Here is a 57,378-nt window from a genome sequence, read left to right as displayed (position 1 = left end):
TACAACATCCCGGAGAATTCCGGTCAATTGGACATTGTCCGCTTTCGGACACCCATGTCCTCTCTCGGACATACCCGGATCAGCTCGTTCGTCGTTAGCTGAGATCTTTCTTGAAGCAGAAAGATCCAGACGAATTCACCAAGGGCCTGGGGGCAGTATTCCGTGCCGAAAGGGAGCGGCAGAAGCTTTCCCAGAACCAACTTTCCCGCGTCGCCGGAGTAGGTAGGACAGGCGTGATTATGTTTGAACGGGGTGACCGTATTCCCACCGTGTTCGTCTGCAAGGCTCTCGCAAACGCGCTGGGAGTAAAATTGAGCACTTTGGTCCGCAGGGCCGAAGAAAGCGAAGCCCGTTCCTCCGGCGACACCGCCTAGGGGTTTCCGCCTTTTTTTTGCCAGGGCCAAGGGCGAGGGGTAGCGAACCTACCCACACAGTTCGGGGCCTACGAAGCTTGCTCCGCTTTTCGTAGCCCCCTTAGGCCCGCGAAAGGCCCGAGAACCTCGGAAGAACGGCCTTTCTGCCGCGTTCCGTAAAGGTTCCGTTTGGGTATATCAGAGCGTCGGGGCTACGGCGCTCGCGCCTTTGCGGAAAGAGCCGAAGCCCGGCTTGCGCCCCATGTTGTATTAGGCGCTCCGATGCCTGAATCTCCCTTCCGCCCCGTTGTCCTTCCTCCGCGTTTCCCCGGCCGACTGTATCTGACCGAGATGCCCGGATACTGGAGAACTGCCGAATTCCACACGGAGTTCTGGCTGAAACTGACCAAGGGCAACTCGGAGGGCTGGGTGGTCTGCCTGGCCGGGGAAGCGGAGAGGAAGCGAAAGGCTCCCGACTACCCGGAATTCTTGGAGGCCGCGGGGCTCCGCGAGCGCTGGCTGGAGTTTCCGATTCACGACCGGTCGGTTCCAGACGATCTAACGGCGTTCATAGCTCTGCTGGACCGGATGATCATGCTCCTTCAGCGGCCGACAACTGTTCTCGCTTTCCACTGCGCTGCCGGTGTTGGGAGAACCGGAACCGTCGCATCTTCGTTGCTGGTTCGCATGGGCCTCCGCACAGACGACGCCCTTACCATCATTGAGCATGCTGGTAGTGAGCCGGAGACCGCGCGGCAGCTAGCATTCGTTCAGGAGATCATCCCGACCTCAGGCCGACATCCAGCCGATGATCAGCCACTTTAGCGCCAGAGCCAACAATGGTCGGGACGACGGCAAGGATTCGCCACTGCCTGGCCCCAACGCTCGGGCGCTTACGAAACCTGTTGAGGTCGTCGTAGCTTCCCGCCTTGCTGAAGGGCCCGAGACGGTGGGTCCTCCCGTCCGTACTCTTAGAATTGCGTCTCGGGCCATACCAGCGAACCAACTCCAGGACGGGGTGCCCCCCTCAGCTCCACCTCTTATACCGCGGAGGCCTCTTTCGAGAGCCCTGCATCAACCAAGGCCTCGCAGGCGTGAGCATCGAGATCGACCGACTGGTCCGAATTGATGATCCGAAGGACGGTGCGGGGTTCGGGGCTTGGCTGCCACATCACGAGGGGCGACGACGGATGCCGTAGCACAGCCCTCGCTGCGTCGTTCCTGAGGCCTTCAGGGATGCGATGTTCGTTGAGGATCACGACAGCGCGCTCGACCTTTGGACGTAAGGACGCCGTCTGTCTCTCGCTCCAGTTTGCGATTGAGGAATCGTACTTCGTTGCAGTCTTGGACACGGTGGAACCACCCGTTGCTTAAAACCAAGCGTGGGCGACTTTCCGGACCGGTGGGCGCAGTGACTCGCTTGTCCGCCCGGCCCAGTAGGGCGGATTTGACTGACCTGAGCAAAAGCCCCGCCTCCCCGAGGACGGTCGTCAGGCATGCGGCGGCGGGAGTAGGTCGCCCCGGACCTTCTCTTCCGGCAAGGCCCTCATGCGTCTCGCGACTCCCTGCCACCAACTTTCTCCCCGCCCGCCTGTCGCCAGCAGGATTCGTGCGCTATCCAACATGTCACCCAACTGCCGGGCCCTGGATTGAGCGGCGTCGGCCGCCTCCAGGAGTTTTTTCCCGATACTTTCGGAGACCATATCCTGCTCGGAGATTGCCTTCAATTTGGATGCCAGGGTCAGCTCTGAGCGCATGGCGCGCTCCAAAATCTTATGACTCAAACGAGCTGTTTCCAGAGCCTCGTCGGCGGTGGATTTCCTCATGGGCGCGTCAATTTTCATACACGCCATACCCTTTCAAGCACGAATTCCCATCTCCGACGCCTGACGGTGAAGCGAATAAGCGGGCCCGAAAATGGAGCCTCAACCATGGGCCCGGACGGCGTGCGTGACGCTTGCGGAGAGCGATCGAAAGCCGCAGGCTCCGAGCCTATGAACCAATACTTCTCCGCTCTGGATGCGTTGTTGGATGCCGTCGACCCAGCCGATCAGGTAGGGAACCTGAAGATCTTCGCCGCCGTCGATTCCCTTACCCGCACGATTGAAGAAAGCTTGGATCTTCCTCCGCGAGTGGTGGAAAAGCTCCGGAAGTTTCGCTGGGAAACGCTGTATGCGATCGTCCCCGGAGAGCAGATGAGGCATCTCCCTTCTGCTCACTACATCTCCGAAGCGCGGTTTGCCCTCAGACAGGCCGCGGAAGAATTTGTGCGAGATATGTAACGGCCGTCCAAGGCGTTCCCTTGCTCCTTCTCGCTTGACGAGTCATCAGGTAGGGGGCATCGGGAATTATGGATCCTGACCCGGCTGACTACTGGTGGGGGCTCTTCTTCGGGGCCGCCGCGCTTCTTGTGGTCGCACTCATAATCGCGATCGCCTACCACATCGAGAGGGAAGCTTTCTTGCCGTTCCGAAAGCACCCGCTGCAGGTCAGCCCTTAGTGACTGGCGACATGGAAGCTTGATAATCTTCCTAGCGCCATTTTCTGGTCCACGTCGCGTCGCAATGTCGGAATCCTCCCGCGCAATGAACAAGCTGAGCGGGGTCTCCTTCGAACCATGTTGGATTGCGCGATTTCTTCCACGTTCTCGCCTATTTGCGAAGCTGGTAGATACGGCCTCCACGTCGGCAGTGAGTGAAAACGACACTGTTAGTGCGAAGGCCGATTTCAGGAACGCGGGTTGAGGCGCAATGCCGGAAGACAGATCAGGACTGGAGCCCCGGGCAGCTTCGGCGCGAACGACCTCATCACGAGTGTCCGTGGCATCAAGCCGGAAATCCCCTCGGCGAAGATGGCAGCCGCATTGTTCGCTTCCAGCTATTCGAAAAGAATGCAGATCCCGTCGCTCACCAATGAAATGAAGCGCAGCGAAACCCCGAAGGACTTGAACATGCCTCCTGAGCTGCATCGTGGTCATGAAAAACCCTGTCGCACTAGTCGCACAGTATCCGATTCAACACCACCCACCCGGAACGAACCATCATCATGAGTGACAACAATGGGCTTTTAGGGCTTGCTCCGCCCGGAAGACAGAAGATCCCCAAGATCGCAACCCCTCCGGCTTGCAGTTGTCCTTGCAGGGCTCAACAGCTACGGGTCGCTGCCATGGCTATGGCCCCAGAAGGGAGTAATAACGTCTTGGCACGCTGATTATCGAAACCTAAACGGTTGAAGATGATTTGGAACGACGCTCAAAGCAACGGACAGAATCGATATCGTCCCCTTCACTTTTCTACTGATCCGGGCGGCGGGCCTCGGTTCGGCGGCTTTCCTCCAGAAGGGGTCCTGCCACCCGTCCTCAATCCCTTCACGCGCTTTCTGCTGAGTGTTCCGCTGGCAGACGGTCTGGAACTCTCCTTGTTCTCGTCATTTGATATGAGCGGCGATGGAAACCTGAGCCCTTATAACAAGGCATTCGAGCTTATGGGCGAAGACGAGAAGATCATCCAATTCGTCGTTCATCCTCCCACCGCTACGAGTGCCTCGTCACCGGAATGGAGCGGGTTCCCGCCCTGCGCTCTCGTAATGGGAAACGTTACCCCGGAGAGGGAGGGTAATCCCTACGAGCACCACAAAATCGGAGGCAGGCCTCACTTTGAGAAGGATTTCGGAATGGCGCAGGCAGTGGAAACCATGGTCGATTATGTCCACCTGCTCCAACTCGCTTTCCCAGTGGGGCCCGGGGACGCGACCCTGAATATCACATGGCCGTTCGGGACTTGGGTGTTTCACGTGTTCGGCCGTAAGAAACTGGACGAATGGTCATTCGCTTATTGCTGGAGCTAGCCTGCCCGCCCAGAAATAGCTCCGGTTCAGGGTGGGAGGTCGGGACCCGCAAGTCCACCCCGTGTGCAACAGCACCCGCGAGGTTTTGACCCCGTTCTGTCCATAAACTCGCCTGCGCTCTCATGCGGCTCCCGGTGGTAGTTGCCGAGCAGGCCTCCAGGCGCTTCCGGGCTCCCTGTCTACTCTAGCGGAGGACAAGCTACATCGGGACCCATCCAGCGCGAGCCTGGCCTACATCGATACTTCTCGGCACGCCACCGCGCATGTCCGCCGCGAGATGGCCCACTCGTCGACCTCCGTCTCGAAGGCCTGCACGTCCGCCGGCACCTTTGCCCCACCGAGCAACGCGCCGCCGCGAGCCTCCCGTGGCCGGCCACGATAAACCCTCCGCGCGGGGAGACGACGATAGGATTTCGCCATCCTGATGCCGGATGATCCAGACAAGAAGCTCGATCTGCGTCTGCGGTGGCGGTTTGGGTTCCGCGGGTGCTCCACCAGCATAGCGTAATCGCGGAGTTTGATGGGTGCAGTGGATGGGCGGGGGACGGCGACGAGAAACGGTGCGCACGAGCAATTTGTCAGCCTTGCGAAAGCCAGCCAGAATTCGATTTGGTCCTGCTCCACCAACACTTTGCTTGAATGCGAGAGCTTGGTGGGGTAGCCCGCTGGGACCATCCAATCGAACACATGACGCTCCCCCCTCTTGGTGTCGCAATTCTCGCGTCCGCTTTGCTCCTTCCGTCTGGAGCAACGGCCGCAGTCTCAGCGTTCCTCAATCGCGCAGCATTTGAAACCACTGTCTCCTTCCAACAATCTTGGGACTTCGAAAACTTGGAGACCGGCACCCAACACATCCAGGTCTCCGATCCGGGTGGTTCGATCACGATTCCATTTGCGTTGGCCAATCCTCTCCCCGCGTCCGCAGTTCCACCGGCGACGACCCTATCCGGCACCGTCATTTACTTCAATCCTCAGGGGGCGAAAGCCTTCGAGTTCACCCCCCAAGTCTCCGCATTTGGCATTTCGATCATCTGGTCTCCAACTCAGAATCCCGACGGAGTCGGACTCGAGCTCTTCGACTCGAACGGAGGGCTCTTGGCAACCGTTACGACGAACGTAGCGGACTCTCTCAGCGGGCCGTTTACCACGAGTGCCGGAGATACCTACGAAGGCTTCCTAGGCTTCACTTCGGACACCCCCGTTTCCTCGATCCGATTCAACCATCTCGAAGGCTCGATAATGTTCGACAACCCCGCTTGGACATCCGTTCCAGAACCGTCGCAAGCGGCTTTGCTTTCGGCCGGTCTAATCGGGTTTTTGATGCGTCGCCGCAGGTAGCGGCGCCCCGGGCTGTAATCGGCCTTTGCGCTGCCAGCACTGGCTCAGTTCGTCGCCCTGACGACTGGGTCGATCGTTACCGGTGGGTCTTGGCAAGGAATGGATGGACGGCGTGACCGGATCAACGGTCTGTCCAAATGCCCCAAGGCGGGCTGCCCGATGCGGTTGCCGGGGTAGTGCCAACACGAGGATCCCAAGGGACACCAATCCATCCAGGTGGGAGAAAGCCTTCAAGGGTTGTCGTCTGGATTTTGAACCATCCAGACTACGCCCGGCGGCGGCGGAACAGGCCTGCCGCACCAAGCGCGCCCAGCAGCGCGGCGGATGACTCCGGAACCGCAATCCCGCTGATGATGACATTGTCAATGCGGTCGAAGCCGGAGGCGTCCACCTCCATACCGGTGGTAACCGAAGCAGTACCAACCTGCGTAAGCCGGAAATAGATCGTGGTAGCGTTGTCCAAGGCTCCAATTGCAGACAGGTCGAAAGATATCCCCGACGAACGGGGCGTGGTGGGATTCCAAAGGTTTCCGGGAGCGTGCTGCTGGATGGAGTATGGCGAGCCGAAATTGAAGAATTCCGCGCCATTGAGGCTAACGGAGAATCGCCAATCACGGGGAGAGCGCCCGGTGCCGATTTGATCGAAACTCACGGTAATATCTTTGTATCCGACCGAGGATGTGGAAAATTGGTAGTAATCCCCGGCGGTCCACATGTCAGCTCCCAGGGCATTGAATGACCCGTTGCCAACCTGGGTCTCCCATACCGATGCGCCCGAAGCGTGGAACCCGGAGAGGCTTCCTGAACCTATCTCCGCGCCCACAATAGGACCCGCCGAGCCGGCGACACCGGCGGGCGTATTGGTTTCAAAATTCCAGCCTGCCAAAACGGCGGCGTGAACAGGGCTTGTGAGGAACGAACCGAGGACGGCGAGGGCGGGCAGGAGGAGTTGCATGGCTGCGGGGTATCACAGCAGTCCGCGAACGGTAGTTCAAAGTTCACGGTGCCCACCGGAACTTTTACGCAGAAGCGAGGATTGGAACGTATCCCGTACCTGGCCTATTGTTCCGAATGAAGGTTGTCCTGAATTCGAGAGTCCGGATGGAGAGCAGCACGAGGTCGCCGAGGCCTTCTTCGGCAGATGGAATGGCGCTCCCCGCGACGTCGAATGGGAGATGAGCCCCTCCGCCCGATGTGCGTCTCGATTGAACAACCGCCCGGCCTACGCGCGATCTTCGGGGGCATAGCGAACACTGCACCAAGCGGGACGGTTTCCGCAACCCAGCTGTCCGCGGTAAGGGACCTGCGGTCCCAACTGGCGACTGTCCCCTTTTGAAGGGGAGGACAGTTCCAAGAGTGAAGCGGGGAACTTGCCTCCCGATTTGGTGAGCGACCGGCGATAAAGTTGGCGTGCGCCGATTAAAAGATCCGCACTTGAACGACCGCATGTGCTCTCTGCAAACCCATGCGTCGCATCATGCAGGTGAATTCCATGCACAGATGGCTGCGAACCGTCGGGTTTACGGCCTCGGACAGCTTAGGCATGCTGGTAGTGAGCCGGAAACCGCGCGGCAGCTAGAACTTGTCCGGAAAGATCATATCGGCCTCAGGCAGACATCCAGTCAATGATCAGCTTTAACAGCGCGAGGCAGCCAATGATGATGAGGACGACTCCAAGAATCACCCCACCAATCAGGAGAATCGCGAAGCTGCCTGCGTGTCGAATAGCCTTCTCGCGCTCGGCAGGCGACATTTGGGCTGATATGGCTTTCTGGAGCAGGTCGTGATTCCTGCGGTTGGATTTGAACCAGACCGAAAAGAGGTCGCCAACCACCGGAACAGAACCAACTGCCGCATTCGCGAGAATGTTGAGTGCCATCGCGATCAGAATCTTCCGGGAGACGCCCCGCCGACCGGCTTCATTGATAATGGCTAGGCCTACAAGCGAGGCGACCGTATCTCCCAGACCCGGAAAAAGTCCCAAGATCGGGTCTAGGCCGATCCTGATGTCGGTCCCCGGAATCCTGATGAAATCGTCCATCAGGGATGCGACAAATCCAGAGGTGGAGCGCTCGTTGTCGCCCGTCTTGGCTTCATCCTTGTCAATTTGGCCTGGAGTGATGTTTCTCATCTGCCTTGTGTGGAAGGTGCGCGGGCCAGACGCCCTGACCGCTACGTGCAACAGGAACGCAGATCGACCCAAACGCAACCGGGCAACCATGGTAGCCATACACTGCGCCGCCGGAGGCGGAGTAGGGGGGGGTAGGGTGTTGCCGACAACTTCCAGTCGCTGGCCCGGGGACACCTTCTCCGGCCGACAGTAGAACACCCGCGACCGCCGGTCTCAGGCTACCGAAGGTAACTATCCACAGCGAGCGGAGAAGAAGGTGCCGTCTCGAAAGGGTCTTCGTTGGTTGGCCGGAAATCCCTCAACTGGGCGTCCTTGCTGACTTCAAGGGTCGAAAGCCACACCTCACGTCCCACGTGGAGTTCAACACAAATACCGTCGCAGGCGTGTAATTCTTCAAGGGTCACCTCCCATGCTAGAACAGCAAAGGCCCCGTTGCCACTCCGCTGACACCGTGCTGCCGTCGATCAGGTGTACTCCTGTTAGGCAACCTCCGTCCGTAATTAGCCCGGTTACAGCGGTCTCATAGACTTGAACGCCGCGATGATCAAGGTCCCGGGCCAGTTTCTCATCGGCGAGGGGTTCTGTTAGGAAGGCCGACACGTCCCCACTCCAAAGTCCGAGTTCCAGCGCGAGGTTAGCGCCCTCCCTCCCGGAACCGTATGCGCCGAGCTTGCGTCCTGTGTTTTCCCAGCCGTCGCAGTAGGGACACGGGAAAACGCTCTTACCGTATAAAGGAGCCAAGCCTGGAATGTCCGGAAGCCGGTCGATCAAGCCAGTGGCAACAATCAGTGAGCGTGACCGCAACTCTTGGCCTGATTTCAGAACAATGTTGAAGTAGCGGTCGTCGCGGGAAGCCTCCTCCACCCGCTGATCAAAAAAGGTGACGTTCGGATAATCCGATAGCTGAAGCCGTCCGATGGCAAGCAACTCCCGGGGGGCAACCTTCCGGGCCCCGAGAAACCCGTTCACCCTTCGGGACATCTCGTTCCTAGGCCTTCCTTCATCGCAAATGGCCACACTACGCCGGCATCGCCCCAGGAGAAGCGCCGCGCTCAATCCTGCTGGCCCCCCGCCGATGATGATCACGTCGAGCATTTCAAGCCTCCTTTCATGAACCGGTCTTGGAGTTGGGCTCCTCCACGTCCTTGCTCTCGGGCGACCCTTCCTGGCGCAGGAAGATACTGAGCACGACTATTGAGAGCACGGCGAGGAACTCGCTCTGCCAGTTCTGGAAGGATTGGAACCAGAACTCTGACCCGCTGAGGAATTCACCCATGCTTTCAGCTGGCTGACCGTGCTCCGACCTCTCTTGGTTGCTCTCCCGGAGGCCGCCCAGGGCGTGGACAATGAACGCCAACATAAACAGCCCGAGGAATGCCAGCGAGAGCGAGTTACGGTAGAGCCAGCTGCCGCGCCTTCTCCGGCGTTTTGCAGCAAGCTCCTCCGCTTCGTCAGGGTCGTTGGACTCTGCCGAGCCCCTTTGGAACAGAAAGGTTGTGAGGATAACGTAGAACCCCATCTGAAGGAACTCGCTCTCCCAGTTTTCGCCGGTCGCCTGCCAGAAATGCCCACTGGAAAGATATTTGTTGTAAGACAGGAGCGGGCCGCCGTGGAGTTCCTGCTCATTATTATAAACGTGAAAACCCGCAACCGATTGGGCAATCCAAAACACCACAAACAGGAACAACAGGACGATCGAAAGGCCGTTGTTCTTGAAAAGGCGCTTCATGCCTCATCTCCAAGTTCTACGCCAAACGACCCGGAAGCGATATCGCCGAGCTTTGCGGTGAAGGCCACCTCCTGCTGAAGGATTTCGCCCAACCGCTCGGCTTCTTCCGGGAAGCCGCAACTCTTTGCCATCCCCAGCGTGAAGCTAGTTGCCGCCAGGAGGTAATGGCCAAGCCTTAGATTGTGCGCTATCAGCAGGTGATCGCGCACGGAAGCGTTGGAGGCCATTTCGATGTGATTGTTGCCGCCATCAATCAACCCTGCCACGGCCTTGCACACGTCGTCCCCGGCCGGCTTGGAATGTTCCTGGAAGATTGTTAGGATGATCTGCAGGCTGCTCAGCGCGTCGTGCAGGCAGTCCTGTAACGTTTCCCGCAACTGGCTGTCGCTTGCCCAGCCAATCAGGTCGGGCAACGTATCGATCCTCTGTTCGGTGGCGCTTTTCAGATCTTTGAGCTGATCGAAGAAAATGTCGGTCGAACTTGCGATGGTCATATGTTGAGCGCAATTGCACGCGGTGTGCCATGAACCCTATGGTCAGACTTGGCCCACGGGTTGAATAGGAAACATTCACGCGGGGGTAGACGGCGAGCAAGCTTTGCAAATTGCCTTGCCGCGCTGTCAAATTGCAAACATCGAAGTCCTTTTACGAGAGGCATTTGCCAATGGCAGCAAGAAAACCCACCCATCCAATGCGGCATGCCTCCTGCGAAAGATGACATCGCCAACCAATCAGAACCATGCCGAAACTCGTTTCACTCAACGTCCTACTCGCCCAAGAAATCAAGGACCTCTACAGCGCCGAAAATCAACTGATCAAAGCTTTACCCAAAATGGCTAAAGCTTCGGCAACCACTGAACTCAAGGAGGCCTTTCAAACGCATCTCGAAGAAACCAAGGGTCATGCGGGGCGACTGGAAGAGGTAGCCAGATTACTGGAAATCACCCCCAAGGGAAAAGTCTGCAAGGCCATGCAAGGCTTGGTCGAGGAAGGTTCAGAGGTGATCGATGAAGAGGGTGATGTAACGGTGAAAGATCTGGCGCTGATCGGTGCCGCTCAGAAGGTCGAACACTATGAGATCGCCAGCTACGGAACCGCTAGGGCATTGGCGGAAGCCCTCGGCCTGCAAGAAGTCGTAGAGATACTCCAAACCACACTGGACGAGGAGGGCAACACCGATAAGATCCTTACTTCACTTGCGGAGGCTCTGACGCCCTCGGCTATCGAGGCTGCCTCCGCGGAATAGCAGTCAGACTCTCTAGAGCAATCAGGATTTCACGGGGTTCAGAGGGGTTCTCGCCCCTGCACCCCGCGATGCAGTTACGAGTATGACCGCTGAACAAATCTCTGAAACCGGGGATGAAGATCTGACTTGGCTGCTGGAACGTCGGCAGCACTTCGACGAGCTTGTTGGCGGGGTCGAAGATTATGCGATCTTTATGATGTCGAAAGACGGCACGATCCTCGATTGGAACTGCGGCGCGGAGATCCTCAAAGGCTACAAGCCGGAGGAGATTGTTGGAAAATCCTTTTCCAACTTCTATTCCGACGAAGAGGTCGCTGCCAGAATTCCGGAAGAGGAGCTCGAAGTCGCTGCCGCGCATGGAAAATTCGCGACGGAAGGATGGCGCGTGCGAAAAGGCGGCGGAAAGTTCTGGGCCAGCGTGACGATCACCGCAATCAAAACGCCGGCCAAGCATGTCGCGGGCTTCCTCAAAATCACCCGTGATCTTACCGAGCGTCAGGAGAAGACGGAGGCTCTTCGCCAGAGTGAAGAGCGGCTTAGGCTGCTAATCGAAAGTGTAGCTGATTACGCCATCTTCATGCTTGACCCAAGTGGCACCGTGGTTAGTTGGAATACGGGCGCGCGAAAAATCAAAGGTTATGAAGCGGAGGAGATCTTAGGGCAACACTTCTCCCGTTTTTACCCCGACGATGCTGTCGCTTCTGGAATACCAAGGGGTCTGCTCCAGCGGGCCTTGAAGGAAGGCAGCGCCGAAGATGAAGGCTGGCGGATTAAAAAGTCTGGTGAGCGGTTCTGGGCCAGCGTCCTGATCACTCCTGTTACCGACGAAGTAGGGGAGCATCGGGGGTTTGTCAAAATCACGCGGGACCTAACCGAGCGGAGAAAAAGTCTGGAGCTTATCCAGGCGAGTGAGAGAAAAGACACGTTCCTCGCGATGCTTGCCCATGAGCTTAGGAACCCATTGGCTCCCATGGCACCCGGGGTCGAGATGATTCTCAAGTCACCGCATGACACGGGTCGCGTCATTCAAATTGCCTCCATGCTGCGGCGGCAGGTCGGTTTGATGTCGCGGCTGATCGAAGATCTCGTTGATCTATCCCGCATCACCACAGGCAAAATACATCTCCGACGGGACCGGCTCGCGTTGCCCGAAGTGCTCGAAACAGCCATCGAGTCCACGCGCCCTCTTCTTGAATCGAAAGGCCACCGCCTGATACTCCGGTTGCCGCCGACATTGGTGGAGATCGATGGCGACCTGCATCGATTGGTACAGGCAGTTGTAAACCTTCTCACGAACGCCGCGAAATATACACCTCCAAACGGACAGGTTGAGCTTGCAGCAGAAGCAACGGGCGACCGGCTTCTAGAACTTGTGGTTCGCGATAACGGCAGCGGAATTCCTGGACATCGCCTGGAATCCATATTCGATTTGTTTGACCAAGGAGGGCTCGCTTCTACCGACGGCCTGGGTATCGGGCTTACTCTGGTGCGCACGATCGTTGAACTACATGGCGGCAGTGTCGTTGCACGCAGCGCGGGGGAAAATCAGGGTAGCGAGTTCCGGATACGCCTGCCTATCGTAGCGAATTCGTCTGTCGCTCAGCTGGCCGCTACCCTTACGCCCATAATTAAAGAGCGGTGCCGCGTTTTGGTTGCTGATGACTCCACGACCAGTGCCGACACCCTCGCCCTTTGGTTCGAGTCGGAAGGTTTTGATTCAGCCGTTGCTTACGATGGGAAGCAGGCGATTGAAGTGGCCAAGGAAACGGTGCCCCAGGTGGTCTGCCTGGACATTGGAATGCCTGTGATGAATGGAATTGAAGCAGCTTCTGAGATCCGTAAGATCGCACCAGACGCATTTATAATTGCCATTACCGGGTGGGGGACAGAGGAAGACCGATCCAAAACGCGCCTCGCCGGCTTCGATCTTCATTTGGTAAAACCCGTCCGCATCGAGGATCTGAACGCTGCGATCATGAAGAGGTTTCCCAAGTGCTACGGTTGACAGCTCTCCAATCTATTGGGACGACCAATCCTTCGGAACCGCCGGTTCAATTTCGGGTGCTCGCTCGCGAATCTTGGCCAGATTGGTTGCGTGGCGGTTCAGCTAAATCGCAATTTCCAGCGCCGTAGGCCTTCATTCTTGGCGTGGGGTGGAGGCTACCGGTCGAATCGCGCCCCCCCCCCCCCCCCCCGCATCGACATCCGTTGCAAATCTGGGTTGAAGGTACACTATCTCAGAAACTCATGAGCTTGAAGCCCCGGGCTGCGGCCCCTCTCCCTCGCAGCCTTCTTGTGGGCCTCTTCCTAACAGCGCTCGCAATCGCTTGCCGCTGGCTGCTACATCCATGGCTTGAGGACCGCCTGACTTTGGTCACCCTGTTCCCCGCCGCGGCGGCTGCTGTGTGGATGGCTGGTTATCGAGCCGGCCTCATTCCCGCTGTCCTGGGCTATTTGATCTGCTCTGCACTCTTCATGAGCGACGGGTGGACCAGCGCACCGCGACTTGTATCTTTAATCACTTTTGCCGTCGCGGTCGGCTTTGTTATCGCGGCAGGAGAGTCCATGCGGCGTCACCGGGCTTTGGCCGAAGCCCGGAAAAACCTCTTGCTGGTTACACTGCGTAGCATCGGAGACGGAGTTATTACCACGGACGCTAAAGGAATGGTAACCGATCTGAACGGCGTTGCTTCGAACCTAACAGGTTGGACTTTGGAAGACGCGCGGGGACGATCTGTTACTGAGGTGTTCAATATTGTGAACGAGACCTCGCGTAGCGAGGTTGCGAACCCGGTACTGAGGGCATTGGCCGAAAATCTGGTGGTGGGCCTCGCGAACCACACGGTCTTGATCTCCCGCACAGGTTGCGAAACTGCTATCGATGACAGCGCCGCTCCCATTATGGATGGAGGGGGGAGATTGCTCGGGGGAGTGCTCATTTTCCGCGACATCTCCCCGCGTCGCAAGACTGAGGCGCAGCTCTTGGAGAGTGAACGCAGGCATCGGTTCCTCGCCGAACTGGCCATGGCAACACAGCATCTGTCGGACGCTGAAGAAATCATGGCAGCAAACGCCCGCATGCTGGCGCAGTTCCTCGCTGTCGACCGATGCGCGTACGCGGTGGTGGAAGACGAGTCGATCTTCGATATCACCGGCGACTATGGCCCCGAGGCTCAAAGCATCGTAGGCCGGTGGGAGGTTGCCGCGTTCGGCCCTCAGTGTGTGCGGCAGATGCTCGCAAACGAACCCTTTGTGGTCGACGATGTTGACGTGGATTCACGGGTGGAAGGTTTTCTCCCGGCCTACCGGGCCACTGACATTCGCGCCGTTGTTTGCGTGCCATTGCATAAGGATGGCAACTTCACCGCTGCGATGGCGGTACACCAGCGAACTCCCCGCCAGTGGACACCGGATGAGGTCGACGTGGTCCGCATCGTTGTGAACCGTTGTTGGGAATCTCTTGAACGCGCGAGATCGAACCGGAAGCAAAAGACGACCGCCGAGAGGCTCACCCTGGCACTAGCTGCAGCACAACTTGGCGACTGGAGCTGGGACAAGACCACCGACCTCGTCGATTTATCACCCCGCGCTGCGGAAATCTTTGGAGTACCATCAGGCCAGCAGATTACGTGGGCGACTCTTCGGAACTTCTTGAATCCCGAAGACGCCGGCATGGCCAAGCGCAAGGTAGATAGCGCTGCGGAAGACGGCACACAATACGACGCCGAATACCGCGTGAGGAATGGGGAGCGTGAAGTGTGGGTCGCTGCCAAAGGCCGGGCCACCCACGACGAGGCGGGAAACGCCAGAGGGATGTTCGGCGTAGTGCAGGATGTCACGGCGAAAAAAGAATTGGAGGCCGCCTTGGAGCACAAGGCGAATGAGCTCGCAGCCGCCGATCGCCAGAAGGACGACTTCATCGCATTACTGGCACATGAGCTTCGCAACCCGCTGGCCCCAATCCGGACGGGTTTGGAACTGATGCGAATCGGCCCCAAAAATTCCGAGGGCGTAGAGAAGGTGCGGGGTATGATGGAGAGGCAGCTCAATCACATGGTGAGGCTGGTGGACGACCTGCTGGATGTATCCAGAATTACCCGGAACAAACTCGCGCTGGATATTGGTCCGGTAGAGATATCGAAGGCCCTTGATCTTGCGCTGGAATCGGTAAGCCCGATGTTGCAAGCTTTGAACCAGCGGGTGAGCGTGCGAATCCCTGACGAAAGTCTTCTTGTATGGGGTGACTTCACGCGGTTAAGCCAGGTTTTTGGCAACCTTCTTGCAAACGCCTCGAAATTCTCCCCCCAGGGATCGTCGATTGAAATCACAAGCCGCGTTGAAGGCCCGCACGTCAGGGTATCGGTCGAAGATCATGGTGTCGGTATTGCCGCCGCGGAACTTCCGAAAGTCTTCAACATTTTCGCGCAGGCGGAGCGCTCGCTTTCGGCGTCGAAAGGGGGCCTGGGCCTGGGCCTACACCTGGCAAGATCTCTCATGGAATTGCAAGGCGGTAGCATAGAGGCGTCGAGCGAGGGCGTGGGCCGTGGCAGCACTTTCTCGGTGACAATGCCATTGCTGGGGGCGGTGGACGCGCCAGCAAGCACAGCCACCGATCGGGCATCTAGCAAGTCCGCTCTAAGTGGTTTGAAGATCTTGGTGGCCGATGACAATGCTGATGCCTTGGAAGCCCTGTCCTTGCTTTTGGAGACGATAGGTGCCCGAGTTGTCGAAGCAGTGGGTGGGGAAGCCGCCATCGCCGCAGCTACAGAAGCCCGGCCCGATGTAATACTTATGGATATCGGCATGCCGGATTGCGACGGGCTTCAAGCGACGAGGGAAATCCGGAAGCAGCCCGTCGACAAGAGGCCGATTATAATCGCTCTGACAGGCTGGGGACGCTTGGAGGACCGCGAGGCGAGCGATGCGGCAGGAGCTGACGGCCACGTGGTGAAGCCGGTAAAGCTCGAAGAGTTGGAATCCATTTTGGTGCCAATTCTGGCAGGGCGGTCATCTTGAAGCCCAGCTAGACCTACGCCTGCTGTCTCGTACGCTAATGCAACCTTTGCGAAGATAATTCAAAATCATGGCCGAAAGCCAACGACGGCGTAAGTGGCATTCAAAGCCATCCGGTTGACCTTGGCATTGTAGGTGTATCAACGCCGCGATGCAACCGACCTGGAGGCGAGCCCCGTTTGCCGCCAGAAGCCTGAGATGACCATCCGCCAGAAAATCGTCCCGGATCGAAAATGTTTTCTCTAGGGTCTGTGATGACCTGATTGGAGAATGCGGTTCACCGAGACCTTAATTCTTGAAGGTCGAAGGGGATAGGGGGCTTCCCTCTGAGCCCCCCGAACCACGACACTTACACAACTACCGAATCGAGGGGCTTCAGAAGTGCAATTCATCGCTACGCTTGGCGATACAAAGGAATTGCAAAAGACCCCGTCGACTTGGATTATTTTCCGACATGAGGAACATCCCCTCGCTTTTGCGATTCTTGAGGACCGCCGCCTTCGGCACCTTGCTGCTGGCTGGCTGCAAGCAGAAGACGACCCAGGCGGAGAAAACCGCCGACGGGCTTACCAAGATCAAGGTCGGCTACATCGGCCTGACCTGCGAGGCACCGCTCTACATCGCCAAGGAGAAGGGCTATTTCAAGGAGCAGGGTCTGGACGTGGAGATGGTCAAATGCGAGTGGGGCCAATTCAAGGATCTGGTCGGTCTCGGAACGATCCACGTGGTGCACCAGCCGATAATGGCCTTCCTCAAGCCTATCGAAGAGGGGCTGGATGTGAAGCTCACCGCCGGCATCCACCGCGGGTGCCTGCGCATTCAAGCTCCGCTGGGCGGCAATCTCAAGACCGTGCAGGATCTCAAGGGCAAGCGGATCGGCGTGCCCGGCATGGGCACGCCCCCCTTCATCTTCGCAAACCGCGTGCTGGGGGACAACGGGATTGATCCCCGCAATGACGTCCAGTGGAAGGTTTTCCCCTCCTCCGAACTCGGCTTGGCCCTTGAGAAGGGCGAAGTGGACGCGATCGCGAACTCCGAGCCGATCGGCCTGCTGCTGCTGGCGGACAAGAAGGTCCAGAATATCTCCGACCAAACCCTCGATGAGCCCTATGCCTCGGAGTACTGCTGCGGTGTGATCGTCAACGGCAAGTATGCCGAGGCGAATCCTGATGCGACGGCGGCAGTAACCAAGGCAATCATGAAGGGAGCCAAGTGGGTCGAGACGAATCCCCGTGCCGCCGCCATCCTTTCGGTCGAGAAGAAATACATCCTTTCCAACCCGGAACTGAATGCCGAGGCGCTCGGTCGCCTGCGCTACATCCCGAGCATCGCCGGGGGCAAGGAGGCGATCCGCGGTGCCGCTGAAGGCATGAAGCGTGCCGGCATCCTCAAGCCGGACATGGACATCGACCAGTCGATCAAGAAGATCTACCGCGAGTATCCCGGTGTGAACGACGAGTGGCTGAAAAGCCAGGAAATCGAGCACGTCGCGATGGGCCAGATCCAGAATAACCAATGGGACCTCATCCAACAGGAACTGGCCACGATCGGTCGGCCGACGGAAATCAAGACCTGCTGCTCCGCAAGCAGCAAGGCAGCAGTGGCAGCCGTGAGCACTCCTTGAAAATGGCTTCGCCCGTTCCTGTCGCCGCCGCCAGCTCCGAACCGACCACAGCCCAGCCCGCTTTTCGCAGGGGCTGGCTGGTGAAGCTCGGTTTCCCCCTCGCCGTGGCCATCGCCTACGGCATCCATGCCGCCCTCTCCCACGAGGAGCCGGCGCTGGAGACGCGCCATTACTCGATCATGCTGGCCGGGCTCGGCGGGCTCGGTCTCATGGCCGCGGTCTTGCAGTTCTTCCTGGGCGGCCTCCGCCGCTGGATGCATGACATGTGGCCGATCCTGTCCGCGGCCGTGCTCCTGTTCGCCGGGCTCGAAGTCATCACCACCGGCCTGCGGCTGTTGCCCATGCCCTACTTTCCCAGCCCGCCGAAGATCCTGCAAAGCGCGATCGATGACCGCGTGCTGATCTGGGAGAGCACCTACCACTCGCTGTTCCTGCTCGCCCGCGGATACCTGCTGGGCGTGCTGGCCGGACTCGTGACCGGCGTCTGCATCGGCTGGTTCCGCACTGCCCGCTACTGGGGCATGCCGGTGATGAAGATCGTTGGCCCAATCCCCGCCACCGCGTGGATTCCGCTGGCCCTGATCGTCTCGCCCTCGGCCACGCTCTCGGCGATCGGCCTGATCGCGATCGCGGTGTGGTTCCCGGTGACGATGCTGACCTCCTCCGGCATCGCGAACACCCGCGCCTCATATCTGGACGTGGCGAAGACCCTGGGCGCGAAGCCTTCCTACCTGATCTTCCGGGTGGCGATCCCGGCGGCGATGCCGAACATTTTCCTCGGCCTCTTCATGGGCCTGGGTGCCGCCTTCCTGACCCTGGTGGTGGCGGAAACGGTCGGTGTGAAGTCCGGTCTCGGGTGGTATCTCGGCTGGTCGCGGGAGTGGGCCGAGTATGGCAAGGTCTTCGCCGCGCTGGGGATCATGGCGATCTTCTTCTCGACGATCATGACCGGCCTCTTCGCGCTGCGCGACCGGGTGCTGGTGTGGCAGAAAGGAACGATCAAATGGTAAGCAGGCCCAATCAACTCGCGGAGGGTGCCGCGCTGCGTGTCAATGGCGTGAGCAAGCGCTTCATCTCGCCGGACCGCAGCGAGTTCACGGCGCTGGAGTCCGTTTCCCTATCGGTGAAAGCGGGCGAACTGATCTCGCTGGTGGGTCCCAGCGGCTGTGGGAAGTCCACCCTGCTGCGGATGATCGCGGGTCTTGAAACCCCGGACAGCGGCGAGCTGCTGGTGGGCACGAAAAAGATCACGGCACCCTGCGCGAGCCGTGGTTTGGTTTTCCAGGATCCCAATCTCTTCCCTTGGCTGACCGTCCGGAAGAACATCCAGGCCGGGCCGCTCGCCCGTGGAGTGCTGGGCGAGAGCCGCAAGGAAGTGGAGGAATTCCTCCATCTCGTCGGGCTGGAGAACTTCGCGGATGCCTTTCCCCATCACCTCTCCGGCGGCATGGCGCAACGCGTCGCCCTGGCCCGCGCGCTGATCAATCACCCGGAGATCCTGCTGCTCGACGAACCCCTCGGCGCTCTCGATGCCTTCACGCGGATGCGCATGCAGGATGAAGTGCTGCGTCTCTGGCGAGCCCGCGGCACGACCATGCTGTTCGTGACCCACGACATCGACGAGGCGATCTACATGAGCGACTCGATCGTAATCATGACGCCGTGTCCGGGGAAAATCGAGGAGATCATTCCGGTGGAGCTGGACCGACCGCGTGATCGTAGCTCCGAAGCATTCCTCGCGTTGCGTGGGCGGATCTTGAAAATGTTACACTTTGCGAAGGACCAACAGGGTCTCTAAAGCGCCGAAGGCTCTCGCCACGGGGTGTGCGGTAGAAGAGTTCAAAACCGATCTAACGGAGAGAGATCTCCGCAAGAAAATCGGCATCAGACAAACAATCCAAATGCCAAGCATACAATCCAAATAAGCGGCGATCTTTGCGAAGGCTAGCGGGTATTTTGACGGTTCGGCTGTTTGGTAAGAGGGGTGCTGGTGGCAACGGACCAGCGCGACGCGCCCCTAGACGCTTCCGAGCTTCTGGTGGGACGGGACCGGCATCGACTTCGTCTGCTGCTCCCATGACCGGAGAACGTCATGCTGCCCGTCTCCCCAAAGCGAATCCCTGCGGATGCGGATTCCGCTTGGGGAGATCCTCAGCATGATGTTACAACAATCTAAGCATTAATAGCCGTGAGGGATTTCTACCCCCGGTTTCACTTGTCGGGCTGGACCGACTGGAGCCTGGGACGCACCAAGCGTGCGTTCACATAGTTTGTTTCTCCACGAAGTGCCTTGGAAGTTCGAGATGACTCTGGTGGTCGATGAACAAGGAGGCCAGGAGGTATCTTTTCATCGAGCGACGCACCCGGAGTTCCAAGGTGTCTCCAGCCAGGTAATAATCCATACGCAGGGCCTCGCGCCGGGCGTCACTTAGCTCTGGATTGATCCGAAGCGTCACCGACTCGAAAGTGTCCCAGTCTTGATCCGCCGGTAAATCTCCAAAGCTTTTCGCGGGCCAGGTAGCTTCGGACATCCGACCCAACACGAAGTCGCGCCAATCCTCTCTCGCTCCACACCAAGCCCTCACATGCCAACGGGTACCATCCCAGGCCAACCCGGTTGGAGACAGTTCCCGCAATCCAACGCTCCCAGAACTCAGCGAATGGTATCGCACTTGGAGAGTTCGCCGTTCCAGCAGAGCGATGAGAACGCGACGAGCAATTCCTATGTCCAATCGCCTCAGTGGGAGCTGGATCATCGATAGTCGAGAGTCTGACACCTCTCTCTGGGGCATGCTGCCGCTGAACTGCCCATTTCCGAGGAACATCCTCACAGCTTCTTCGAATGAAGGCTCATGCAGGATACAGGTCATTCCCTCAGCCGATTCATAACGCTTCCGGCTTGTCTGGTAGATCATCGCGCCCGGGTTCAGCCCGGCGTAACGTTGTAAATCCCCCGACGCTTGAGCCGGTGAGATTCCGAAGGATTCCAACAAATCTTGCCTGCCTATCCACCCCCGCCACCAGAGCAGGAACTCCACGCGTCGTAGGCGCTCGCGCGTGGCCCAGTTTTCATCATTGGTCAGGAAAGACATTGGAATTTAGTTCTGATTTCCTGATTATCTACCATCCAGGATCTACTTTGTCATCATTTTCCATGGTGCATCTACTTTTTCGCTTGATCATTATTGTTGAACTGGTATTCTGCGGGCATCGGTTGCGGAAAGCGGCCGATTCTGAGGCCTCCAATGGCTTCCAGCATTTCTGGGGAATCTTAACGCCAACCGTAACCATAGAATTATGAAGCCAGTGAAAGTAACCGATGAGTCGGATTCCGGACGTAATCAGCGATTCCTCGATCCCAATCGCGGAGCGGAAATGACCCGTCCTCAATTCGTCAGGGAAATCGAACGGGGGAACTACCCTGACTACCATGTCCGGGAAATCAATGGGCTCAAGACGCCCTGTTCGAACCCGAACGCAAGCGAAGGCGACAATCTCGGCTGAGGTAACCCCGGATACGGTGCTGGGCCAAGCCCCCACTCGCTCGGTCAGCCAGGTTGAACAAGAATGCGGACCTGGGCTGCCCCTCCCTCCAGCACCTCTCATCAGTCCGCCGCCATGGTGATTCGAAAATGCCCGATCACGCCACCACATCAAAATCATGCCTCAATACATCATCAACAAGAACCAGCAACCCAATGGGGATTATGAAGTTCATGATAAGACCAATGGTTGCACCTACATGCCGAAAACGGAGAACCAGATCGACCTGGGCTATCATGCCTCTTGTCACGGCGCGGTAGCGGAGGCGAAGAAGCGCTGGCCTAAGGAAAGAATCAATGGCTGCTACCATTGTTGTAAACCCTGTCACACCTCCTGAACCCTCTAGCGAACCGAAATCGACTATGGCCACAAATCCACCAACCGGTGACGGAGCGCGCAAAGGTGCGGTGCGGAACCGTTCTCAGACCTTCAACCCTCAAACCGAGCGCTGGACGAAGCGCGATACCGACTCCGGCCGATTCATCGATCAGAAGTCCGACAACAATCCATTCAAGGGAGTTCGAAAGGAGAAACGGAAGTGAACGAAAAACCACAGCCTACACCGCCGCGTCCCCCTCCGCCCCCGACGAACAATCCGGGAACCCGCAGCTACCCTTAGGTGCCCCCATGAAAGGTCAGGAGCTTTGGAGACAATACCAGCATCATACGCGTGACATCACCGAGCACGGGAGGAAACTGGGTTTTGCGGGTGCTGCCATTTGTTGGTTCTTCCGTGACTCAAGCTTCACCTTCCCACCCGCAATCCTCTGGGCACTTGCGCTGTTCGTCGGCTACTTTGTACTCGATCTTCTCCATGGATTCGTCGGGGCAATTCAGATCAAGTCCTTCACCGAGGAGCAAGAGGGGAGGATGTGGGCTGAAACCCGGTCCCTCAACGGCGAAATTGAAGTGCCCCGTTCGTTGGTCAGACCTGCATTCTCGCTGTTCCTCGCGAAGGTTGCATTTCTGCTAGCCGGGTTTGTCGCGGTCGCAATCGAGATTGTCATTCGCATCCGCTCTCATGGCTAATCTGAAACGCGAACGGTAGGGCACCCCGGGGCCAATTGGGGTGGAGAACATTTGGGCCGGCCGGTCGATTTCCAATATCGGCTCGTTGCTGTAATCGACTTGAGACTAGCCGCCTGTTAGTAGGTCACCTTCAGTATCAATCCTCCTCAACCTCCATGTATCTCACGAAATCCGACTTCAATGTGGCGCGAGAGTGTCCGACAAAGCTCTACTACAAGAAGCTCCGATACCCGTCTCTCCTAAACGAAAACCCGTTTATGGAGTTCTTGGCCGACGGCGGTTACATGGTGGAAAAGATGGCCAAGCTGCTCTTTCCCGATGGTCGGGAGATGGAATGCAGCGGAGCCAACCCTGAAGAGGCGTTTAGTGCTGCAAAGAGAATCCTCGAAGAAGCGGAGAATGTCGTCTTGTTTGAGCCCACGATATTGGCCGGCAGGCTTTCAGCCCGCATTGACATCCTTGAGAAGCGCGGAAACGTCGTCCGACTCATTGAAGTTAAGTCTACGTCAGTGGATACCGCTGCGGACGGGCCGAACCCTTTCCGAGGGAGTCAAGGTCGAATCAAAGCGGATAAAAGGTCGTATCTAGAAGACGTCACCTTCCAGGTAATGGTTTTTCAACGCGCCTTTCCGGACTGGCAAATATCGCCCGTCCTCTGTGTCGTCGACAAGGCTAGGCTCGCCACCGAGAATTCCACTACCGACAAGTTCCACTTGGAGAAGCAAGGTGGTTCGCGAATGGCGTCTGACGTCGTTTACACCGGAATTCCCGAGGCACTCGGCTCAGAGCATGTCCTCGCGCTTGTGGATGTTGCCACAGAAGTAGGCCAACTCTTGCCCGAGATTACAACCGCGGCAGATGAACTTGCCTCGTCGGTGGACTCTGAGGCACCCGTTAGGATCGCACCCCTTCTGCGCAAGGGATGCAAGGACTGCGAGTACCGCGTCGCCCGATCCGAGCAACGGAATGGCTTCAGGGAATGCTGGGGACCTCTCGCCGAGGTCGAGCCTCACGTATTGGACTTCTACCGATTGGGAAATCTTCGTCCGCCTGCTGGTGCTGATCCAGTCACATTCCTTGTCAACCAGGGTAAGGCTGGCCTCCTGGATATCCCGGAATCCTGGCTGTCAGGCTCGTATGCGCCCCGGCAGAAGATCCAGCTTGAGCACACCGACCCTCCACAAGAATACCTTAACGCCCAAATCAGGGAGGTTCTGAGGTCCCATCAATACCCTCTGCACTTCATCGATTTCGAAGCGAGCAGGGCAGCCTTGCCATACCATGAAGGAATGCACCCGTATCAGCAAGCGGCGTTCCAGTGGAGCTGCCATACAATTGCCGAGCCGGGTGGGGAAGTAATCCATACGGAGTGGATCAACGTCGAACAGGCCTTCAGCAATTTTCAATTCGCCCGCTCTTTGCGGGATGTCATCGGCACTAGCGGAACGGTTTACGTCTGGTCCTCCTTCGAGCAGACAGCCTTGAGAGATATCCGCGAGCATCTTGACGCTATGGGCGAAGATGATCCCGATCTCGCGCAGTGGCTAAGGGACCTCGGCGACCGAGACAATCCTCGTGTGGTTGACATGGAAAAGCTGACTAAGGACTACCACTTTCATCCACGAATGGGCGGACGCACGTCCATCAAGGTCGTGCTTCCTGCCGTATGGGAAAATAATTCAGCCCTTTGGGAACATCCCCTCTTTGCGAAGTATTTCCGGCAAGACAAGAACGGCAAACCGATTGACCCTTACAAAACGCTGGAGGCCTTCTCTGATTCGGATTCAGGAGAGGATTTTGATTTGGTGCAAGAGGGCACCGCAGCGGTCCGAGCTTACCAGGATTTGGTTTTTGGACGAGGGGCCGAGAACGATGACGCCAGGAACGCCCTAAAGCAGCAGTTGCTTCAATACTGCGAACTCGATACAGCCGCGATGGTTATGATCTGGATGCATTGGACCGGATCCGCTCAAGGGGGCTGCTGAAAATCGCTCTAGGCACCTTTGGGAGAAGCTTTTATCGACGACTAGCGCAAATAATCCCTATGGGAAGCAGCAACATTCCACTTTATGCGCAGGGCTCTTACGACCGGGAGCTGAATTACAAACTTTGGTCGACCTACAAGAGCCGATTCAACGCGGCGGCGAGAAACCGACGAAAGAACGAATTGTCCACTCGTGCAGTGGCCATCCTTTCCGCGTACGTCATGATCTTCTCGCTGATTACGACGATGTTGCCGCAATTCTCTACCCAGGGAACGAGCCAGATCATCTTGTTTATCAGCTCGGCGCTATCGATCATCATCCTTGTCGTCAGCCAACTTGAAGCCTCCCAGAATTACGGACTGAGGGCGCACACCTACCATCAAAGCGGACTTCAGATAGCCGAGCTATACAACGAACTCAGGGCTCTCAAGACTCGCTTTGCCGACAAGAAGGGCGAGGAATTCATCGGAAAGGTGGAGGAGATCGCAAAACGGTATGACGACATCCTCAAGCGCTCTGAGAACCATGAGGATATTGACTTCGCATGCTTTCGGGCGTCGAAACCCAAGTATGAAGATCACAATCTGAAAAAGTGGGACCTCTTTTGCATTCAAGTTCGACTCCTAGTCGGTCAATACCTCTTCTACTACCTGTGCATCTCTTTGCCGCCGATCGTGTTTGGAATTTTCGCTGTGGCAACGCGGTGACGCATATGGTGAATTCCCTCTTCACCTTCCCAGGGACACACCGTCGTTCCAGAAACTTCGCGCGCCGCCGCTGGAATATTAGGGTCGCCGGGCGACGAGTCGGGGCCTCCACTTCGTAAGGCCGCCCATTTAAGAAGCCCGCTCGCTCGCCGCTTCCGTAACTCTTCCACTTGGGTATATCAAAGGAGCGCGGGAGCGGAGCGCTCCCAGCCGATCGCGCTCTGCTCGCCTGCGAAAAAGCCACCCGCGCTCGGCCGCCTCTGCCCACCTTCGTCGGCACCCGTAGTGGCCTTCTGATGCCAGAGGAACGCTTTCGAAGCGGGAGAGCCCATAGGAGCGCCAGGAGTCCAGCGGGCTACCGCCTGGCCGCCGAAGCGCTAGCAGGCAGGTCGATCAATGCCTTGAGTTCGGTCGCTGAAAGTCGTTAGAGTCACGCACTCCCAATCTTGCCGAATGAGACTTTTCGCCTTCGCCACTGTCGCCGTCCTGTCGTTCGTCCAACCTCTATTCGCCGACCCGGTAGCGGATATCCCGAAAATCGCCGGCAAAGAGCCTGCCGCGGTGGAGAAGCTCCTCGGCAAGCCGACCGAAGGAGAGAAAACCAAGTACGGCAAGACGCTCGTCTATCAGAAGGGCAAGGTTGAGATCGTCTACATCAAGGGGGAGGCTGACTGGATCACGATCAACGACCTGAAGGACGTGACCTTCGACGAAACTGCAACCAAGGCGCTCGGAATCGATGCCGCCAAGCCGACCTTCAAGGGGCCAACGGTGATCCGGTGGGAGCCGGCCGGAAAGCTGACCTCCGTCGCCGTCTTCGAACTCGAAGGAAAGGTCGATTACGCGTACGTGAAGGTCGCGACGAAGTAGGACATCAGACGCAAGGTTCGTTCAGCCCTTCCACCACGAACGATTTCATGAAAAAGCGACGGATCATTCTCTTGGCGCTACTCGCTTTCACGGTGTGTTTCGTTTTCGTTCGCAGCTTTTGCGGAATCTTCGTGATCCAGCCAATTGGGGCACTTCCGGAAGGTGCAACCATCGTGTATTGGCGCAACGGCTTGAATCTTCCATTCATTGCGTCGGCGGATGGAATTCTCGGCGAATCCGAAGCTGGGGTATCTCTTCTGGGAAGAGCCGTGGTGATCGCTGGCGTTGCCGAGCCGATCATGGAAAGAAAGATCGTGAAGCTCGGATATTCCGAAACGCTCTACCTCTGGTCCACTGGCGGCCGGACGTATGAAAAGTGAGGTCCTGCTTGCTCCACCGGCCCGTCACTCGTCGGTAGCGACTACGACCACCAGCCCGTGAGCCTGTCGGTCGAATTGACGTCGATACCCAAAGCCAGCGCGTCGGCCCGCCTGACGTCATCAAGGTCGATGTCGCAATTTCAACCGAATGGAGGCCATGGAAGCCCGAATTCACTTACCGCCACCCAAGCTAGATCTCCCTTGGACGCGATTGCGCTCCCTCTGAATATTCGCCCGCCGGCTTCCTTCCATTTTTTGCGCAAGCTTGCCGGAAGGCTGCCTGAAAACCTGCTCATCTTGAGCGCCGGATAGGCTTCCCGGATATCTGGATCCATGCCGTTATTCCACTGGACGTAACCGAACGAAAGGCCAACCGCCAAATCCCAGATCCACCAGAGTTCATCAACGGTTTTACGCGGATTGATGCCGGCAGCATCGGCGTAGGATAGCATTTCATCGGTGAAACGGGGTCGCTCCATGCCCCTGCCACCTTGTTCGTCGCTGTCCGATCGGCAGGCCAACCGCTGGATGATCCGCCGGGCCGCCTCCTCGCGGAAAACGGACGCTTCCTCTGAGCCAGCAGGCACGCCGATCATGTCGAATAGACGGCTACTGTGCCTGGCAAACCAATCAAAAGATGCTGTTGCTTGCTCATTCATTCCTCACTCCTTCACGACTTGCCGTTGTCCTTACCGTGAGCCCCGCTTCCGTGTAAACGGGTTCACGTTTCCGCTGGAACTGAAGTTGTTCGTCCTGCTCGCATCACCGGTCGTTCGGTAGTAGCCTTGAACAGCCGATCCGTTACTACGCTGATGGCCTTCGACGTATTGGACCGAAGGGTTGGTTGCGCCTGAAGGGGGTGGCGTAGTGCGTGCCCCCATTCTTGCCGCAAGTTCGGGCGATACCGAAACGGAATCCGATTGGCCGCCGCGTGCCTTCTCGTCGCTTTCGGCGAGCCGGGTGTCTCCACTCCCGCGAGATTTCAGCACATTGCTGTGGTCCTCCCACCCGGTGACCTTACCACCGCGAAATGCCACGGTGGAAAACCTGTAGTTCCAAATTTCGATCTCCCCGCCCGACTTCGTTCGCACGTTGTCCGGTTGTCCCATCGCCAATATGACCGCATCATTTGAAGATCCGATCGAGAAGGTGTCTGTCCCGGTCTTGCGCTCTCTGACAGGGTGTGATGAAGCCACTTGAATCTCGCTGGCCCGTTTCCCTACGGACTGTTGTCCAGGCTGGTTGGAGCATGCGGTGGAGAAGATCGCGATGAACACGAGAGCGCGAGGGGGGAGGTTCACGAGCCACATACTGCGACGTCACAAGGTCCGCTTGCAAGTTCTCCGGCAGCGGCGGGGTTTCGAGGCTGCGGCCATGCTGCTACTGGAGGAGATCCAGATCCATCTTAGCTTGCGCCAACTCAGTGGAGATCTTCTCCAGTTCGCCAGCAAGTGCAGCCCGGCGGCTCAAAATGGATTGCCGGATTTGCTGAAGAATAGCGGGTCCTACACGAAGTTTCTTCTCCAATTCCGTACGTTTGATCGCAATCGCCCGATCAAGTGCCAACACTTCTCCTCGATCAACCTCGGAAGCCGGGTTGAACCGGAATCTTCGTGCCACTTCGTGTCGCCATTCCATCAGCTGCGATGCCAGTGCGATACCGAAACCCGGAACCTGTAGAACAGCCTGAAGATTTACGTCTGCGGCAGTCTCGATCCCGTAAGACTCAAGCATGTCAGTCCGCACCGGTCCAATTCCTGAGATCCCAGCACGGTCAATCCGATGCTTATCCAAGTGCCGATCCAAGGCATGTTTCTCGCGGTTTTTGACCAATTCCTGATACCGACGCTGCCGCTCAGAAGCCAAGTCTCCATGCTCCATGTGGACTCGGGTGAGTTCGTTCACCTTAGAGTCGAACGCACCCACTTCACCTTTCGCGGTATACTGTTCAATCAGCTCGGCCTTCCGATTTGCGAGCTGTGCGTGAACCTCAAGAAACTGCTCGATGCCTCCGTTAGCCGAGTTCGCGATCCAGAACCCAGCAATCGATGCGACAATAATCCAAAGCAGCCACATCGAACCGGCGACCGAAGCACCGGCAAAGAACACTACCACACCAACAACCAATCCAACTGAGCGCCGCTCGTTTCGCTTTCCTTTTGCTGTCGTTGCTTTTGACGACGGCTTGATTCCGATCGTCGGCCCAGACCACGACCACGACGAGAATCCTGGATTTTGCACCCCTTGAATTTGCTTCCAAAGGGCCTCAACATTTACCCCGCCCCCACCATTTCCATTGATCGAAACGCCGAAGAGAATAATGCCGATGCTCTCGATTGGGCACCATGGGCAACTTCCATTTCCCTGGAAGAAGAAATGAGTCGGGTTCGCTGAGCACTGGGAGAAACTCTTCTCTAGTCGCGACAGCGCGGCAACCCAGTCAGCTGCAACTGGCCGGCCATTAACCGCTGCGCCTGAACGCCCAAATGCCTGCTCCCAAAGTTTGGCCAGCTCTGGAGACGCAGCATGCGGCTTTGCCGTGTGGGGCGGCGGCTCCATGTTGGTGAGCGAGGTGTTACTAGAATAGGCGTAGCGAAACTGACCAATAGCCTTCGGAATGGGCATCTCCTCCGGCCCCCGATATCGCCCGGCAAAGGGATGTCTTCCCATTTGCAGCAAATAAAAAATCAATACTGCCAATCCAAAATTGTCATGATTGGGGGTGCGTGCCGTTTGCCGAAATGACCTCTGCTGGAGTTCTGGTGGCGTGAACTGATCTGTCCCCACCTCGCAAAGATAGACCCTGCCACCGCGCGTGATTTGGAAGCTGTCGCAATCAATGATCTTGATCGTTCCGTCTGCGGCGACACGTATGCCTCCATGGTTCACATCGGCGACCAAGCAACCGGCCTGGTGAAGAACGTGAAATGCCCTCGAAAGATTCAGCGCTGATCTTACCAGTAATCGCCAATCGGCGTGCGGGAACTCAGTCAACCTGCTCTTAGGCCCATAGAGGGAATGGATGTCCTTTGAGGTGCCCATCCTGTCCATCAGGAATCCCCCGATGCGTCCGTTGTCCTTGTAAAGAATCTCCTTTGGCCATGCAGTCAGCCGAGCGATCTCCGGCGTCAGCAGACCCGGCATGATTTTGAGTTTGTCCTCCCGCTCCTTGCTAACCTCAGCAAGGTAGACTTTGGCGACAGTATTTGAGTCTCCGGCGAGAGTATAAACCTCCCCCTCGCCGCCCTTTCCGAGCAGGCTCCCGAGACGGATCGTTCCGTTTCGACCTCGCAAAGCCATGGTGGATCTATAGGTGTGACTTCTCAGCAAATGCAACGGGCTCCTCGGCAACAGGCTCTGCCTTGGTCGCCAAGAGCAATGTTTTGTCGTCGTCTGTACGCTCGCACACCAACGGCAAAGCAAGATAGCTCTGGAGCTTCGCGGAAAGCTCTTCGCTTAGCCCAATCGATTCAAGATTTCGAACTGGCTGGAAGATCCGGTCGAAGAATGGAGAGTGAACGGACTGCGAGGCGTAGTGAAGGACCAATGGTTCGATTCCATCGGTGAACACGGCGACTTCTTCAATCCTCCCCTCGACCACGTCGCATTCGAGGACATCCGCGGCCGTCGCGTCGGTGATGAAATAGGTCGTGTTGATGAACTGACCATGCTGAGGCCAAAACACGTAGCTCCAGGAATCACCATTGGGTCGGACAACCATTGCTCCGTCCCCCACTTGGAAAAATGCGGAATGAGTGGGTGAGACAACCGCGGCAAGAAGCGTGCACGCGAATTCGCGTAGACCCAGATTGTGTTCGTCGGCGGCTGTTTGAAGGGCTGCTCGCACCTCCGAAAGCCATCCGAGCGCCACCTCCTTTGTAATTTGAGCTACCTCCAGCCCCTGATCAATCGCGCGCCTCAGCTCTTCCATGAGCCGACTACAAGCCAACGAGGAGCCAATCTCAGAATGCGATGCGCTGCCCGCGCCATCCGAAGCAATCAGTACAAGCGTAGATCCACCATCGCCGACTAGAGCTGCCAGATGAGAATCTTGGCACGGCGCACCTGTCCGTTCGTGGGACGTTCCTGCTACGGAAGCCGCTGCGATTCGCCAGACGGAATTCATCCCACGGTTGCCCAGCCCTCCGGTGCAGTCGGGTTCGCAAGTGGGATCGCATCACCTGGAGAAGATCGAGAAACCGCTCCCATTGAATTCGAAAGCCACTGAAACAACTCTCGAAACTGGAGTCCCTTCAGTTTGAGCGGAGAACGGGCCGAAATTTGGCCGAGGATGTCCATGTTCGCGCCTTCCACCCCAACGGCAAAGAACTGAAAGCTCTTCGTCGTTTCGCCCTCGCGAACGAGTTGGGCAGCTTGCTCCCAGGAATCCGTTGGGGCTCCATCCGTGATGAGGAAGACCCACGGTCTGTAATAGGCTATGCCATTCTGTCTGTATACTTCCTTCCGCTGGCGAATCATTTCGAGCCCCTTCTTGATCGCCGCACCCATAGGAGTGTCCCCGGTTGTTGTAAGCTTGGGAGGAAAGAATGCGTCGGCGGTCGTAAACTCCGTGGCGACTTGAACTGGACCAAACGTCACGATGCCAACCTCCACCCGCTTTGCCGCCATCGAGTCAGCAGTGAGTTCGTCTTTGAACTGGGAAAGCCCCGCATTGAGTTCGTTGATTGGAGCGCCATGCATCGATCCGGAAGTATCCAGAAGAAGTAGGCATGGACACCGGTTCTCGGGATTCTCCGCAAAATCAGCAGCTGCGTTGAATGGAACCTGCTCAAATTCGTTTGTCATGGGCGATTGTGGGGTTGTGGAAAGTGTTCAGTTTCGCCGAGGCCTTTGATTACTTGAAGAGTCGCATGATGAAGCGAAACAGCTTCATCGGCTCAGAGTAGTAACCGGCCTTCCGTTTGAGGCGCGTCTTTGCATTCTTGGGTGCATTGAGGATCTTTGTTACCTCGTAAATGCCGAGATCTCGTTTGATCCGCCTCTTCGCTTTCGTGATTCCGAGAAGCGAATTCAGACTTGGTCTGCGGTAGCGCATGGGGGGCTGCTCTGAGGTCTCACTTGCAGGTCCCGCACTTGCCACCGGACTTGCAGTGTCCACACCGGCTGCAATTGGTGCACACCTTGCAGGGTGTAGCACCCGAGCAAGCTGCCGATTCGGCGTCACCGCAGCATGACCCGCTGGACGAAGCGGTAGCTCGCTGAATTCCGAATCCAGCGGTTCCAATCACCACAACTGAAGCAAAAATGAGGAGGGACTTCATCGGCAGAAGTCTATTGAGATCGGTTAGCCCCGTCCATGAGATTCCTTGAAACTGGCGCACGCGATGACGTAATCTCGCGAGGTGAAACACCTCCCCCTCCTCCTTGCCGCTGCTCTGGCGGCGCTCTGTCCACTCGCCGCCCAGCAACCCGCCGAGGCTAAGCGCGAGCCGGTGAAGCTTTCGCTGGTCAGTGGCGACTCGATCACTGGCACGGTGAGCGGCGTGAAGGGCGGGGAACTCAGCCTAATCACCGACTACGGGGTGATCCGGGTCCCGGTTGCCAAGCTGACCGAGGATTCCCGCAAGAAGCTCGGGATCTCGGCCGATGCGAATGTCGCCCAGCTAGAGAAGCGGGTCGCCGAGCTGGAGGCTCTCGTGGAACGGCTCCGGGCCGAGAACGCACAACTTCGCCGCCAGCCCCTACCCACCCCTACACCAACCCAGGTCCAGCCCCTGACCGGCGGGGGAACGAACAAGGTCACCCCGAGCCAGCCGGCACAGGCGGGCGGCTACTGGATCAGCTCGACCGGCAAACGCCATAATGCTCGGTGTAGGTTCTACGCTACCAGCAAGGGGCGATCAGGCTCGGCATCCGACGGCGTGGCGTGTAAGGTCTGCGGCGGATGAGGACGCTCCTGTTATTCGCCCTGCTCGGTTGGGCCTGCCCGCTGATGGCGGAGCCAGCCCAGACGCTCCGGGTCGTGACCTGGAACCTCCAGTGGTTCTCGGGCGGTCGGATGGGTGCGCCGAAAGACGAGCAGACCAAGCACATCGAACTGGTCCGAGAAGAGATCCGGAAGCTCAACCCGGACATCCTGCTGCTTCAGGAGGTCGGCTCGCAGGCAGCGCTGGAAGAGACGCTTCAGCCGCTCGGGAAGGAATGGAAGGTCGCTGTGGTCTCGCGGTTCATGCAGGGCAACTTCTTGTCCGGCCAGCAGCTTGCGATAGCAGCGAAGATTCCCGCGGATGCGGCTTGGTCGGAGCCTTGGCAACGAGGCTGGGCTGGCGCTCCTCGCGGCTACGCCTTCGCGTCGTTCCTGATCGGCCAGAAGCGGCTCGGGGTCTATTGCCTTCACCTCAAATCCAACCTCGGCAACCCACCCGAGAACACGTCCAAGCGCGAGGACGCGATTGAGCAACTGATCGCCCATACTGAATCCAAGGACGGGCGCGTGGTGAAGCCCGACGCAATGGTAGTTGGCGGTGATTTCAACACCGATGATCCGGACACGCCAGCCGCCCAGTCACCTAGCGAGCGGACGTTCAGCTTCCTCCGGAAAGCCGGCTTCTACTGGAGCTTCGAGTGCATCGAGCACCAGAACCGGATCACCTGCCCTGCCAAGGGGCGATATCCCGCCGCCTGCTTCGACTACTTCTGGACGAAGGGGCTCGGAAAGCCACTATCATCGGTGAAATCTTCGAAAGGTTCGGACCATCTACCGGCCGGGATCGAAATCTCACTGTAATCACCCTCCCTAACATGCCTCGCTACTTAGCAATCGCCTGCTTGGGCCTTCTCGCCCTGCTGCCGTCCTGTGCGCCACAAAAACCAATTGATTTCAGTTCCGGCCGCACCTCGGATTCGTCTTCTTCGACCGGCAGCACGTCTGGCTCGTCTTACTCGGCTCGCTCCAGCTACAGCCGCACCTCCGTACAGTGCTCTGCTTACACCAAGAAAGGTAACAGATGCCAGCGGATGACCACTTCCGCCAACGGCCGTTGCTACCAGCACGGCGGATAATCCAAACTCTTCCCTCCCCGGCATGAGTTTCTACCTCAGGAAAAGCGTCAAGGTTGGCCCGATAAGGTTCAACGTCTCGAAGTCAGGCATCGGCGTTTCAACCGGTTTCAAGGGCTTCCGCATCGGAACCGGTCCCCGTGGTAACTACGTCCACATGGGCGCTGGCGGGATCTACTACCGGAAAACCCTTCCTCTCGGGGGACGCCCCAAGGGAACCAACGGGCTATCGGGATCGGGAGGAGCAATTCCCCGTCCGGTCCCCGGACCAGGAGGCGGCATGCCACCCGAGATTCCGCCGGTGCGGATTGCCGAGATCGAATCTGCGGACGTTTCGCAAATGGTGCACAGTTCCTCGGCGGAACTGCTCGAAGAACTGAACACCAAGAAGGCTCTCGCCCGGTGGTGGCCGGGGGTCGGGATCGGCTGCACGGTGTTGCTGCTTGCCATGATGGTCGGGGGCATTTCACCCGTCTTTTCATTCCTTTGGTTCCTGCTTTCAATTGCTGCCGTCATTTGGGCTTACAGGCGCGACGTGCTGAGAAAGACGGTTGTCCTACTATACGACTTCGACCCTGCCTTGGAACAGGCTTACGGAGATCTTCACCGGGCCGCATCCATCCTTTCGAAGTGTTCGGCATGCTGGCACATCTCGGCTTCAGGTAAGGTTCACGACGGGCGTTACCACGCCGGTGCATCGAGCCTCGTCAGCCGTAAGGACACCACGATCAAGGCCAAGTTGCCTGATTTCCTGAAAACCAACATCGAGACCATCGCCATCGATGTGGGTAGGCAAACCCTCTACTTTTTCCCGGACCGCTTGCTGGTCTATGACGAGGGACGAATCGGAGCAGTCGGTTACGACGCCATCAACGTTCAAGTGAAACAGACGCGTTTCATCGAAGACACCACGCCCCCACGCGACGCCCGCATTGTCGATCACACGTGGCGTTACGTGAACAAGAACGGCACGCCGGACAAACGGTTCGCCAACAAAACGCAGCTTCCAATCTGCCTCTATGATGAGATCCATTTCAGCAGCTCGTCCGGCCTGAACGAAATCATCCAAACCTCCCAATGCGGCACTGGGATTTCATTCTCTGAAGCGATCCAGTCGTTCGGCAGGGTCGCCCGACAGAGTGGGCCGAACAATGGCGCGGCGACTCCGACTCGAAATCCGAGCGCGAAGGCTGCTCAACCGGCTCCTGCTGCCGCGCATCCGGAACGCTCACCGATGGAACAGCGCTTTGCGCAAGGTTTCGTCTCTCCGCCTCCCGTTCCAGCAAGCCCTCCTCCGGTTCCGAAAGCTCCACCTCCACCTCCACCACCAGAGCCGACAGCCGAGTTGTACGGGAGAGACGAAGTCTTCACGCCACTCTGGATGCCAAAGCCGCCTCCGGCTGAGGCTCGCCTTCCTCAGCCGCCGCCGGCCGTCACCCCGCCTCCACTTCAGCCGAAACCGGCTCCGACGCCTACTCCGGAGCCTCCGCCACGGCGACCGGACGTTGTTTCGTCTGCACGTCCACCAAAGGGCGAGCGGATGCAATGGGTCATTCCCGGGACACCGGTTCAGGTCTCCGGGCGAACCCTACAAGGAATGGTCTACATTACGGACACGGCACTTGGTTGGGGCAGCGAGCCTTCAGCGATTTGCAGGACCGCAAGCGTGGATCACCGACCATCTGACCGCGAGGATCTCTCCTACTATCCCAGCTATTCGACGCTCACACCATCACAACGAGCGTTCTACCTCGACTGGCTTGCCCGGGGTCGGCGGGACGCGAACCCGGAGCACCTTCCAACAGGCTACCTGTTCCTGTTCTTCTACGGGATCGAGCGAAGAATGCTGGCCGAAGGCGACTTCGACCCCGCCTTGTGGTTCGAGGTTTTCGAGTTGCTGCGGATTTACGGGCTCACCCGCAAAAGCCGTTCGCTGGTTTCATACTTTGGAGACTTCCTCCATTTCACCTCCTACTCGCAGGGACCGGCTGGATATTCGAACGTCAGCCAGACTCTCCTGGACTTGCAGGGTCGGCGGATCAGCGAACTGGCTCTCACCCTCACACTCGCCAACCATTACAGGATGGGTAAACCGATTGATTGGGCAATCGGGCATCTGGTTGCGATGAACCTCGAAGATTCGAGGCGGAGCGTGGTGACCGAGCGCACGGGCGACGCGTTCAAGGGAATGTTCAGGAAACGATTCGAAGCCCTCCACCCCGAAGGCCTGGTGCTCAAGGCATCGAAGCGCGATCAAACCGTCCAGTATCAGACAGGCAACATCACGCTTAGCACGAATGCCGCGAAGATGCTCAAGGTGCCGGGCGTGATGGGGATCAAAAGCCAGTTCAAGGACCTGTCCGCAATCTGGAACCAGTGCATTGAAGACCTCTCGGGTTATTCGCGAGCCGTTGCGAAGCTTTCATCCGCTTCGGTTTCGAATCAGGACAGGCTGAAAGCCCACCTGGCGCTACCCGCCGAGATCCGCAGGGACCATGCACACCCGCTGGCCGAGATTTTCGCGGAAGCCCTGCAAGCTTGTCCGGAAGCCAACGGCGTTCGTTTCATGCCGGTTGCGGTCCTGGCCGGTTTGCTAGGTATTGGAGAGCGCGCGACCCTGACCCAGGGTCAGAGCGAGGACCTTGCATCGCTAGTCGAAAGCTTGGGCTACACGATGGCTCCCCATCCGCAGATTCTGAACCTGCCGCTTGCTTGGGGCCAGGAAGTGGCTCTTGCCGCATGCCAGGAAAGCAGCCAAGCCTCAAACGACCTCGGAGGACTTCTTCGGCTCCTCTATCTTGCGGTGCTAGTGGCCTCTGCCGACGGAGTCGTGGACGAAACGGAGCTTGAGGTCTTCCACCGGGCGTCCGGCATCAACGACGGATACGCCCGCGTCCAAGTGATGGCTACGGAAGCGGCGCTTACGCGAGACACGCATGTTGCGACCAAGCAGCTCCAACGGATCGCAAAATCCGTTCATCAGGGCGAGCGAATGCCGGTCTTCAAGCTACTCGTTCACATCGCCTGTTCCGACGAGGTGCTATCGAGTGACGAGAACCGGTTGCTACGCCGGATCGCCAAGGCATTCCAGCTCGGAGACGAAGCACTCGACGACGTGTTGTCCGAAGACTCGACCTTCCAGACGGTGACCGTTTCACGCGGGAAGACCCGAACCGGCGGCGAAGCCATTCCGCAGCGGGCACAGGACACTTCACCGGGCTTCTCCCTCGACATGAATCGGATCGCGGCGCTGACAGCCGAGACAGCAGAGGTTGTTTCGATCCTGTCGAAAGCCTTGGCGGAGGAATCCCACGAAGACCCGGTTCCCGTCGCCGTCGAGTCGCCAGCGTCTGTACCATCATCGGTACCGGAATGGATGGAGGCACTGGAATCCCGCTACCAGCCTGCGCTTCTGGAGATCATCGCTGCCGCCAACGGCCATCCCGTCGATTTGAGCGCGATTGCCGCGAAACATCATCTGATGGCCGACGACCTTGCCGACGGAATCAACGCGTGGTCCGACGAGGCACTCGGGGACTTCCTGCTCGAAGTGGCGGAAGACGGCCAGGCAACGATTCAACGCGAACTACTTCCCACCAACTGAACGACCATGCAGATCAAGCGACGCGAACGAGACTCCGTTCTTCAATCTCTCCAGGCCGGACTCGTCCCACGGCAGGGGTTGCACCTCATCCAAGTCGGACGCAAGTCGGAGACCGAGGCCCTTCTGCAGGACATTTCCAGAATCCGCGACGGGGGCTCGTCGTTCCGATTGGTGGTCGGACGATTTGGTAGCGGGAAGAGTTTCTTCCTCAACCTCGTCCGGCACGTTGCGCTCCAGCAGAATCTCGTGATCGTCCAGGCGGACTTCACGATGGAACGCCGGCTTCAGGCCACGGGAGGAGAAGCCCGATCCCTCTACTCGGAGCTGATGCGAAACATGGCAACCCGCGCGAAACCCGAAGGCGGCGCTCTCGCTTCGGTCTGCACAAAATGGATCAGCGGTCTCCAGCAAGAGATTGTGGGATCCGGAGGTGACACTGCGGATGTCGAGGCACGGATCACCGAGGATCTCCGCGATCTTCAGGAATACGTCGGGGGATTCGAGTTCGCTCAAGTCCTTCGCGCCTACTACAGGGGCACGGTCAATGGCAACGAAGCCGAGAAGGCCGCGGCCCTCCGGTGGCTTCGGGGAGAATATCAGACCAAGACCGAGGCCCGTCAGGATCTCGGTGTGAGGCGCATCATTGATGACGACACCTTCTACGACAGCCTGAAGCTGATGGCCGGGTTCTGCCGCAAGGCCGGGTTCGATGGCATGCTCGTGCTGTTCGACGAACTGGTCGTCCTCAGCCACCGGCTCCCCAGTTCCCGCTCACGAGTCGCAAACTTCGAGGCAATCCTGACAATCCTCAATGACGCGGTGCAAGGAAGTGCCCAGGGAGTGGGCTTCGTATTTGCCGGCACCGACGAGAGCCTCGAAGACCGCCGCCGAGGCCTCTTCTCCTATGAGGCGCTCCGCTCGCGCCTCGCCGAGAACCAGCTCGCCACTGGCGGACTCGTGGACCTGTCCGGCCCTGTTGTCCGCCTCCAGGCGCTTTCGCCTGAGGACCTGTTCGTCCTCCTGAGGAACATTTCGGTCGTTCACGCCAGTGGTGATCAGGCTGCTCGCCTGGTCCCGGACGAAGGCATTGCGGCGCTGCTCCACAAGGCGAACGACACCCTCGGGGCCGACTTCTTCCGGACACCTCGTGACGTAATCCGTTCGTTCGTCGGGCTCTTGAACTTGATTGAACAGAATCCCGGCAAGACTTGGAACGACATCCTTGGACTCGACGGAATCCTCAGCAAGCCAGCGTCCCCGATGTCGGTTGAGGAGGAGATTGCCGTAAACCCAGCCGCCACGAGCGAGGAAGACGACGACCTCGCCAGCTTCAAGCTCTAGCCCGGACCAGAATGAGCAGCGCGTTCGAACGTTTGCATCCCGGAATCCAGCGGGCGCTCTGGGACATGCGCTGGAAAGAGCTTCGGACGCTTCAGGTTGAGGCGATCAACGCCTTCTTCACTTCTGATGCACCACTGATCCTCTCCGCATCCACGGCTTCGGGCAAGACGGAGGCGGCATTCCTTCCGGTCCTTTCCGCGATTGCGGGGGTGCCGGAAGGTTCCGTTCGTGCCATGTATGTCGGCCCCCTGAAGGCCTTGATCAACGATCAGTTCATTCGGTTGGAGGATTTGTGCCGCCATGCGGACATTCCCGTTCATCGCTGGCACGGCGATGTGACTGGCACGGCCAAGAAGCAGTTCCGGGAGTCCCCGGGCGGAGTGCTACTCATCACACCCGAGTCCCTTGAATCAGCCTTCATCAATTACGGCAACCAGATCCCCCGGATCTTCGGAGGACTGGAACACGTGGTGATCGACGAACTTCACTCGTTCGTTGCGGACGTGCGTGGCGTTCACCTTAAGAGCCTCCTTGCACGCTTGTCCCTGGTGATCGGGAAGACTCCACGGCTCCTAGGGCTTTCGGCGACCCTCGCCGACTTCGATTCTGCCAAACGCTTCCTCGATCGCGGTGAGCCGGAGCGGGTAAAGGTGATTGCCGATGAGGAAGCTACCAGGTCGATCCGAATCGGCGTGCGTGCATTCCCTCGCCCGAGTTCGTCCGAACCAATGGAGGACAACGACTCCAAGCCCTCGCCTCGTCTGGCGACAACAGCTTTGGAAGCGCACCGGGATCTGATGGCGATCACCGAAGGAGTTGCCCAATGGCAGCAGTCCGGAACGGACGTCGATGAAATGACGGCACTCCGGAACCTCGCCCTCGATTTGGCATCGGTCTTTCGAAGCAAGGCCAACTTGATCTTCACCAACAGCCGGGGGCTCGCCGAAATGTTGGCGGACGAACTGAACCAGATCGCAGGCGAGCAGCATTGGCCAAGAAACCCATTCCTTCTTCACCACGGATCGCTATCGAAGGACGTCCGCGAGGATGTTGAACAACGCTTGAAGAGCAAGGAGCCGCTCTCGGTGTTCTGCACGAGCACCTTGGAAATGGGTATTGATATCGGCAGCGTTCATTCCGTCGGCCAGCTCTCACCGCCTTGGAGCGTGGCGTCCTTGGTCCAACGTCTGGGGCGTTCCGGACGGCGCGAGGGCGAATCCTCGATTCTCCGCCTCTACGCCCTGGACTCACCTCCAGGGCCGGATTCCAAGATCGAGGATCTGCTTTGCCCCCAGTTGCTTCGCTCGATTGCCTTGGTCGAGCTGATGCTGGAGCGATGGCTGGAGCCCTTCGACAACGATCCGTTCCACTTCAGCACGTTCATTCACCAGATCCTGAGTCTGCTCCGCCAAACCGGAGGAACTTCGGCTGAACGGATACATGAGACGCTCGTCACCAAAGGCGCATTCCCGACGATCAGCGTGCGCCAGCTCGGATCGGTTCTCCGTAGCTTGTCAGCCGAACAACTGATCGAGCAGATCCCAACTGGCGAGTTGATCCTCGCTCCGGCCGGTGAGGCTGTAACGCATGGGAAGGATTTCTATGCGGCTTTCGCTGGGAGCGCCGACTACCTGATCCGCTATAATCAGGACGCGTTGGGCAAGCTGCCCATTGAATCGGTTCCGCCCGAGGGTGAACATCTTCTTCTAAACGGGCGAAGGTGGAAGGTGGAGCTGATCGACGCCCGTTCGATGACCGTGGAGGTCTCTCCTGCAAAGGGCCGAAAGAAGCCGGTGTTCCTCGGTAGCGGTGGGTCCATCCACGCGAGGATCGTCGGGAAGATGCGGGACGTGTTGTCCGGGGACCAGTACCCACCTTACCTGCACCAGGACGCTGCGAAGCTTCTGGAGGCTGCCCGGAACTACGCCACGAAAGCAGGCATCTTCAGCAAGCCATGGCTCAACATCGGAGGCAACTGCCTGGCCTTTCCCTGGACCGGAACGAATGGAATGAAAGCGCTCAAACTTTGCGCCGAGCAAGACGGGATCGAGTTCGAGGCCGGTGCCCTCAGCATCCTCTACCACGCCGATAGTGATGCGCTGGAAGTACATCTCACCCGAGTGGCGGAACGGATGTTTGATTCGATCTCGCTCGCGGCTGTGCTGAAGACCCGACACTGCGACAAGTTTGATGAGTTCGTTCCTGCTGACTTGCTGGACGCATCGAACGCCCTCCGGACGATTTCGATTGATGACGCAGCCGAAGCCGCAACCGCTATCCTAAGGCGCTGATCCCGCTGCCAAAGATTCGAGGACACCCGACCCTTAACCCCAGCCAATAGCATTGAAGTCTTTTGCCTCCAGCCCGGTTGCCAATCGGAAACGCTTACTTGTATAATTACAGAAAGGGGCGACAGACTCACCTCATGGCCGCCAAGAAAACAACCAAAGGGAAACGGTACACTGCTGAAGAAAAGCAATCCGTTGTCGACTTCGTGAATTCTCACAACGAAGCGAACGGCCGCGGAGGAGTGACCGCCGCGGTAAAGAAGTTTGGAACAAGTGCCCTCACGATCTCCGCATGGGTAAAGAGCAGCGGCGGAGCTTCAGTGGGCAACGGCCGCAAGGGAGCTAAGTCCGCGGCTGGCGGGCGAAGCGGAGTCCTGGCGGAGCTGTCGAAGCTCGATGGGGTTATCGCAGCTAAGCGGAAGGAACTGGATGCTTTCGAAGCTCGGTTTCAAAAGCTGAAGGCAAGCCTCTAGCCCGGCTCGGCCGGAAGGGCTGCCGCCAGCTGATCAAGGTCGGTCCACTCTAGCGCGCCGGTAGGGGCTGCTGCGTCGCTTGACAGAGCTGCCAACAAATCCTTCACCCGACGGAGAGATACTTGGTCCGTTCTCAGCCGGGCTACCGCGCTGAAGGGCTTTTCTCCCTTGGAGACATAATCCAGGTATGCCTCCTCAAAGTTGGGCACCGATGCGAATAGACGGACTGCAACACCGTCGGGCGCGGCACTTATAGTGTCACGAATCGTCTGGTTGTAGGTCCACGCCCCATTGGCCATTGTTGTGCCGTCCCTCCGCTTGCAGGTAGGGCGATCGCTGTCGTGTAAGACGGCGTATGGTTTACCAAACTGGTTGAGGATTTTTGCGAGGCCCGAGATGGCAGCCTTTCCTCTCGCTCGGACAACATGCAAGTTCCGGAACTCCTCGGGGAAAGCCGACATGACGTAGTTGAATGCGGCGTGTTCAGTATCGCCCTCTACCAAGATTGTCCGGCCTCCAAAAAAGAACTCGGCCAAGTAAGGATCGCACAGATTTGAGAGCTTTAATGCCTCCTTCTCATCCGGTGTGAACTGGTCCGCTTGCGGTCGGAAAATCGTGGTTCCGTAAACTTGCCCGTCTTCTCCGCGAAACACGCGGGCAATCTTGGTGTGGGGCTTCTCAAAATCAATGAAGCACGGTGAATGGGTAGTCACCATCACCTGCCAGTTTCCCGTCCGCGCTGGAAGGTCGTAGAGAAGGTCGCGTGCGCCCCGAACCGCGTTCGGGTGGAGACAAATCTCCGGCTCATCGAGTAGGAGCACTTGGGGGGATCCGGTCCTCGATTTCCGGTCCTTTAGCAGTCTAAGCGCCGTCCACAGAAGCGTGCGGCAAGCCCCGCCTCCTTGTCGCTCGATCCCGGATTTGTGGCCATCAGAGGGCCCGATAAGAAGCTGGGAGCCCGCTTTGAAGAACGTGAGTGCTTTCTCCAGAGCGGTCTCGGGCTGAGCATCGAACTCCACGACGTATCCAGGGAACACTTTCGCGATCTGCTCCGAAAACTCCGCCTCGACGGCGGCAATACTGTCCCTCGTTTCCGTGGCAACGCGCCGTTGCAATTCACCTATTGAAGCGAGGAGCTTCTGGTAGGCATTAGGCTGTTGGTCATCACGGGCAACAGCCTGTTCCGCTGCTAGCCGATCCTTAACGATCTGTTCAAGCAATGCGATGATCTCGGACGCGCTATCTTTCGGGGATGCGAAAGCCCCCACACTATGCACCTGAGGACGGCGGGAGCTTGCCACGACCCCCCACGGTCCTCTCTCGGGATCATTGTTGTTAGCCCAACGATTCTGTGCGTGAAGGAATCCGACCCTCTCGCCTTTCCCCGGCTGCTCCCAAACCCAACGCTCCTTCACTAGACCTGTTTCGTCGACCCATTCTTCTCCGGGTGCATTGACCGTAACGTATGTGTGGAGCTCGATCTCCGGAAGATTGGCTTCGTCAATCCGGCGTCCTGGGAAATCGTCTATGGCAAGCTCCGCCTTGCCGGCCGACATGATCACCTCATAGGCCCTGAGAATGGAGGACTTTCCCGCATTGTTCGCACCAACGAGAATCACGATGTCGTCAAGTTCGATCTCAACAGGCCTACTTCCGATACAACGGAAGTTCCTGATGACTAGCTTGTGTAGCCGGGCACGGTTTTCCCGGGTCTCTATCACCTCGGGTTGGGCTGCGGCTTTCTTGGCTGCCTTCTTCGCTGCTTTTTTGGCGGGCATGGGAGGATGCTGGGTTGACGCGTAGACTGTTCTAGGCAGATACTACGTCAAGATCAGGCTTATCTTCAGGAATCTCTTGAAATATCCTTGAGCCTAGGCTTCCCACCGCTTGTGAAGTCGGTCGAGGACCCTTCGCCGTTTCATTTCTCCCGCTTCCTCATGCCAGCAGGGATCTCCATTCGAACCCCGCCAAGCACGCTCTTGCTGTCTCAGGAGAAACCACCGCTATGTTATCTACGTGCATCCGCGAAGTATTCCCGGTGAATTCGATCCGGATGATCACGGTTACTGCGAGAGTCGTGTATTCCTGCCGCACCGAGTTAGTGGTCTCCGGACATTCCAGGAGCACTTTCCTCACCAGCGTGTCGCCATTTCATGCCCGGGTCCTCGCATCAAACACCCCGTTGCCAATTCCACCCCCCTTGGCCTGAAGCAAGGCTCGTCTCCGGCCGCTTTGGTGCGGAGGCAACCCCTACGAAGCACACCTGTGCGTTCGTAACCTCCAGAGGCTTCTCCACCTCCTCCCGCGAGGCTTCCGTAACTTTGCCACTTGGGTATATCAGGGGCGCGGAGCGACGGAGAGGCAGCGCTCGCCCCCCTTCTTCGCCCAGGCCGGGGTTCTCGACCGAGGCTGCCGCTGGCTCGGTTCTGTTGTCGTAGAGGTTTCCTTTGCTTTCGGTGGTCTCTCCGAGCGCTTCCGACGAAGGAGAAGGGTCTCAGGTCGCCGCCTGGGCCGTAACAGGCAAGAAGGGCTCTCGGAGGCCGCGAGAGAAGTAGTCTAGTGAAAGGGGCCGTGGTAGCCTTCCCCCTCTCTCGAATTGACCAGAATCCACCAGTGTTAGATAAACAAGTGTGGTCCGGAAGAACTACATTTTTATAGACCGGGAGAACGTCCGCGAAGAGGAGTTTGATCGCATCGGAGGAAAGCCCGCCTACCTCACCATCCTATTCGGCCCGAATCAGAAGTCGGTTCCGTTACCAGTGGTCCGGCTCATTCGGGATCACGCCGAGCGGATCGAGATTATCGAAACTCCCGTCCAGGGGAAGAACGCCCTGGACTTCATCCTCGCCTACGAAATCGGCCGCCGAGCCGAACAGGATCCGAGCGGCTACTTCCACATCATTGCCAAGGATGGAGGCTATGACGCCCTTCTACTCCACCTAAAGAGCCGGAAGATCCATGCTTCTAGGAGAGCGTCCCTTGCTGAGATTCCGCTATTCATGAACCGAAGCGAGCGGGCTTCTTACGTTGTATCTCACTTCCGTTCCGTCAATTCGGCTAGACCCGGGAAGCGCAAAGCCCTGGAGAACGCTCTTCAGGCTCTCTTCGCGCGGACTCTCGACGACGAAGAACTTCAATACCTCGTCGACCGGCTAGTTCACGCCAAGGTCCTTACGATCGGGGAGAAAGACCAGGTCACCTACAGCACCGCCAGATGATCCCACGTGGCCTATCAAGACCATCCTGGAAACAACGCTTCGAACTGGGCCAGATCGGCCGAAGCCCCAAAAGCTGCGTTCTCCGGATGCATCAGGTAGTGGCAGCGGATGCAAAGGGCTTGGAGGTTGAAGATACTGTTATTTGCCTTGTGATGGTCCCGGTGATGCGCGTGAAGCAAATGCTTGTGATCTGATAGGTTCCGGTAGCAACGTTCGCAGGTCCACCCCCTGAGCGACTTGAAGCTGGCACTGATCTGGGGCCAGGCGGCGCTGTAGACATTCGGAACCAGGTCAAAATCCGAGGTTGTCGAGACGCCACGGAAGAGCCCGCCAACAGTGTGCGAGGCAAGGAACTCGCGAACATCAAAGCGGCTCGGTTCGGCGACCACTCCAATCGCTGAAAGCATTTTGGCGCAGACTCGGCAGAGGTGCAGGGGCCTGCCTCCGTCGCGCAGCTCAGGACGAAACTCCCGGCCGTCACGCCAAAAAAGAGGATAGGTAAACTTGCCGTCGTTGCGGTTAGTCTTTCGAAGCCTCTTCTGCCATTGATCAACGGTCTTGCACCACAGCACATGGATCTTGTGCCATCCGCTGACAGGGTCTTCCATCAGGAGCGCTTCGGCAATGCCCCTGCCTTGATAGGGCCCTTGTGGAGCATGGACCACTACCCTGATGACATTGCCGTCGGGCAGGATGTCGAGAAGACCGCCTGGCGTGACAATCAGTTCCGCTCGGCTGCTGATAATTTCACCGTCCCACAATACCGAGAGCCGATCTCGGGTCTGTTCGTCCCAGTCGACACCAAGCTGCTCCACGACGAGACGCAGCTTCGCAAAGTCTGTCAGCGAGCTGCTCATTTCTCAGGCTGCTCGTCGCCAGCCTCAAGGATCTTGAGGATCCGGTCCCGCGTCTTGGTAACGACCCTAAACTCAACTCGCTGAGACCGATCTTCCTCTTCCTTGCCTTGTGGATTGAATATCGGACGAGCGAACGACAATCCATTTGCGCGAAGGTCCCGAATCAGCAAGTCGCGTTGGTCCGTCGATTGATCTAGGCCGAAGCAGAAATCCAAGACCTGTAGGGCGCGAGACTGCGACAGCTGCGCGTTCTTTAGGTAACGATCCTGCTTCGACGTCGCGTCCTTCCAAACAGAGCTGGTATGTCCTTCGATTCGGATCTCGTCGATCTCGTCTCGGAACTGTCCCTTGTAAATGATCTTGAGGTAGCGCGGAAAGAAGTCCTTCAGGATGGTCTGGAATCGGGGGCGAATGTCGGCTTGACCGGTTTGGAATAGAACTTCGGGTTCATTAAACCGAATGGTGTTGTCTCTTTCCAAAGTGGCATTCCAGCGGGGTAGATCCGCACGAAACTCCGCCTGAAGGTCGGTATAGAGGGAATTCTGGATCTCGGAGTAGGTAGCCGCGATCTCCTTTATCTTCTCGTTGGTGCGGAGCAGTTCGCCCTTTTGCTCTTCGAGCTGGCGGTTCAGATCTTCAGAACGCTGGCGTTCTTCTGACACGGAGGTTAGGGCGACTTGGAGATCGTCGGCTCTCTTCTCTGCCACTGCCTGCCCAGAGCGAACCTCGATCATATAGCTGACCGCTATGAAGAGAAACACAATCATCAGACCTGCCATGAGATCAGACACGCTGCTGAGGTAGCTGCTTTGCCTCGACATACCGATTAGTTCGATGCGCCAGTGAGCTTCCTCATGCCGTCAAGGTAGGACCTGTAAGCTCGTCCGAAATCCGCGGTGAGGGACGTAAGCGCAGTTTCAAGCTGGCGTAGAGACTGACCGAGATGCCCCTGCAGCTCGGTGTTGCCGGATCCCAGCTTGCGGACAACGTCATCAATGTTCTCCGACACCGCCTTGTGACCGCGGGCGTGTTCAAGCAACATAGCTTCTACCCCTCTGCGCGATTCTTCAACCTTTGCTGACAACTGCGCGTATGCGCCTAGCATTTCCTGATTCTTGGCTGATACGGCACTAGCCTCCGATCTCACGTGTTCGCCAGCTTTGGTAACTTCCCCCTGAATCTGAACCAAGCCTGCGTGAAGCTTCTCGATCACGAATTCCTGCTGGCTTGAAATAGAGGCAAGGCGGTCGTTGAGTGCAGCCAGCGCCTTGACGCTCAGCCCTACGTTTTCGACCACCCCGAGAAACTCTTGCTGTTTTGGAAGGGCGGCCTCGAATTGCTCACGACAAGCTACAATCGCCGATCGCGATGCATCTATGGCTTGGGTTGCAGAGATCACCGAGTCTCGGAAGTCCTTCTGCCACACAACCAGCTGCAAGCAAGCCTCGTTGAGTTGCTTGAAATTCTCTCCAAACTGCTCAGTAAGGTTGCGGTTGAAGTCCCGGATCACATCCTCTAGCGCTTTGATAATCTCCTCGGTCGCCCCCTTCGAAAGCTTCTCAAGCGCACTCTCCATTACTTGGCGGACGGCGCGGGCTTCGTCCCGCATCTCAGTACGAAGGCCCGCGACATTGTTGGCAACACTTTCGTTGGCAGTCTTTGCCGCGGCGATTAGCTCCGAAAGATCCAGCATGTGCTGGTTGATGGAGTCTGCCACCGGGTCGCCCAGCTTTGCACGCTTAGCGGGAAAGGCCCGCTCTACCACTTCGGTGAATACAGAAGCGAGGATACCAGCTACCGACGTGGCAAATGAGACCTTCAGCCCCTCCAGAAGCGGCCCAATACTCCGGCCGATGTTCGAGGTGTCAAAATCTTGAAGACCCACTACCACGCCGAAGAATGTTCCCAGGATTCCCAGTCCTGTCATGAGGCCCGTGAATTGCCTATGGTGGCGGCCCTCCTTGACGTAGTGGGTTGTCAGGTCGGCGAGGCAGAGGATGATGATAGCAACGGTGAAGGGCCAACTGAGGGGGATCCACAGGGTTTGCCATACCTTATAAACTGCGTCCATGGGGAGGAGTGACTGGGGAGGTTGCGACCTGAAACCGAGATTCCCTCTTCGGATTGGACGAATTGGAGCTTCGGAGCGCTCGCATTTGGGTCACGGTTCGGGGGATGTTTGATGCCACATCCGCCGAGGGAACACAATCCCTAGATCGCGTAGGATTGATGCCGTTTGGCTTGGCGTGCTTTATCTGCGAGAGCCATACCCGCGTGGCGGTTACGGTGGCCCCACCGCTGGAGGTGCCGGAGGTCCGCAAGGAAGTCGCGCTTCTGGTTGTTGCACTGGGGGTGCGCGAGCACGAAATTGTGCCCGAGATCGATCGGATACCGTGACCTGGAAATGAAGCGATCCACCTCGGGCACGCCGTTCATGCGGCGGTCACAGTAGAAGCAATTCAGCCCATCGACCTCCCGCAGAACTTCTCGGAATCCATCCAGGGCTTTGCGGCCGGTGCCGAACAGGAAGCCTTCCAGGTCCGCTTCCGCGCCGATGATCGGCTGGTTAGATTTCACGGTCCGCTCTCGCTCCAGCCACCGGCCGCGGACGAGCCTCAGGACCAGCCCGTGAAAGCTCCGGAAGTGCGAGGCCACCCCGGGAAGAAGGATTATCGCGCCATCCTTGAAGTCGGCTTGCCGATACAGGAATTCCTCGGGCTTGCCGGCAACGACCTGGAGCTTCCAGAGCGGCATTTCGCGCACGACGGACGAGACCTTCCGTACGGTCTGCTGCCACAGCCGCCCGTTCTGGCGAGCCAGTTGCAGCTTCCCTCCAAATGCCAACCGGAGCTGGACGAGTTCACGGAGAATCGAGGCCTGCTGACCGGTGTTCTGTTGGAGAATCCCGTCAGAACCGTTGAATGGTCGGAATGGTACCACCTGCGGCCAGTAATACCCGATGAACTTCTCGGCGATCCGGTCCAGCGGGACCACCAGTTCTCCTCCACTATCTGGCGCTCCTTCAACCGAGACATCCGCCAAGGCCTGGAGCAACGCGAACTTGTAGGTCGCCACGAAGTCGCCCTCGTCGAGCAGCCTCTGGATGTTCCGGAGGAACTGGACCTCTGACGCGGCGCTCATTCTTGCTCCCAATATCGCGCCTTGTCCGGGATCACCAACCGAATGCCTCCCCGCGGATCTGGCACGTCGCCATCGTAGCGAGGAATTACGTGGATATGGAGATGGCCAACGGTCTGGCCGGCAGCTGGGCCGTCGTTGAACCCGACGTTGAAGCCTGCCGGGTGGTGCATTCCCTGAACGATCCGCTGTACCTCCGCAATCGCCGCGGTAAGTTCCTGGCGTTCAGCTCCCGTGGCATCGCTCCATCTCGCGATGTGTCGGCGCGGAACGATCAGAGCGTGGCCAGGCGACACCGGGAAGCCGTCCCAGAGTCCCCGGACCAGGGAGGTCTCCAGAAGGACCGAGTCCGCTACGGGGTGGCAGAAGGGGCAAGGGGCTGGATCGTCCGTCATCGGTGGGGCTGGTACTGCGAGCGTCGGAGCCGAAAGTCATCCCTTTGTAGTCTGCTTCGCCATGAAGGAGAGTGGGGTCCGCGCAAACCCTGCGACAAACTCCGGCCAAGTGAAGCGATGGAGAGTCGGCGACTTTGTGGTGGCACCGGTCACAACGAACAACCGAAACGTCGGGTTGGATCCCCCACACCGAACTTCGTTAGCGGTGATCGGGAACTGCACGAGGCTGCCCGACACACCCTTCACTTCAACATGGAGGACCGATCCCCGTTTCTTCGCCTCAAGATCGTAGCCGACCTTCTCGCTCTCACGAGACGTAATCTTGTAGCCCTCCGCTTCGAGTTGGGCAGTGGCGAACTTTACGGCAGCGACTTCAACCTTCCGGTTGTTCACGGGGTCGCCGAAGCCCGCGCCGGCCTTGAAGACCACTTCGCAGTCAGTCTCCGCATCGTTGGTCCCCGCCCGGTTCCAAAGCCATTCGGCAACCTTCACCGGAGGCCGCGTTCCGCCACGCGTCGTCTTGGCCCACTTCCACTCCGGAAAACGCTTCGCGATCTCGGCCCGCGTGATCGGCCTCTCAAGCATCGCCACACTGCGGATCGCGGTCTCATAAGGCCATCGCTTTCCGACCTTGGAGGCAGCGGCTGTCTCAGCAGTCGCAACTATCGCGCTGTGTGGGCGTTGGCAGTAAATCAGAACCCTTTCGCCCGGCTGCACGTCCTTGAGCGATGACCAACGGGCGCTCTCACCGGAAGCGGCCAGCTCCTTCAGGAGTGAGAAGTCGCCGTTGGCTTTGTCCGAGCCTGCAAGTGAGACGTAGATTGGGGAAGGCATGTGGAAAATTTAGGGATAACCCGGAAGTAACACAGCAGTCAAATCGGCGACAAGTCCGCGCTGCTGCCCGAGCGAGTGGCGGGCGACGCTACGAAGAAAAGGGCTGCTTTCGTAGCTCTGAAGGGCCGAGAAGCCCCGTGGTTTGAGCCTCCGTAACCTTTCCCTTTGGGTATATCAGAGGGGCGTAGCTGCGGCCGGGAAAAGCCGGTCGCTCTCCCGGCTCCCCCGCAGACCTCCGCAGCGGGAGGGGCTCCCTCAGAAGAGCTGCTCTACGTCCAGGTACCGAAGGTTCTTCTGGTTCCAACGAATGCCTGACACCACCCCGGGGATGCTTCCTTCCTTAATCGGCGTTGGCTTACCGAACGAGATCGAAGCCCGGGTGGCGGCTCCCTTCATGTCGGACGCGACTACCGACTCGATTGGTGCGGCGAACGCCTGGGTGCCGTCGCTTTTGACCACGATGATCTGCCCGCAGGAGTTGGCCCGTGAAATTGAGGCGATGAATCCGGGAGCAACCCTTTCCGCTTTGATCTGCTCGTAGGACAGCTTGCCCTGTTCCAGCACCTTTGGTCGTTCGCTCGGCCTCACTACAATCGTGTTCACGGCCGCGCTCTAACAAACCACGGCACGCCGTCAACGAATCAACGCGTTCAGGCGGCTTTCGAGCCCTTCCCGAGCCAGCGGGAAACGGTCGCGGCCGAGACGCCCAACTCTCGCGCGATACGTGCTTGCGAGAGCCCTTCCCCGGCCAGCTCCAGGGCTTTCGCGCGCTTTGCCCCGGCTTCGGTGTTCGAGGCCAAGGGAAGGGCCTTCCTTGCCAAAGGAAGTACCTTCGGCTGCGGCTTCCGCGTTGCCGGGGTTGCCGGTCGTGCCCGTGAGTTCACTATGGTTTCTAACCGCATTCCTTCCTCAGGTGGCTCCGACCAAGGCTCCGTAACATCGGCATAAGGGTATACCATAGGCACGGATCGACTGAGCCGGTCATTCGCTCGGCACATTGGGAACGAGCCCCTCCCCCCCCCCGCTACCTCAGGTTCCGGTGCAAGCAGCCATATCGGGAGTGAGCGCCAAGTAGGCCCGTGGCTTTCTCGGTCGATAGGACGCTTCATGCCAGCCGTTCGCGAGCGTCAGGTGACCCGGGCGGACCAACTTAAATACCACAATAATGAAAAACAGGACTCATAATCTGTTCGCAAAGTACGACCCCAAGACCGCACTCGGAATGCATCATCCAGCGAAGTTCCTCTTCCTCATGTATACCCGGGAGGACTGGCAGGGAGTGATGATCATGCAGGAGGGACGCTTGGCGCAGCACGGCAACCAGAAGGTGAAAGAGCACACCAAAAAGGCGAAGAAGAAGCAGGGACGTTCCGGGGTGTTCTATCCGTCCTTCGGTCCTCCACTGAGCATTTCGGGAGACGTGGCGACTGCGATCGATTTTCTCGACGCCTGGTGGAACTATCAGCCCTACGCGTGCGGAGGAATCGCAGTAGTGCGCAGCAACGTCACCGACATCGCCGATCTTCCGATCTCCCCGTGTACGGAAAATCTCGTGTGGATTACGAGCGACGACCTCCCTAAGACGGCTCCGCTTGTGGAGCGTTACGTCGATGACGAGGGCTTCCCGCTCCAGGTCCTGTTCGGAGTAGTGGGAGAGGAGGACGGCCATGCGGGCGATCCGGTTTGGAATCCTTTTGACGAGGTCGTGAAAGGCTTTCCTCTCTACCGGCCGATGAGCTACGAGAAGGTGAAGTTTACCTCGCTGTAGCAGGAGCCTCGGCCCCCGCTCCGACTTCGGAGCGGGGGCATTTTTGGAGGAGAGGAAATGGGCGATCCTCCTCGCGGAGCGAGGTATCCGGGCCTCGTAAACTCAGGCCGATGACTTGCCTCCACCGACGGAGGTTCCCCGTGAAATGGGAGATGCCAAAAGCGGCAGCACCGCCATTTAGGCCCCTTTGGATACCAGGAGCTCTCCCCTGTATTTGCGCCCAACTCCGCCCTGCAACCCGGCACGACGCCGGGCCAGACGGATCTTCAAATCGAAATGTAAGACATGAAAAGAAAATATCCCCGCAAGACGCGGGCCCCCAAGCCACTCAGCCCGACCGAATTCTGGATCCTCCTTTATGAGAGAAACGACTGGAAAAGCCTTCTTGATGACCAGTCTGAATCGCTCGGCCGGCTCGGCGTCGCCGAATACAAGGCTAGGGCTGAGGCGGCCAAGAAGGCGCAGGAGCCATCCAGCGTCTGGTGGGTCGGAGATGGTCCGCTGGAACTCTCCACGATGGCAACTTACATCATCACCTACCTCCACGGATGGTGGGAGTTCCAGCCGCATGCGTGTGGTACGATTGCGATTGTGCCAGGAGACCCCGGGCTGATTGACTCGCTGCCGGTCTCTCCATCTGCCGAGAACATCGTGTGGGTTACAATCGATGACCCGATGTTCGGGATTCCGTTCGACGAATTCCGCGATAGCGAGGGCAGACCTCTCCAGATCGTCTTAGGAGTCAAGGAACCCGCCAACGGCCACAAGGTGGAAACGCTGGATGTCTCGCACAAGCCACCGTACCAATACGAGCCCTACGATCCCGTCGGCTACGCCAGGATCGAGGTCTCGATCCTCGACTAGCGCAATGGCCCCCTCTCCGGTCACTGGAGAGGGGGCTTTTCATTTCGGCGGCTAAGCGCGTCAGGATTGCTGCGAACACAGCGGAGAGCGATGGAGGTCGATTGCACAACCGCCTCCGCGTACCCCGGAGAGTTTGTCCTGGCAGACCGGGATCAGGCTGCACTCCGTAATTCCGTCTCCATGGTATACCCTTACCGGGGTTCTACGGTGCGCACCGTAGGAGGTTTTTGACCGGGTTCATCTGCCGAAGAAGCCACCTCGCCGTAAAATCGTACAAAGGGTATACCAATGACGGGGACCGACGGAGTCTTACCCCCGTTCAGCCCGCTTCTTTCGGTAGCGGGCTGCGGACGCCTTGTTGGTGCAGCGTTTGCATGCTGCCCACTTCCCATAGTAGTCGCTCACCGATTTCACCTCCCGGCACCTGGAGCATCGCTTCATTCCTTCTGGCACTTCGACTTCCGGTTCTGGAACCTTGAGGCAGACCGGCGGATCAATCGCGACGGGCATGTCGGCGGCGAAGCTCCACGCCCCCGAGGCGCTTCCGATGAGCCCTGGAGCCAGACGGAATGCGGTAATAGCTCCCCGCTGGAAGTAGATCTCCGAGAAGATCTTTGCGAGGAACGCCTTCTTCTCCTTCACCGTTCCTTCCACAGGCCATCCTTCGAGTCCTTTGGACACCGCCCCTGCAATCCCCTCCAGTTCCCGGACCTCGGGCTGATCTTCGCGATTCACTTGCTGCGCCTTGATCAAGCCCGCGCGCTCATCCGCAAGCCTCTGCCGCCGCTGTTTCGCCTCCGCGATCGAAAGCAAGCCTTCCTCCATTGCCTCAAGGACCCGCTTGTCGCGGCGCTCAATGTCAGCGAGTCGATCCTTCACCGACGCCCCAAGGTCGATACGCAGAACCTTGCCCGCCTGCTTCTCGCGTGCTTGCTGAAGGACCGCCTTCACAAAGCCGGGATCGGCGAGGAACTTCGTGATGAACGCTTCCGTCAGCTCATCGAGTTCCTCCTTCCGCACCCAGCCCTGTTTGCATTTGCCGTGGCCAAGCTTGCCCTTGGTCGATTCATGGGCGGACCGGCAGATGTAATGGCCCTTCGTGGGAGACTTGTTTGCAAGCCGCGGAGTCCGCCGCTTGGCATAGAGGCGCTCGGCACAGAACCCGCACCTCCCGACACCGGAAAGCAGGTTCCCTTCGTGCCGCTCGGCCACGAACACCTCATGGTTCTCGCGGATTCCGCGGAGGACCTGTTGGACTCGCTCGAACCGTTCATCCGATACGGCCTGCTCCTCGACGGTGAAGACGCGGACGCGGATCACCCGGTCGGGTGGTCGGGCGATCTTGGGACGATCACCCTGCCGACCCGTGGCCTTGATTCCCTTGCGGGACTGGTCTCGGAACTTTGAATAGACCCGTTCACCGCGGTAGATTTCGTTCCGCAGGATGTTCCTCACGTTGCATTGATGAATCCCGCAGCGACGTCCGACCTCAGACAAGTTCCGGATTCCCTCTTCGTCCACCAGACGGAACGCCTCGATCACGCTAATGATCCGCTCGTTATAGCCGTATTTCGCTGCGGCGCGGTCATAGTCGATTCCGAGTGGCAGTGTGATGCGACTCTGTGGATTCTCTCCGCGGGCTCTCTTGGCTTCCTTACTCGCCATCATCCTGCGGAGCATCTGCATGCGCTCATGACCTCCGAGGAGCGCCAGGATCCCTCCGCTGAGGAAGCCTTCGGGCGAATCGAAGTCGTGGACCGTGCCTCCGAGATCGACCACCACGCCGTGTCGGCGGCAGGTCTCCAGGAACCCGAATGACGAGAGGTCATCCGGGCGGATGATTCTCGACATCTCGCTCGCCAACAACACGTCAATCTCGCGGTTCTCGATCCTCTCGATCAGGTGTGTTACCTCCGGAGCATGGAGGATCGAGGTGCCGCTCACATCGATCAGCTCGATTGCCGAAACAACCTCGTAGCGTTTATCGGCAACGACGCGCGCGATAGCCTGCCGCTGGCGGTCGAGGCCTGCACGATCAGATCCGGCCTGTTCCTGGGTGGAGACTCGGACGAGGGTCGCGCAACGGAGCACCCTCGCGGGGCTCTGAATGAGGGGGCTTTGATGCGGGATCAACCCGACATCGCAACATGAAGAGGGAATTGCTGTCAATTTCACCCCCAAGCTTGAAGAGGATGTGTCTCGAAAACGACAGAGGCCAAACCGGACCGTACGCCCGATTTGGCCTCTGTTGGACCTCTGGCGCTTATGCGGCAGGCTCCTTGTTCCAGAAGCTCGATTCGACCTCGAAATCCTTGAGGTCGCGAAGCCATGCATCCGCGATCAAGAAGTCATTGTAGAAGACCGGCTTCGATTCTTGGGGGCTTTCGGGCGGGCCGGCGAACACATCGTCCGCCTTGGATGCGAGCTTCACGTAGCTGCGCTTGAGGCCCTTGAGGAAACTGGGAAGGAGGGACTCCTCGTTCGGCTTGTTGTTTTTGCTTTCGCGAGCCCAGAACTCGTCGCATTCGCCGAAACCAATTCCGTCGAGCGCCGGATCGCTGAGCTGCCAGCCAACAAGCAGAACCAACTCCTTGAGGTTCTCGACCGCGTTGCGACGTTCGATGCGCTCTTCGCGTGCTGCGTCCTCCTTCACGTTCAACACGAAGCCCTTCTTGCGCAGCTCTTCAAACTTGGTGGCAGCAGCCTCCCGGCGGATGCGTTCCTCCTCGGTTTCGGAGCGCGAGCCATCGAGCAACTTGTCCACGACCCCCTCGATCTGATACTTGGCGACGGCTTCCTTGGAGCAGGGCTGGAGCGAATCAATGAGAAGGCGGTTGAGGCCCTCCATGACCGGGCCCTTCAGATCACCGGTGCCGCGCTTCTTCCGTCCGGGCGTGCCACACTTCTCCAGAAGGACGAGAACCGGGATTCCGAAAGACTGGACGATCTGCTCCAACGCCACGTAGTTCCATTCGCGGGTCGACGACTCGAAAGCCTGTGGGGAAAGGGCCTCCTCGTCCTTTGCGATGAGTCCATCGATCGCCTTGTTCGCATTGGCGCTGAGCGTGAGGCGGCCGGCCTTGCGGAGGATACGAATCGCATCGACCGCGCGAATTACCGCGAAATTGTAGAAGAGCGAATCGCGGTTGAGTGCCTTCTCGCCCCCAAGGAAGCCGTAGCGGTTCGCGAATTCAATGAGTCCGCTTCCCTTCGCATTGCGCGCCTTATTCTGGCGGGCAAGGATCGTGGAGTTGAGAGCAGCCTTGTATTGTTCGTGGATAGCGCGCGCCGCGAGGAGGAATGCTTCGTCGAAGTCCACTCCCTGGAGCGGGAGAGGCAAGGAACTGTGAGACAACCCATACGGAACCTGTTTGCGAGTCGGGCCGTCGTCGCCGTCGCACTTGTCAGGCTCACCCCCGGCAAGACGATCGTTTTCATCGTCGGTGGCAGGTTCCATCTCATCGAGCTTCTCCACGAATTCACGGTTCTTCAGAACATCCGCATTGCTGGGCATGATCCCGAACAGACCATGGATGATCCCGACCAGTCCGTTTTGGACGAAAGTCTTCCGGAGATGCCATTCGGCAGCGGCCATGTCGAATCCGTCAGGATTGAACCCGCCCACGACCTCGAAACGTTGGGGGAGAAGCAGCGCGGGGGTGGAGATTTCGGAGGAGGGCTTGCGCGGAACGAATTGGGAATAATCAAGCATAATAGGGCTGCATTATATTAGCTTGTCAAGCCCTAACCAAATCGGGCTTTCGGAATCTTCATAAGTGATTGAAGTCTAACATAGGCCATTTCGGGCGGACCTGCCGGTAAGGGCCCGTCGCCGTGCAACGCGGAAACGGGTGCGTTGGCGTCGATGAAACCAACCACACGCAAGCCGTCCCGCAGCTACACACTTAACGATCTCCTGGGAGACGACCTGATCTGCGGGCTCGATTCGGAGTATGTCACCGGAGCAGAGAAGAATGATGTCGTATCCTATCAGGGCTACGTGCTGAGCAACCCGAACCCTTACGAATGGATCGAGATCATGGAGCCGGGCCGACGCCTCACGCTTGCAGAGGTTGTGGGCCGGATCATCCAGAAGGGACTCGACGAAGGATTTCTGGAGCGATGCCCGGCCCGGGTCGTCCTCGCGATCCATTGGTCCCTGGCGGAACTGACCTCGCTGCAAGACTTCAGGAAACTCAAGTCGCAGTTCGACGGGATCCGCAATACCTACGTGACACTGGGAAAGGCGTTTCGCTCCAGCTTCAAGGGCAAGGATGGAAAGCGGCGCAAGATCGAGGTGTCGGTATTCGACACCACCCTTCTGGCTCCCGATAAGCACCGCAAGCTTCAGGCCTTGGGGGATTTGCTGGGCCTCAAGAAACTCGAAGTGTCGCAGGAGGAAATCTCCAATGTGCGCGAATTTTTTGCGAACGACCCAGTGCGATTTCAAGCGTATGGAATCCGGGATGCGGAGATTGCAGCGCGCTGGTTGCAGCGCATGGGCGAATTCCGGAAGAGTCTCACTGGTTCACCTGACTTGCCACTCACGCTAGGCCAGATTGCGACCGAGTTTGTCCAGACCCGCTGGAAGCCCGCAGGCATTTCTCACCACGAGGTCCTTGGAACCGAGGAGACCGTCAACTTCAAGGGATCGCGGAAGTCGGTTCCGATGCAATCGCATCATCATTACCTCACATTGGCTACCGAGGGATTCCACGGGGGACGAAACGAGACCTACTTCTACGGAGCCTCGCCGATCGACGAGTGGGGTGACTGGGACATCAACGGAGCTTACGTGACTGCGTTGTGTGCCCTAGGGACGCCGGACTGGGATCGAATCCGAGTGCCCCGGTCGGTCGATGAGTTCACCTCGGATCACTATGGGGTGGCGCTGGTGAGATTCCGCTTTCCCGATGATGTCAGGTTCCCTTGCCTGCCCGTCAGAACCCGGACTTCGCTGATCTTCCCTCTGCAAGGGGAGAGCTTTGCGACCAGCCCGGAGATTGAGCTGGCTCGGCGGCTGGGAGCAGCGATGGAGATCGTCAACGACACCGCCTACCTGATGCCGATGCGGGAGGAACGCCCCTTTCTCGGGCTGGCGCGTGAGATCGCGGGGCTGCGCGAACGATACAGCGTTTCCGGGAACGAGTGCTTCGAGCATCTTTGCAAGACCGTCGGGAATTCCATCTACGGCAAGCTCTGCCAAGGGCTCCAGCGAAAGCGGGTGTTCGATACCCGGGAAGGGCAGATGAAAGACCTTCCGCCATCCAAGATCACCAATGCGTTCCTCGCCAACATGGTGACGGGCATGGTCCGCGCGTTCCTAGGCGAACTGATCAATCGCCTGCCGAGAACCCGAATGGTCATTTCGGCAACCACAGACGGGTTCATCAGCAATGCGACCGAAGCGGAGGTGATGGCGGCGGCGCTGGGACCACTGGGCCTGAAGTTCCGTGACTTCCGGCACAGCATTTCCGCGGACGATCATGCAGTCCTCAAGCTGAAGCACCGAGCCATGCAAGTGCTCGCTTGGCGAACCCGGGGGCAGGCCACCCTAGAGGGCTACGATGGCTTCCGGATCATCCTCGCGAAGGCTGGCATCAGCGCGCCGACTTCCGACAAAGAGGAGCAGAACGAATTCATCGTGAAGACTTTCATCGAGCGGGAGGGCAACGACCGCTATGAGATCGAGCTATTCCGGACGCTTCGTCAAATCCATGATGCTGATGGCGCTCTCGACGTGGGGAAGTACAAGCAGCATATCGCCTACCGGATGGATTTCGA

Annotated in this window: 51 protein-coding genes (1 of these 51 cut by a window edge); 29 read left to right on the top strand and 22 right to left on the bottom strand. The window is 58.3% G+C overall.

Translation table 11 applies throughout. The features are described from left to right. The first annotated feature begins 110 nt into the window (after positions 1-110). Together OJ996_RS26540 and OJ996_RS05720 are read left to right on the top strand one after the other, a co-directional pair. The gene (locus OJ996_RS26540) at positions 111-374 is read left to right on the top strand and encodes a helix-turn-helix domain-containing protein (RefSeq protein WP_425605548.1); all 264 of its coding nucleotides are present in this window, start codon (positions 111-113) and stop codon (positions 372-374) included. 330 nt (positions 375-704) lie between these two features. Continuing rightward, positions 705-1,178 (top strand): phosphatase domain-containing putative toxin, encoded by a 474-nt coding sequence (locus OJ996_RS05720; RefSeq protein WP_264512114.1) that lies wholly within the window; start codon positions 705-707, stop codon positions 1,176-1,178. A 665-nt stretch (positions 1,179-1,843) separates the two neighbouring features. Here OJ996_RS05720 and OJ996_RS05715 read toward each other — a convergent pair. After that, a complete protein-coding gene (locus OJ996_RS05715) occupies positions 1,844-2,179 on the bottom strand; it encodes a hypothetical protein (protein ID WP_264512112.1) in 336 nt (111 codons plus the stop codon). Between the two features lie 105 nt (positions 2,180-2,284). Here OJ996_RS05715 and OJ996_RS05710 point away from each other — a divergent pair, with 105 nt between their 5' ends. From OJ996_RS05710 to OJ996_RS05700, 3 genes are all read left to right on the top strand, one after another. After that, a complete protein-coding gene (locus OJ996_RS05710) occupies positions 2,285-2,635 on the top strand; it encodes a hypothetical protein (protein ID WP_264512110.1) in 351 nt (116 codons plus the stop codon). A 952-nt stretch (positions 2,636-3,587) separates the two neighbouring features. Beyond that, a complete protein-coding gene (locus tag OJ996_RS05705; protein ID WP_264512108.1) occupies positions 3,588-4,199 on the top strand; it encodes a hypothetical protein in 612 nt (203 codons plus the stop codon). Positions 4,200-4,886: 687 nt separating this feature from the next. Beyond that, positions 4,887-5,537: a PEP-CTERM sorting domain-containing protein gene (locus OJ996_RS05700; protein ID WP_264512106.1), complete on the top strand. Its 651-nt coding sequence runs from the start codon at positions 4,887-4,889 to the stop codon at positions 5,535-5,537. A gap of 265 nt (positions 5,538-5,802) precedes the next feature. Here OJ996_RS05700 and OJ996_RS05695 read toward each other — a convergent pair whose 3' ends face one another. The 5 genes from OJ996_RS05695 to OJ996_RS05675 all read right to left on the bottom strand — a co-directional run bounded on the left by OJ996_RS05695 (position 5,803) and on the right by OJ996_RS05675 (position 9,891). Further along, positions 5,803-6,492 (bottom strand): hypothetical protein, encoded by a 690-nt coding sequence (locus tag OJ996_RS05695; RefSeq protein ID WP_264512104.1) that lies wholly within the window; start codon positions 6,490-6,492, stop codon positions 5,803-5,805. Between the two features lie 651 nt (positions 6,493-7,143). Then, the gene (locus OJ996_RS05690) at positions 7,144-7,668 is read right to left on the bottom strand and encodes a DUF4112 domain-containing protein (RefSeq protein WP_264512102.1); all 525 of its coding nucleotides are present in this window, start codon (positions 7,666-7,668) and stop codon (positions 7,144-7,146) included. Positions 7,669-8,061: 393 nt separating this feature from the next. Then, positions 8,062-8,763, bottom strand: a complete 702-nt coding sequence (locus tag OJ996_RS05685) for an NAD(P)/FAD-dependent oxidoreductase (protein WP_264512100.1) — start codon at positions 8,761-8,763, stop codon at positions 8,062-8,064. Positions 8,764-8,776: 13 nt separating this feature from the next. Continuing rightward, positions 8,777-9,397: a DUF6766 family protein gene (locus OJ996_RS05680; RefSeq protein ID WP_264512098.1), complete on the bottom strand. Its 621-nt coding sequence runs from the start codon at positions 9,395-9,397 to the stop codon at positions 8,777-8,779. Beyond that, on the bottom strand, positions 9,394-9,891 hold the full coding sequence (locus OJ996_RS05675; protein WP_264512096.1) for a YciE/YciF ferroxidase family protein: 498 nt from the start codon (positions 9,889-9,891) through the stop codon (positions 9,394-9,396). The genes OJ996_RS05680 and OJ996_RS05675 overlap by 4 nt, the downstream gene beginning before the upstream one ends. A 245-nt stretch (positions 9,892-10,136) precedes the next feature. Here OJ996_RS05675 and OJ996_RS05670 point away from each other — a divergent pair, with 245 nt between their 5' ends. From OJ996_RS05670 to OJ996_RS05645, 6 genes are all read left to right on the top strand, one after another. Next, on the top strand, positions 10,137-10,643 hold the full coding sequence (locus OJ996_RS05670) for a ferritin-like domain-containing protein (protein ID WP_264512093.1): 507 nt from the start codon (positions 10,137-10,139) through the stop codon (positions 10,641-10,643). A gap of 82 nt (positions 10,644-10,725) precedes the next feature. Next, positions 10,726-12,648 carry a PAS domain-containing hybrid sensor histidine kinase/response regulator gene (locus OJ996_RS05665; protein WP_264512090.1) on the top strand — a complete coding sequence of 641 codons (1,923 nt, stop codon included), beginning with the start codon at positions 10,726-10,728 and terminating at the stop codon, positions 12,646-12,648. Positions 12,649-13,118: 470 nt separating this feature from the next. Next, entirely contained in the window at positions 13,119-15,659 is a 2,541-nt protein-coding gene (locus OJ996_RS05660) for a hybrid sensor histidine kinase/response regulator (protein ID WP_264512088.1), read from the top strand. Between the two features lie 451 nt (positions 15,660-16,110). Beyond that, on the top strand, positions 16,111-17,280 hold the full coding sequence (locus OJ996_RS05655) for an ABC transporter substrate-binding protein (protein WP_264512086.1): 1,170 nt from the start codon (positions 16,111-16,113) through the stop codon (positions 17,278-17,280). 2 nt (positions 17,281-17,282) lie between these two features. After that, positions 17,283-18,290 carry an ABC transporter permease gene (locus tag OJ996_RS05650; protein WP_264512084.1) on the top strand — a complete coding sequence of 336 codons (1,008 nt, stop codon included), beginning with the start codon at positions 17,283-17,285 and terminating at the stop codon, positions 18,288-18,290. Next, complete coding sequence (locus tag OJ996_RS05645) at positions 18,284-19,078, top strand: ABC transporter ATP-binding protein (protein WP_264512082.1); 795 nt, start codon at positions 18,284-18,286, stop codon at positions 19,076-19,078. Before OJ996_RS05650 ends, OJ996_RS05645 begins: the two co-directional genes overlap by 7 nt. Positions 19,079-19,541: 463 nt before the next feature. On the opposite strand, the gene OJ996_RS05640 is transcribed toward OJ996_RS05645, so the two are convergent. Beyond that, positions 19,542-20,372: a WYL domain-containing protein gene (locus tag OJ996_RS05640; protein WP_264512080.1), complete on the bottom strand. Its 831-nt coding sequence runs from the start codon at positions 20,370-20,372 to the stop codon at positions 19,542-19,544. A 214-nt stretch (positions 20,373-20,586) separates the two neighbouring features. Here OJ996_RS05640 and OJ996_RS05635 point away from each other — a divergent pair, with 214 nt between their 5' ends. The 8 genes from OJ996_RS05635 to OJ996_RS05605 all read left to right on the top strand — a co-directional run bounded on the left by OJ996_RS05635 (position 20,587) and on the right by OJ996_RS05605 (position 25,794). Further along, the gene (locus tag OJ996_RS05635; protein ID WP_264512078.1) at positions 20,587-20,784 is read left to right on the top strand and encodes a hypothetical protein; all 198 of its coding nucleotides are present in this window, start codon (positions 20,587-20,589) and stop codon (positions 20,782-20,784) included. A 157-nt stretch (positions 20,785-20,941) separates the two neighbouring features. Next, a complete protein-coding gene (locus OJ996_RS05630) occupies positions 20,942-21,160 on the top strand; it encodes a hypothetical protein (protein WP_264512076.1) in 219 nt (72 codons plus the stop codon). A gap of 25 nt (positions 21,161-21,185) precedes the next feature. Next, entirely contained in the window at positions 21,186-21,365 is a 180-nt protein-coding gene (locus tag OJ996_RS26400; protein WP_345783764.1) for a hypothetical protein, read from the top strand. Between the two features lie 85 nt (positions 21,366-21,450). Continuing rightward, on the top strand, positions 21,451-21,852 hold the full coding sequence (locus OJ996_RS05625; protein ID WP_264512074.1) for a hypothetical protein: 402 nt from the start codon (positions 21,451-21,453) through the stop codon (positions 21,850-21,852). A gap of 155 nt (positions 21,853-22,007) precedes the next feature. Further along, on the top strand, positions 22,008-23,837 hold the full coding sequence (locus OJ996_RS05620) for a DUF2779 domain-containing protein (protein WP_264512072.1): 1,830 nt from the start codon (positions 22,008-22,010) through the stop codon (positions 23,835-23,837). Positions 23,838-23,896: 59 nt separating this feature from the next. Further along, entirely contained in the window at positions 23,897-24,544 is a 648-nt protein-coding gene (locus tag OJ996_RS05615) for an SLATT domain-containing protein (protein ID WP_264512070.1), read from the top strand. A gap of 453 nt (positions 24,545-24,997) precedes the next feature. Continuing rightward, positions 24,998-25,414 (top strand): hypothetical protein, encoded by a 417-nt coding sequence (locus OJ996_RS05610; RefSeq protein WP_264512068.1) that lies wholly within the window; start codon positions 24,998-25,000, stop codon positions 25,412-25,414. Positions 25,415-25,461: 47 nt separating this feature from the next. Continuing rightward, positions 25,462-25,794: a hypothetical protein gene (locus OJ996_RS05605; protein ID WP_264512066.1), complete on the top strand. Its 333-nt coding sequence runs from the start codon at positions 25,462-25,464 to the stop codon at positions 25,792-25,794. A 140-nt stretch (positions 25,795-25,934) separates the two neighbouring features. On the opposite strand, the gene OJ996_RS05600 is transcribed toward OJ996_RS05605, so the two are convergent. The 4 genes from OJ996_RS05600 to OJ996_RS05585 form a co-directional block, all read right to left on the bottom strand. Beyond that, entirely contained in the window at positions 25,935-26,453 is a 519-nt protein-coding gene (locus OJ996_RS05600) for a hypothetical protein (protein ID WP_264512064.1), read from the bottom strand. A 721-nt stretch (positions 26,454-27,174) separates the two neighbouring features. Next, entirely contained in the window at positions 27,175-29,094 is a 1,920-nt protein-coding gene (locus tag OJ996_RS05595; RefSeq protein ID WP_264512061.1) for a helix-hairpin-helix domain-containing protein, read from the bottom strand. A 7-nt stretch (positions 29,095-29,101) separates the two neighbouring features. Beyond that, the gene (locus OJ996_RS05590) at positions 29,102-29,920 is read right to left on the bottom strand and encodes a PP2C family serine/threonine-protein phosphatase (RefSeq protein ID WP_264512059.1); all 819 of its coding nucleotides are present in this window, start codon (positions 29,918-29,920) and stop codon (positions 29,102-29,104) included. Next, positions 29,917-30,600 carry a vWA domain-containing protein gene (locus OJ996_RS05585; protein WP_264512057.1) on the bottom strand — a complete coding sequence of 228 codons (684 nt, stop codon included), beginning with the start codon at positions 30,598-30,600 and terminating at the stop codon, positions 29,917-29,919. Before OJ996_RS05585 ends, OJ996_RS05590 begins: the two co-directional genes overlap by 4 nt. Before the next feature lie 557 nt (positions 30,601-31,157). Between OJ996_RS05585 and OJ996_RS05580 the strand changes: the two genes are divergently transcribed. The 6 genes from OJ996_RS05580 (at position 31,158) to OJ996_RS05555 (ending at position 40,520) form a co-directional block, all read left to right on the top strand. Beyond that, complete coding sequence (locus OJ996_RS05580; protein ID WP_264512055.1) at positions 31,158-31,703, top strand: bZIP transcription factor; 546 nt, start codon at positions 31,158-31,160, stop codon at positions 31,701-31,703. Continuing rightward, entirely contained in the window at positions 31,700-32,542 is an 843-nt protein-coding gene (locus tag OJ996_RS05575) for an endonuclease/exonuclease/phosphatase family protein (RefSeq protein ID WP_264512052.1), read from the top strand. Before OJ996_RS05580 ends, OJ996_RS05575 begins: the two co-directional genes overlap by 4 nt. 297 nt (positions 32,543-32,839) lie before the next feature. Beyond that, positions 32,840-36,418: a TerB N-terminal domain-containing protein gene (locus OJ996_RS05570; RefSeq protein WP_264512050.1), complete on the top strand. Its 3,579-nt coding sequence runs from the start codon at positions 32,840-32,842 to the stop codon at positions 36,416-36,418. Between the two features lie 6 nt (positions 36,419-36,424). Beyond that, on the top strand, positions 36,425-37,759 hold the full coding sequence (locus OJ996_RS05565; protein ID WP_264512048.1) for an ATP-binding protein: 1,335 nt from the start codon (positions 36,425-36,427) through the stop codon (positions 37,757-37,759). 11 nt (positions 37,760-37,770) lie between these two features. Continuing rightward, positions 37,771-40,050 carry a DEAD/DEAH box helicase gene (locus OJ996_RS05560; RefSeq protein ID WP_264512046.1) on the top strand — a complete coding sequence of 760 codons (2,280 nt, stop codon included), beginning with the start codon at positions 37,771-37,773 and terminating at the stop codon, positions 40,048-40,050. 134 nt (positions 40,051-40,184) lie between these two features. Next, a complete protein-coding gene (locus OJ996_RS05555; RefSeq protein WP_264512044.1) occupies positions 40,185-40,520 on the top strand; it encodes a hypothetical protein in 336 nt (111 codons plus the stop codon). Here OJ996_RS05555 and OJ996_RS05550 read toward each other — a convergent pair. Continuing rightward, entirely contained in the window at positions 40,517-42,298 is a 1,782-nt protein-coding gene (locus OJ996_RS05550; protein ID WP_264512042.1) for an ATP-dependent nuclease, read from the bottom strand. The two genes, OJ996_RS05555 and OJ996_RS05550, sit on opposite strands and share 4 nt — an antisense overlap. Positions 42,299-43,150: 852 nt before the next feature. Here OJ996_RS05550 and OJ996_RS05545 point away from each other — a divergent pair. Further along, positions 43,151-43,738 carry a PIN domain-containing protein gene (locus OJ996_RS05545; RefSeq protein ID WP_264512040.1) on the top strand — a complete coding sequence of 196 codons (588 nt, stop codon included), beginning with the start codon at positions 43,151-43,153 and terminating at the stop codon, positions 43,736-43,738. Between the two features lie 14 nt (positions 43,739-43,752). Here OJ996_RS05545 and OJ996_RS05540 read toward each other — a convergent pair whose 3' ends face one another. The 8 genes from OJ996_RS05540 to OJ996_RS05505 all read right to left on the bottom strand — a co-directional run bounded on the left by OJ996_RS05540 (position 43,753) and on the right by OJ996_RS05505 (position 49,762). Then, on the bottom strand, positions 43,753-44,595 hold the full coding sequence (locus OJ996_RS05540; protein WP_264512038.1) for an HNH endonuclease signature motif containing protein: 843 nt from the start codon (positions 44,593-44,595) through the stop codon (positions 43,753-43,755). Further along, a complete protein-coding gene (locus OJ996_RS05535; RefSeq protein WP_264512036.1) occupies positions 44,592-45,386 on the bottom strand; it encodes an OmpA family protein in 795 nt (264 codons plus the stop codon). Before OJ996_RS05535 ends, OJ996_RS05540 begins: the two co-directional genes overlap by 4 nt. Positions 45,387-45,421: 35 nt before the next feature. After that, complete coding sequence (locus OJ996_RS05530; RefSeq protein ID WP_264512034.1) at positions 45,422-46,666, bottom strand: anti-phage protein ZorA-like protein; 1,245 nt, start codon at positions 46,664-46,666, stop codon at positions 45,422-45,424. Between the two features lie 140 nt (positions 46,667-46,806). After that, on the bottom strand, positions 46,807-47,736 hold the full coding sequence (locus OJ996_RS05525; RefSeq protein ID WP_264512032.1) for an HNH endonuclease: 930 nt from the start codon (positions 47,734-47,736) through the stop codon (positions 46,807-46,809). Beyond that, complete coding sequence (locus OJ996_RS05520; RefSeq protein ID WP_264512030.1) at positions 47,733-48,128, bottom strand: HIT family protein; 396 nt, start codon at positions 48,126-48,128, stop codon at positions 47,733-47,735. The genes OJ996_RS05525 and OJ996_RS05520 overlap by 4 nt, the downstream gene beginning before the upstream one ends. A 36-nt stretch (positions 48,129-48,164) precedes the next feature. Further along, entirely contained in the window at positions 48,165-48,962 is a 798-nt protein-coding gene (locus tag OJ996_RS05515) for a protein NO VEIN domain-containing protein (RefSeq protein ID WP_264512028.1), read from the bottom strand. Positions 48,963-49,217: 255 nt separating this feature from the next. Next, the gene (locus tag OJ996_RS05510) at positions 49,218-49,565 is read right to left on the bottom strand and encodes a hypothetical protein (RefSeq protein WP_264512026.1); all 348 of its coding nucleotides are present in this window, start codon (positions 49,563-49,565) and stop codon (positions 49,218-49,220) included. 47 nt (positions 49,566-49,612) lie between these two features. Further along, positions 49,613-49,762, bottom strand: a complete 150-nt coding sequence (locus OJ996_RS05505) for a helix-turn-helix domain-containing protein (protein ID WP_264512024.1) — start codon at positions 49,760-49,762, stop codon at positions 49,613-49,615. A 365-nt stretch (positions 49,763-50,127) separates the two neighbouring features. On the opposite strand from OJ996_RS05505, the gene OJ996_RS05500 reads away from it, so the two are divergent. After that, on the top strand, positions 50,128-50,730 hold the full coding sequence (locus OJ996_RS05500; protein ID WP_264512022.1) for a hypothetical protein: 603 nt from the start codon (positions 50,128-50,130) through the stop codon (positions 50,728-50,730). A 285-nt stretch (positions 50,731-51,015) separates the two neighbouring features. Further along, entirely contained in the window at positions 51,016-51,594 is a 579-nt protein-coding gene (locus tag OJ996_RS05495; protein ID WP_264512020.1) for a hypothetical protein, read from the top strand. A gap of 309 nt (positions 51,595-51,903) precedes the next feature. Here OJ996_RS05495 and OJ996_RS05490 read toward each other — a convergent pair whose 3' ends face one another. Both OJ996_RS05490 and OJ996_RS05485 read right to left on the bottom strand, forming a co-directional pair. Beyond that, on the bottom strand, positions 51,904-53,685 hold the full coding sequence (locus OJ996_RS05490; protein ID WP_264512018.1) for a recombinase family protein: 1,782 nt from the start codon (positions 53,683-53,685) through the stop codon (positions 51,904-51,906). A 172-nt stretch (positions 53,686-53,857) separates the two neighbouring features. Beyond that, positions 53,858-55,306: a hypothetical protein gene (locus tag OJ996_RS05485; protein ID WP_264512016.1), complete on the bottom strand. Its 1,449-nt coding sequence runs from the start codon at positions 55,304-55,306 to the stop codon at positions 53,858-53,860. A gap of 153 nt (positions 55,307-55,459) precedes the next feature. Here OJ996_RS05485 and OJ996_RS05480 point away from each other — a divergent pair, with 153 nt between their 5' ends. Then, positions 55,460-57,378: the 5' portion of a hypothetical protein gene (locus OJ996_RS05480; protein WP_264512014.1), read on the top strand. 580 nt of this gene lie beyond the right edge of the window; 1,919 of the gene's 2,499 nt are visible here — the first part of the coding sequence; the start codon lies at positions 55,460-55,462; its stop codon lies beyond the right edge, outside the window.

Source organism: Luteolibacter rhizosphaerae (assembly GCF_025950095.1).
Lineage (GTDB): Bacteria > Verrucomicrobiota > Verrucomicrobiia > Verrucomicrobiales > Akkermansiaceae > Haloferula > Haloferula rhizosphaerae.
Note: the sequence above shows the minus strand (reverse complement) of the source record. Positions and strands in the feature narration are given on the sequence as shown.

What these genes read in the sequence shown, in the direction of transcription:
- OJ996_RS05720 (WP_264512114.1), top strand. Translation starts at nt 705, where the DNA reads ATGCCCGGATACTGGAGAACTGCCGAATTCCACACGGAGTTCTGGCTG.
- OJ996_RS05715 (WP_264512112.1), bottom strand. Translation starts at nt 2,179, where the DNA reads ATGAGGAAATCCACCGCCGACGAGGCTCTGGAAACAGCTCGTTTGAGT.
- OJ996_RS05710 (WP_264512110.1), top strand. Translation starts at nt 2,285, where the DNA reads ATGGGCCCGGACGGCGTGCGTGACGCTTGCGGAGAGCGATCGAAAGCC.
- OJ996_RS05705 (WP_264512108.1), top strand. Translation starts at nt 3,588, where the DNA reads ATGATTTGGAACGACGCTCAAAGCAACGGACAGAATCGATATCGTCCC.
- OJ996_RS05700 (WP_264512106.1), top strand. Translation starts at nt 4,887, where the DNA reads ATGACGCTCCCCCCTCTTGGTGTCGCAATTCTCGCGTCCGCTTTGCTC.
- OJ996_RS05695 (WP_264512104.1), bottom strand. Translation starts at nt 6,492, where the DNA reads ATGCAACTCCTCCTGCCCGCCCTCGCCGTCCTCGGTTCGTTCCTCACA.
- OJ996_RS05690 (WP_264512102.1), bottom strand. Translation starts at nt 7,668, where the DNA reads ATGAGAAACATCACTCCAGGCCAAATTGACAAGGATGAAGCCAAGACG.
- OJ996_RS05685 (WP_264512100.1), bottom strand. Translation starts at nt 8,763, where the DNA reads ATGCTCGACGTGATCATCATCGGCGGGGGGCCAGCAGGATTGAGCGCG.
- OJ996_RS05680 (WP_264512098.1), bottom strand. Translation starts at nt 9,397, where the DNA reads ATGAAGCGCCTTTTCAAGAACAACGGCCTTTCGATCGTCCTGTTGTTC.
- OJ996_RS05675 (WP_264512096.1), bottom strand. Translation starts at nt 9,891, where the DNA reads ATGACCATCGCAAGTTCGACCGACATTTTCTTCGATCAGCTCAAAGAT.
- OJ996_RS05670 (WP_264512093.1), top strand. Translation starts at nt 10,137, where the DNA reads ATGCCGAAACTCGTTTCACTCAACGTCCTACTCGCCCAAGAAATCAAG.
- OJ996_RS05665 (WP_264512090.1), top strand. Translation starts at nt 10,726, where the DNA reads ATGACCGCTGAACAAATCTCTGAAACCGGGGATGAAGATCTGACTTGG.
- OJ996_RS05660 (WP_264512088.1), top strand. Translation starts at nt 13,119, where the DNA reads ATGAGCGACGGGTGGACCAGCGCACCGCGACTTGTATCTTTAATCACT.
- OJ996_RS05655 (WP_264512086.1), top strand. Translation starts at nt 16,111, where the DNA reads ATGAGGAACATCCCCTCGCTTTTGCGATTCTTGAGGACCGCCGCCTTC.
- OJ996_RS05650 (WP_264512084.1), top strand. Translation starts at nt 17,283, where the DNA reads ATGGCTTCGCCCGTTCCTGTCGCCGCCGCCAGCTCCGAACCGACCACA.
- OJ996_RS05645 (WP_264512082.1), top strand. Translation starts at nt 18,284, where the DNA reads ATGGTAAGCAGGCCCAATCAACTCGCGGAGGGTGCCGCGCTGCGTGTC.
- OJ996_RS05640 (WP_264512080.1), bottom strand. Translation starts at nt 20,372, where the DNA reads ATGTCTTTCCTGACCAATGATGAAAACTGGGCCACGCGCGAGCGCCTA.
- OJ996_RS05630 (WP_264512076.1), top strand. Translation starts at nt 20,942, where the DNA reads ATGCCTCAATACATCATCAACAAGAACCAGCAACCCAATGGGGATTAT.
- OJ996_RS26400 (WP_345783764.1), top strand. Translation starts at nt 21,186, where the DNA reads ATGGCCACAAATCCACCAACCGGTGACGGAGCGCGCAAAGGTGCGGTG.
- OJ996_RS05625 (WP_264512074.1), top strand. Translation starts at nt 21,451, where the DNA reads ATGAAAGGTCAGGAGCTTTGGAGACAATACCAGCATCATACGCGTGAC.
- OJ996_RS05620 (WP_264512072.1), top strand. Translation starts at nt 22,008, where the DNA reads ATGTATCTCACGAAATCCGACTTCAATGTGGCGCGAGAGTGTCCGACA.
- OJ996_RS05615 (WP_264512070.1), top strand. Translation starts at nt 23,897, where the DNA reads ATGGGAAGCAGCAACATTCCACTTTATGCGCAGGGCTCTTACGACCGG.
- OJ996_RS05610 (WP_264512068.1), top strand. Translation starts at nt 24,998, where the DNA reads ATGAGACTTTTCGCCTTCGCCACTGTCGCCGTCCTGTCGTTCGTCCAA.
- OJ996_RS05605 (WP_264512066.1), top strand. Translation starts at nt 25,462, where the DNA reads ATGAAAAAGCGACGGATCATTCTCTTGGCGCTACTCGCTTTCACGGTG.
- OJ996_RS05600 (WP_264512064.1), bottom strand. Translation starts at nt 26,453, where the DNA reads ATGAATGAGCAAGCAACAGCATCTTTTGATTGGTTTGCCAGGCACAGT.
- OJ996_RS05595 (WP_264512061.1), bottom strand. Translation starts at nt 29,094, where the DNA reads ATGGCTTTGCGAGGTCGAAACGGAACGATCCGTCTCGGGAGCCTGCTC.
- OJ996_RS05590 (WP_264512059.1), bottom strand. Translation starts at nt 29,920, where the DNA reads ATGAATTCCGTCTGGCGAATCGCAGCGGCTTCCGTAGCAGGAACGTCC.
- OJ996_RS05585 (WP_264512057.1), bottom strand. Translation starts at nt 30,600, where the DNA reads ATGACAAACGAATTTGAGCAGGTTCCATTCAACGCAGCTGCTGATTTT.
- OJ996_RS05575 (WP_264512052.1), top strand. Translation starts at nt 31,700, where the DNA reads ATGAGGACGCTCCTGTTATTCGCCCTGCTCGGTTGGGCCTGCCCGCTG.
- OJ996_RS05570 (WP_264512050.1), top strand. Translation starts at nt 32,840, where the DNA reads ATGAGTTTCTACCTCAGGAAAAGCGTCAAGGTTGGCCCGATAAGGTTC.
- OJ996_RS05565 (WP_264512048.1), top strand. Translation starts at nt 36,425, where the DNA reads ATGCAGATCAAGCGACGCGAACGAGACTCCGTTCTTCAATCTCTCCAG.
- OJ996_RS05560 (WP_264512046.1), top strand. Translation starts at nt 37,771, where the DNA reads ATGAGCAGCGCGTTCGAACGTTTGCATCCCGGAATCCAGCGGGCGCTC.
- OJ996_RS05555 (WP_264512044.1), top strand. Translation starts at nt 40,185, where the DNA reads ATGGCCGCCAAGAAAACAACCAAAGGGAAACGGTACACTGCTGAAGAA.
- OJ996_RS05550 (WP_264512042.1), bottom strand. Translation starts at nt 42,298, where the DNA reads ATGCCCGCCAAAAAAGCAGCGAAGAAGGCAGCCAAGAAAGCCGCAGCC.
- OJ996_RS05540 (WP_264512038.1), bottom strand. Translation starts at nt 44,595, where the DNA reads ATGAGCAGCTCGCTGACAGACTTTGCGAAGCTGCGTCTCGTCGTGGAG.
- OJ996_RS05530 (WP_264512034.1), bottom strand. Translation starts at nt 46,666, where the DNA reads ATGGACGCAGTTTATAAGGTATGGCAAACCCTGTGGATCCCCCTCAGT.
- OJ996_RS05525 (WP_264512032.1), bottom strand. Translation starts at nt 47,736, where the DNA reads ATGAGCGCCGCGTCAGAGGTCCAGTTCCTCCGGAACATCCAGAGGCTG.
- OJ996_RS05520 (WP_264512030.1), bottom strand. Translation starts at nt 48,128, where the DNA reads ATGACGGACGATCCAGCCCCTTGCCCCTTCTGCCACCCCGTAGCGGAC.
- OJ996_RS05515 (WP_264512028.1), bottom strand. Translation starts at nt 48,962, where the DNA reads ATGCCTTCCCCAATCTACGTCTCACTTGCAGGCTCGGACAAAGCCAAC.
- OJ996_RS05500 (WP_264512022.1), top strand. Translation starts at nt 50,128, where the DNA reads ATGAAAAACAGGACTCATAATCTGTTCGCAAAGTACGACCCCAAGACC.
- OJ996_RS05495 (WP_264512020.1), top strand. Translation starts at nt 51,016, where the DNA reads ATGAAAAGAAAATATCCCCGCAAGACGCGGGCCCCCAAGCCACTCAGC.
- OJ996_RS05485 (WP_264512016.1), bottom strand. Translation starts at nt 55,306, where the DNA reads ATGCTTGATTATTCCCAATTCGTTCCGCGCAAGCCCTCCTCCGAAATC.